The sequence below is a fragment of the Streptomyces sp. NPDC101118 genome, from assembly GCF_044759445.1.
In the GTDB taxonomy this organism is placed as follows: domain Bacteria; phylum Actinomycetota; class Actinomycetes; order Streptomycetales; family Streptomycetaceae; genus Streptomyces.
The window spans coordinates 57,415-111,469 of record NZ_JBIVZG010000024.1; the positions used below are offsets into that span (position 1 = coordinate 57,415).

58 protein-coding genes and 3 pseudogenes (1 of these 61 cut by a window edge) are annotated in these 54,055 nt (G+C 73.1%); 28 read left to right on the top strand and 33 right to left on the bottom strand.

Features of this window, described 5'->3' with window-relative positions; genetic code table 11:
* The 10 genes from ACIQUQ_RS29990 to ACIQUQ_RS30035 form a co-directional block, all read right to left on the bottom strand.
* A protein-coding gene (locus tag ACIQUQ_RS29990; protein ID WP_403982119.1) for an ABC transporter ATP-binding protein crosses the window boundary here: on the bottom strand, nt 1-452 show its 5' portion. 355 nt of this gene lie to the left of the window's left edge; the window shows 452 of its 807 coding nt (coding positions 1-452); it begins with the start codon at nt 450-452; its stop codon lies off the left edge, out of view.
* Nucleotides 453-513: 61 nt separating this feature from the next.
* A complete protein-coding gene (locus tag ACIQUQ_RS29995; RefSeq protein ID WP_403982121.1) occupies nt 514-1,620 on the bottom strand; it encodes an aliphatic sulfonate ABC transporter substrate-binding protein in 1,107 nt (368 codons plus the stop codon).
* Complete coding sequence (locus tag ACIQUQ_RS30000) at nt 1,620-2,954, bottom strand: sulfate adenylyltransferase subunit 1 (protein WP_403982124.1); 1,335 nt, start codon at nt 2,952-2,954, stop codon at nt 1,620-1,622. Before ACIQUQ_RS30000 ends, ACIQUQ_RS29995 begins: the two co-directional genes overlap by 1 nt.
* A gap of 2 nt (nt 2,955-2,956) precedes the next feature.
* The gene (gene cysD, locus ACIQUQ_RS30005; RefSeq protein WP_403982127.1) at nt 2,957-3,895 is read right to left on the bottom strand and encodes a sulfate adenylyltransferase subunit CysD; all 939 of its coding nucleotides are present in this window, start codon (nt 3,893-3,895) and stop codon (nt 2,957-2,959) included.
* On the bottom strand, nt 3,892-4,443 hold the full coding sequence (cysC, locus tag ACIQUQ_RS30010; RefSeq protein WP_403982303.1) for an adenylyl-sulfate kinase: 552 nt from the start codon (nt 4,441-4,443) through the stop codon (nt 3,892-3,894). The genes cysD and cysC overlap by 4 nt, the downstream gene beginning before the upstream one ends.
* Nucleotides 4,444-4,593: 150 nt before the next feature.
* On the bottom strand, nt 4,594-5,370 hold the full coding sequence (locus ACIQUQ_RS30015) for an alpha/beta fold hydrolase (RefSeq protein WP_403982130.1): 777 nt from the start codon (nt 5,368-5,370) through the stop codon (nt 4,594-4,596).
* A 306-nt stretch (nt 5,371-5,676) separates the two neighbouring features.
* Nucleotides 5,677-6,159 carry an iron chaperone gene (locus tag ACIQUQ_RS30020; protein ID WP_403982133.1) on the bottom strand — a complete coding sequence of 161 codons (483 nt, stop codon included), beginning with the start codon at nt 6,157-6,159 and terminating at the stop codon, nt 5,677-5,679.
* Nucleotides 6,160-6,210: 51 nt separating this feature from the next.
* A complete protein-coding gene (locus ACIQUQ_RS30025) occupies nt 6,211-6,729 on the bottom strand; it encodes a helix-turn-helix transcriptional regulator (protein ID WP_403982135.1) in 519 nt (172 codons plus the stop codon).
* Nucleotides 6,730-6,777: 48 nt separating this feature from the next.
* Nucleotides 6,778-7,188: a VOC family protein gene (locus ACIQUQ_RS30030; protein WP_403982138.1), complete on the bottom strand. Its 411-nt coding sequence runs from the start codon at nt 7,186-7,188 to the stop codon at nt 6,778-6,780.
* A 59-nt stretch (nt 7,189-7,247) separates the two neighbouring features.
* The gene (locus ACIQUQ_RS30035) at nt 7,248-8,678 is read right to left on the bottom strand and encodes an ATP-binding protein (RefSeq protein ID WP_403982140.1); all 1,431 of its coding nucleotides are present in this window, start codon (nt 8,676-8,678) and stop codon (nt 7,248-7,250) included.
* 152 nt (nt 8,679-8,830) lie between these two features.
* On the opposite strand from ACIQUQ_RS30035, the gene ACIQUQ_RS30040 reads away from it, so the two are divergent.
* The 3 genes from ACIQUQ_RS30040 to ACIQUQ_RS30050 all read left to right on the top strand — a co-directional run bounded on the left by ACIQUQ_RS30040 (nt 8,831) and on the right by ACIQUQ_RS30050 (nt 12,022).
* On the top strand, nt 8,831-10,036 hold the full coding sequence (locus ACIQUQ_RS30040) for an NAD(P)/FAD-dependent oxidoreductase (RefSeq protein WP_403982143.1): 1,206 nt from the start codon (nt 8,831-8,833) through the stop codon (nt 10,034-10,036).
* A 171-nt stretch (nt 10,037-10,207) separates the two neighbouring features.
* Nucleotides 10,208-11,023: an NAD(P)H-binding protein gene (locus ACIQUQ_RS30045; protein WP_403982145.1), complete on the top strand. Its 816-nt coding sequence runs from the start codon at nt 10,208-10,210 to the stop codon at nt 11,021-11,023.
* Nucleotides 11,024-11,077: 54 nt separating this feature from the next.
* A complete protein-coding gene (locus tag ACIQUQ_RS30050) occupies nt 11,078-12,022 on the top strand; it encodes an AraC family transcriptional regulator (RefSeq protein ID WP_403982147.1) in 945 nt (314 codons plus the stop codon).
* A gap of 93 nt (nt 12,023-12,115) precedes the next feature.
* Here the strand turns inward: ACIQUQ_RS30050 and ACIQUQ_RS30055 are convergent, their stop codons facing one another.
* Nucleotides 12,116-13,681 carry an FAD-dependent monooxygenase gene (locus tag ACIQUQ_RS30055; protein ID WP_403982149.1) on the bottom strand — a complete coding sequence of 522 codons (1,566 nt, stop codon included), beginning with the start codon at nt 13,679-13,681 and terminating at the stop codon, nt 12,116-12,118.
* 153 nt (nt 13,682-13,834) lie between these two features.
* On the opposite strand from ACIQUQ_RS30055, the gene ACIQUQ_RS30060 reads away from it, so the two are divergent.
* The gene (locus tag ACIQUQ_RS30060) at nt 13,835-14,515 is read left to right on the top strand and encodes a TetR/AcrR family transcriptional regulator (RefSeq protein WP_403982305.1); all 681 of its coding nucleotides are present in this window, start codon (nt 13,835-13,837) and stop codon (nt 14,513-14,515) included.
* 102 nt (nt 14,516-14,617) lie between these two features.
* Here ACIQUQ_RS30060 and ACIQUQ_RS30065 read toward each other — a convergent pair whose 3' ends face one another.
* The gene (locus tag ACIQUQ_RS30065; protein WP_403982151.1) at nt 14,618-15,340 is read right to left on the bottom strand and encodes a Clp protease N-terminal domain-containing protein; all 723 of its coding nucleotides are present in this window, start codon (nt 15,338-15,340) and stop codon (nt 14,618-14,620) included.
* A 69-nt stretch (nt 15,341-15,409) separates the two neighbouring features.
* Nucleotides 15,410-16,909 carry a M4 family metallopeptidase gene (locus ACIQUQ_RS30070; RefSeq protein WP_403982308.1) on the bottom strand — a complete coding sequence of 500 codons (1,500 nt, stop codon included), beginning with the start codon at nt 16,907-16,909 and terminating at the stop codon, nt 15,410-15,412.
* Nucleotides 16,910-17,166: 257 nt separating this feature from the next.
* Between ACIQUQ_RS30070 and ACIQUQ_RS30075 the strand changes: the two genes are divergently transcribed.
* From ACIQUQ_RS30075 to ACIQUQ_RS30100, 6 genes are all read left to right on the top strand, one after another.
* Nucleotides 17,167-17,697 carry a GNAT family N-acetyltransferase gene (locus ACIQUQ_RS30075; protein WP_403982153.1) on the top strand — a complete coding sequence of 177 codons (531 nt, stop codon included), beginning with the start codon at nt 17,167-17,169 and terminating at the stop codon, nt 17,695-17,697.
* Between the two features lie 148 nt (nt 17,698-17,845).
* The gene (locus ACIQUQ_RS30080; protein ID WP_403982155.1) at nt 17,846-19,099 is read left to right on the top strand and encodes a glycosyltransferase; all 1,254 of its coding nucleotides are present in this window, start codon (nt 17,846-17,848) and stop codon (nt 19,097-19,099) included.
* Nucleotides 19,100-19,216: 117 nt separating this feature from the next.
* Nucleotides 19,217-19,906 (top strand): PP2C family protein-serine/threonine phosphatase, encoded by a 690-nt coding sequence (locus tag ACIQUQ_RS30085; RefSeq protein WP_403982158.1) that lies wholly within the window; start codon nt 19,217-19,219, stop codon nt 19,904-19,906.
* Between the two features lie 111 nt (nt 19,907-20,017).
* Complete coding sequence (locus ACIQUQ_RS30090; RefSeq protein ID WP_403982161.1) at nt 20,018-20,608, top strand: dihydrofolate reductase family protein; 591 nt, start codon at nt 20,018-20,020, stop codon at nt 20,606-20,608.
* 203 nt (nt 20,609-20,811) lie between these two features.
* Nucleotides 20,812-21,195 carry a hypothetical protein gene (locus tag ACIQUQ_RS30095; protein WP_403982163.1) on the top strand — a complete coding sequence of 128 codons (384 nt, stop codon included), beginning with the start codon at nt 20,812-20,814 and terminating at the stop codon, nt 21,193-21,195.
* Nucleotides 21,196-21,250: 55 nt separating this feature from the next.
* Nucleotides 21,251-22,279: a S66 peptidase family protein gene (locus ACIQUQ_RS30100; RefSeq protein WP_403982166.1), complete on the top strand. Its 1,029-nt coding sequence runs from the start codon at nt 21,251-21,253 to the stop codon at nt 22,277-22,279.
* 87 nt (nt 22,280-22,366) lie between these two features.
* On the opposite strand, the gene ACIQUQ_RS30105 is transcribed toward ACIQUQ_RS30100, so the two are convergent.
* From ACIQUQ_RS30105 to ACIQUQ_RS30115, 3 genes are all read right to left on the bottom strand, one after another.
* On the bottom strand, nt 22,367-23,047 hold the full coding sequence (locus ACIQUQ_RS30105) for a TetR/AcrR family transcriptional regulator (protein WP_403982169.1): 681 nt from the start codon (nt 23,045-23,047) through the stop codon (nt 22,367-22,369).
* A 313-nt stretch (nt 23,048-23,360) separates the two neighbouring features.
* Complete coding sequence (locus ACIQUQ_RS30110; RefSeq protein ID WP_403982172.1) at nt 23,361-23,981, bottom strand: cysteine hydrolase family protein; 621 nt, start codon at nt 23,979-23,981, stop codon at nt 23,361-23,363.
* A 91-nt stretch (nt 23,982-24,072) separates the two neighbouring features.
* Nucleotides 24,073-25,068, bottom strand: coding sequence for a GlxA family transcriptional regulator (locus tag ACIQUQ_RS30115; protein WP_403982175.1), 996 nt, complete (start codon nt 25,066-25,068; stop codon nt 24,073-24,075).
* A 132-nt stretch (nt 25,069-25,200) separates the two neighbouring features.
* Between ACIQUQ_RS30115 and ACIQUQ_RS30120 the strand changes: the two genes are divergently transcribed.
* A complete protein-coding gene (locus tag ACIQUQ_RS30120) occupies nt 25,201-25,416 on the top strand; it encodes a hypothetical protein (protein ID WP_403982177.1) in 216 nt (71 codons plus the stop codon).
* On the opposite strand, the gene ACIQUQ_RS30125 is transcribed toward ACIQUQ_RS30120, so the two are convergent.
* On the bottom strand, nt 25,413-25,919 hold the full coding sequence (locus ACIQUQ_RS30125; protein WP_403982179.1) for a hypothetical protein: 507 nt from the start codon (nt 25,917-25,919) through the stop codon (nt 25,413-25,415). The two genes, ACIQUQ_RS30120 and ACIQUQ_RS30125, sit on opposite strands and share 4 nt — an antisense overlap.
* A 173-nt stretch (nt 25,920-26,092) precedes the next feature.
* Between ACIQUQ_RS30125 and ACIQUQ_RS30130 the strand changes: the two genes are divergently transcribed.
* A complete protein-coding gene (locus ACIQUQ_RS30130; RefSeq protein WP_403982182.1) occupies nt 26,093-26,761 on the top strand; it encodes a MerR family transcriptional regulator in 669 nt (222 codons plus the stop codon).
* Nucleotides 26,762-26,906: 145 nt separating this feature from the next.
* Here the strand turns inward: ACIQUQ_RS30130 and ACIQUQ_RS30135 are convergent, their stop codons facing one another.
* From ACIQUQ_RS30135 to ACIQUQ_RS30150, 4 genes are all read right to left on the bottom strand, one after another.
* Complete coding sequence (locus ACIQUQ_RS30135) at nt 26,907-27,788, bottom strand: hypothetical protein (protein ID WP_403982184.1); 882 nt, start codon at nt 27,786-27,788, stop codon at nt 26,907-26,909.
* A complete protein-coding gene (locus ACIQUQ_RS30140; RefSeq protein WP_403982187.1) occupies nt 27,785-28,144 on the bottom strand; it encodes a PadR family transcriptional regulator in 360 nt (119 codons plus the stop codon). Before ACIQUQ_RS30140 ends, ACIQUQ_RS30135 begins: the two co-directional genes overlap by 4 nt.
* Before the next feature lie 64 nt (nt 28,145-28,208).
* A complete protein-coding gene (locus ACIQUQ_RS30145) occupies nt 28,209-28,799 on the bottom strand; it encodes an HAAS signaling domain-containing protein (protein WP_403982190.1) in 591 nt (196 codons plus the stop codon).
* Nucleotides 28,796-29,167 (bottom strand): PadR family transcriptional regulator, encoded by a 372-nt coding sequence (locus tag ACIQUQ_RS30150; protein ID WP_403982193.1) that lies wholly within the window; start codon nt 29,165-29,167, stop codon nt 28,796-28,798. The genes ACIQUQ_RS30145 and ACIQUQ_RS30150 overlap by 4 nt, the downstream gene beginning before the upstream one ends.
* 143 nt (nt 29,168-29,310) lie before the next feature.
* Here ACIQUQ_RS30150 and ACIQUQ_RS30155 point away from each other — a divergent pair, with 143 nt between their 5' ends.
* Nucleotides 29,311-29,706 carry a hypothetical protein gene (locus ACIQUQ_RS30155; RefSeq protein ID WP_403982196.1) on the top strand — a complete coding sequence of 132 codons (396 nt, stop codon included), beginning with the start codon at nt 29,311-29,313 and terminating at the stop codon, nt 29,704-29,706.
* Nucleotides 29,707-29,718: 12 nt separating this feature from the next.
* Here ACIQUQ_RS30155 and ACIQUQ_RS30160 read toward each other — a convergent pair whose 3' ends face one another.
* Nucleotides 29,719-30,336, bottom strand: coding sequence for a class I SAM-dependent methyltransferase (locus tag ACIQUQ_RS30160; protein WP_403982199.1), 618 nt, complete (start codon nt 30,334-30,336; stop codon nt 29,719-29,721).
* Nucleotides 30,337-30,469: 133 nt separating this feature from the next.
* On the opposite strand from ACIQUQ_RS30160, the gene ACIQUQ_RS30165 reads away from it, so the two are divergent.
* Together ACIQUQ_RS30165 and ACIQUQ_RS30170 are read left to right on the top strand one after the other, a co-directional pair.
* The gene (locus ACIQUQ_RS30165; protein ID WP_403982201.1) at nt 30,470-31,138 is read left to right on the top strand and encodes a DUF998 domain-containing protein; all 669 of its coding nucleotides are present in this window, start codon (nt 30,470-30,472) and stop codon (nt 31,136-31,138) included.
* 31 nt (nt 31,139-31,169) lie between these two features.
* Entirely contained in the window at nt 31,170-31,349 is a 180-nt protein-coding gene (locus ACIQUQ_RS30170) for a hypothetical protein (protein ID WP_403982204.1), read from the top strand.
* On the opposite strand, the gene ACIQUQ_RS30175 is transcribed toward ACIQUQ_RS30170, so the two are convergent.
* The gene (locus tag ACIQUQ_RS30175) at nt 31,309-32,241 is read right to left on the bottom strand and encodes a LysR family transcriptional regulator (RefSeq protein WP_403982311.1); all 933 of its coding nucleotides are present in this window, start codon (nt 32,239-32,241) and stop codon (nt 31,309-31,311) included. The two genes, ACIQUQ_RS30170 and ACIQUQ_RS30175, sit on opposite strands and share 41 nt — an antisense overlap.
* 130 nt (nt 32,242-32,371) lie before the next feature.
* Between ACIQUQ_RS30175 and ACIQUQ_RS30180 the strand changes: the two genes are divergently transcribed.
* Nucleotides 32,372-33,232: an EamA family transporter gene (locus tag ACIQUQ_RS30180; protein ID WP_403982313.1), complete on the top strand. Its 861-nt coding sequence runs from the start codon at nt 32,372-32,374 to the stop codon at nt 33,230-33,232.
* Nucleotides 33,233-33,341: 109 nt separating this feature from the next.
* On the opposite strand, the gene ACIQUQ_RS30185 is transcribed toward ACIQUQ_RS30180, so the two are convergent.
* Nucleotides 33,342-33,509 (bottom strand): hypothetical protein, encoded by a 168-nt coding sequence (locus tag ACIQUQ_RS30185; protein WP_403982207.1) that lies wholly within the window; start codon nt 33,507-33,509, stop codon nt 33,342-33,344.
* A 94-nt stretch (nt 33,510-33,603) separates the two neighbouring features.
* Nucleotides 33,604-34,176, bottom strand: coding sequence for a DUF6434 domain-containing protein (locus ACIQUQ_RS30190; RefSeq protein ID WP_403982210.1), 573 nt, complete (start codon nt 34,174-34,176; stop codon nt 33,604-33,606).
* Between the two features lie 235 nt (nt 34,177-34,411).
* Here ACIQUQ_RS30190 and ACIQUQ_RS30195 point away from each other — a divergent pair, with 235 nt between their 5' ends.
* The 3 genes from ACIQUQ_RS30195 to ACIQUQ_RS30205 are packed head-to-tail and all read left to right on the top strand — an operon-like array spanning nt 34,412 to nt 38,264.
* A complete protein-coding gene (locus tag ACIQUQ_RS30195; RefSeq protein WP_403982213.1) occupies nt 34,412-35,137 on the top strand; it encodes a DUF4097 family beta strand repeat-containing protein in 726 nt (241 codons plus the stop codon).
* Between the two features lie 53 nt (nt 35,138-35,190).
* Entirely contained in the window at nt 35,191-37,470 is a 2,280-nt protein-coding gene (locus ACIQUQ_RS30200; RefSeq protein WP_403982216.1) for a DPP IV N-terminal domain-containing protein, read from the top strand.
* A gap of 17 nt (nt 37,471-37,487) precedes the next feature.
* Entirely contained in the window at nt 37,488-38,264 is a 777-nt protein-coding gene (locus ACIQUQ_RS30205) for an alpha/beta fold hydrolase (protein WP_403982219.1), read from the top strand.
* Nucleotides 38,265-38,274: 10 nt separating this feature from the next.
* Here ACIQUQ_RS30205 and ACIQUQ_RS30210 read toward each other — a convergent pair whose 3' ends face one another.
* On the bottom strand, nt 38,275-38,775 hold the full coding sequence (locus ACIQUQ_RS30210) for an MOSC domain-containing protein (RefSeq protein WP_403982222.1): 501 nt from the start codon (nt 38,773-38,775) through the stop codon (nt 38,275-38,277).
* A gap of 201 nt (nt 38,776-38,976) precedes the next feature.
* On the opposite strand from ACIQUQ_RS30210, the gene ACIQUQ_RS30215 reads away from it, so the two are divergent.
* Together ACIQUQ_RS30215 and ACIQUQ_RS30220 are read left to right on the top strand one after the other, a co-directional pair.
* The gene (locus tag ACIQUQ_RS30215; RefSeq protein WP_403982225.1) at nt 38,977-39,324 is read left to right on the top strand and encodes a hypothetical protein; all 348 of its coding nucleotides are present in this window, start codon (nt 38,977-38,979) and stop codon (nt 39,322-39,324) included.
* Nucleotides 39,325-39,386: 62 nt separating this feature from the next.
* Entirely contained in the window at nt 39,387-40,028 is a 642-nt protein-coding gene (locus ACIQUQ_RS30220; RefSeq protein WP_403982228.1) for a class I SAM-dependent methyltransferase, read from the top strand.
* Between the two features lie 77 nt (nt 40,029-40,105).
* On the opposite strand, the gene ligA is transcribed toward ACIQUQ_RS30220, so the two are convergent.
* The gene (ligA, locus tag ACIQUQ_RS30225; RefSeq protein WP_403982231.1) at nt 40,106-42,154 is read right to left on the bottom strand and encodes an NAD-dependent DNA ligase LigA; all 2,049 of its coding nucleotides are present in this window, start codon (nt 42,152-42,154) and stop codon (nt 40,106-40,108) included.
* Between the two features lie 56 nt (nt 42,155-42,210).
* Nucleotides 42,211-42,432: a hypothetical protein gene (locus ACIQUQ_RS30230; protein ID WP_403982234.1), complete on the bottom strand. Its 222-nt coding sequence runs from the start codon at nt 42,430-42,432 to the stop codon at nt 42,211-42,213.
* Nucleotides 42,433-42,693: 261 nt separating this feature from the next.
* On the opposite strand from ACIQUQ_RS30230, the gene ACIQUQ_RS30235 reads away from it, so the two are divergent.
* Entirely contained in the window at nt 42,694-43,725 is a 1,032-nt protein-coding gene (locus ACIQUQ_RS30235) for a hypothetical protein (protein WP_403982237.1), read from the top strand.
* Between the two features lie 49 nt (nt 43,726-43,774).
* Entirely contained in the window at nt 43,775-44,755 is a 981-nt protein-coding gene (locus tag ACIQUQ_RS30240; protein WP_403982239.1) for a hypothetical protein, read from the top strand.
* A 128-nt stretch (nt 44,756-44,883) separates the two neighbouring features.
* On the opposite strand, the gene ACIQUQ_RS30245 is transcribed toward ACIQUQ_RS30240, so the two are convergent.
* On the bottom strand, nt 44,884-47,169 hold the full coding sequence (locus ACIQUQ_RS30245; RefSeq protein ID WP_403982242.1) for an MMPL family transporter: 2,286 nt from the start codon (nt 47,167-47,169) through the stop codon (nt 44,884-44,886).
* 175 nt (nt 47,170-47,344) lie between these two features.
* Here ACIQUQ_RS30245 and ACIQUQ_RS30250 point away from each other — a divergent pair, with 175 nt between their 5' ends.
* Nucleotides 47,345-48,517 carry a sensor histidine kinase gene (locus ACIQUQ_RS30250; protein WP_403982245.1) on the top strand — a complete coding sequence of 391 codons (1,173 nt, stop codon included), beginning with the start codon at nt 47,345-47,347 and terminating at the stop codon, nt 48,515-48,517.
* Nucleotides 48,492-49,154 (top strand): response regulator, encoded by a 663-nt coding sequence (locus ACIQUQ_RS30255; protein WP_403982248.1) that lies wholly within the window; start codon nt 48,492-48,494, stop codon nt 49,152-49,154. The genes ACIQUQ_RS30250 and ACIQUQ_RS30255 overlap by 26 nt, the downstream gene beginning before the upstream one ends.
* A 279-nt stretch (nt 49,155-49,433) precedes the next feature.
* Here the strand turns inward: ACIQUQ_RS30255 and ACIQUQ_RS30260 are convergent, their stop codons facing one another.
* Together ACIQUQ_RS30260 and ACIQUQ_RS30265 are read right to left on the bottom strand one after the other, a co-directional pair.
* Nucleotides 49,434-50,375, bottom strand: a complete 942-nt coding sequence (locus ACIQUQ_RS30260; RefSeq protein WP_403982251.1) for a hypothetical protein — start codon at nt 50,373-50,375, stop codon at nt 49,434-49,436.
* Between the two features lie 641 nt (nt 50,376-51,016).
* A pseudogene (locus ACIQUQ_RS30265) lies at nt 51,017-51,404 on the bottom strand (DUF6924 domain-containing protein).
* Between the two features lie 202 nt (nt 51,405-51,606).
* On the opposite strand from ACIQUQ_RS30265, the gene ACIQUQ_RS30270 reads away from it, so the two are divergent.
* The gene (locus tag ACIQUQ_RS30270; RefSeq protein WP_403982254.1) at nt 51,607-51,810 is read left to right on the top strand and encodes a cold-shock protein; all 204 of its coding nucleotides are present in this window, start codon (nt 51,607-51,609) and stop codon (nt 51,808-51,810) included.
* An 88-nt stretch (nt 51,811-51,898) separates the two neighbouring features.
* On the opposite strand, the pseudogene ACIQUQ_RS30275 reads toward ACIQUQ_RS30270, so the two are convergent.
* Nucleotides 51,899-52,096: pseudogene (locus ACIQUQ_RS30275) on the bottom strand (IS5/IS1182 family transposase); the annotation flags it as partial.
* Nucleotides 52,097-52,118: 22 nt separating this feature from the next.
* Nucleotides 52,119-52,505 (bottom strand): hypothetical protein, encoded by a 387-nt coding sequence (locus tag ACIQUQ_RS30280; RefSeq protein WP_403982257.1) that lies wholly within the window; start codon nt 52,503-52,505, stop codon nt 52,119-52,121.
* Between the two features lie 95 nt (nt 52,506-52,600).
* On the opposite strand from ACIQUQ_RS30280, the gene ACIQUQ_RS30285 reads away from it, so the two are divergent.
* The gene (locus ACIQUQ_RS30285) at nt 52,601-53,359 is read left to right on the top strand and encodes a hypothetical protein (protein ID WP_403982260.1); all 759 of its coding nucleotides are present in this window, start codon (nt 52,601-52,603) and stop codon (nt 53,357-53,359) included.
* Nucleotides 53,343-53,857: pseudogene (locus tag ACIQUQ_RS30290) on the top strand (NUDIX domain-containing protein). The gene ACIQUQ_RS30285 and the pseudogene ACIQUQ_RS30290 overlap by 17 nt, the downstream one beginning before the upstream one ends.
* Nucleotides 53,858-54,055 lie beyond the last annotated feature (198 nt).

Sequence of the window (54,055 nt, forward strand, 5' to 3'; positions counted from 1 at the left end):
CCGCCGGAGAGCTCGTGCACCCGCTTGCGGTACGCGCCGCCGAGGCGGACCAGCTCCAGCAGCCGCTCCGCCTCGGGCCTGCGGTCCTCGCGCGGCACGCCGGCCAGGCGCAGCGCCAGCTCGATGTTCTTGCCCGCGCTGAGCCACGGGAACAGCGCGTGGTCCTGGAACATCAGCGCCGGACGGGTGCCGGGTACCTCGATGGCTCCGGCGCTGGGTTCGTCGAGCCCCGCCACCAGGTTCAACAGCGTGGACTTGCCGCAGCCCGAAGCCCCGAGCAGGGTGACGAACTCGCCCGGCGCCACGTCCAGGCTGATGTCGTCGAGCACGACCGAGGCCGTGCCGGGGCGGCCGAAGCCCTTGGAGACGTGCGAGAGCCGGACCGCCGGGCACTCGTCCGTGGTGGTCTCGACGACGGGTGCGCACTGCGGGATGGTCAGTGCCGTGGTCATTGCGGACACCTCCTGCGGGGGAGTGGACGGGGGCCTGCGCGGAGCTACGGGGTGCGGGCCGTCACCTGACGCCGAGTCCGGCGTCGGCCGCGGCGGGCCGGCCCGCCGCCGTGAGGACCTTGTTGAGCAGGGTCAGGTCGACGATCCCGGCGAGGTCGGGCTTCTTGAGCAGGCCCGCGGCGACCGCGTGGTCGGCCCCGGCCTGCAGGGTGCCCGCCAGCGGGTCGTCGATGAAGTCGATGCTGCGCCAGGCGGGGTCGAGGATCTCGGGCGGCAGCGCCTTGCCCGTGTCGGCCTTGATCCGCAGGTTGGCGTCGGCCTTCGCCTTCGCCGGGTCGGCCTTGATGAAGGCGTTGGCCGCCAGCGAGCCGCGCAGCACGGCCTCGACCACGTCGGGGTGGGCGGCCAGGAACTTCTGCGAGACGATGATGTTGGTGGTCACGAACTTGCCGCCCGGCCACAGCGTCTTCTCGTCCAGCAGGACCTTCGCGCCGAGCGTGACCAGCCTGGAGGCGGTCGGCTCGGGCACCCAGGCGCCGTCGATGGAGCCGGACTTGTACGCCTCGGGCGCGACCTTGTTCTCCGTGCGGACCACGCTGACGTCACCCGCGCCGGAGGCCGGGTCCACCTTGTAGCCCTTGCCGGCCAGGTAGTTGAGCAGGGCGACGTCCTGGGTGCCGCCCAGCTGCGGGGTGGCGATCTTCTTGCCCCGGAGGTCGTCCAGCGAGCGGATCTTCGCCGGGTTGACCACCAGCTTCACGCCGCCGGAGGCCGCACCGCCGATGATCCGCAGGGACGTGCCGTGCGACTTGGCGTAGCTGTTGATCGCCGAGTTCGGGCCGATCCAGCCGATGTCGATCGAACCGGCGTTGAGCGCCTCGATCTCGGCCGGGCCGGCGTTGAAGAACTGGGACTTGATCCGGGTCGACCCCAGCTCCTTCTGGAAGAAGCCGTCCTGCAGGCCCACCAGGGCGGTCCCGTGCGTGAGGTTCGGGAAGTAGCCGATCTTCACGGTGTCGGCGGAGAGCTTGGCACCCGATCCGCCCACGGTCTGGTCCACCGGGGCGTCGTCGGCGCTGGCGCCGTAGCCACAGCCCGTCAGCAGTCCTGCGGCCGTGGTCACTGCGACGGCCGCCATGGCCACGCGCCCTCTCGTGTGGTGGAACATCAGACCCAGTCCTCCTCGTCTGGTGCCGCGGCCGTGGCCGGGCGGCGTACGGTTTCGAAGGGCTCGCCCGCCATGCCGGCGGCGAGGGTGGTGCCGTCGGCCGGGTCGATCAGCAGGAACGAGCCCGTCCGCCGGTTGTCGGCGTAGGGGTCGAGCGCGAGCGGCTCGGCCGTGCGCAGCACGACGTGGCCGATGTCGTTGACCTGCAGGCCCTCGGCGCCGGGGCGCCGCTCGAGCGTGCCGATGTCGATCCGGTACGAGATGTCCTTGACCAGGGCGCGCACGGTACGGGTGGTGTGCTTGACCAGCACCTTGGCGCCCACGTGCAGCGGCCGTTCGTTGAGGTGGCAGACGCTCGCCTCGATGTCCTGGGTGGGTGCCCCGGCCGTGCCCCGGGCCGCGATCAGGTCGCCGCGCGAGACGTCGACGTCGTCGGTGAGCCGGACGGTGACGGACTGGGGCGCCCAGGCGACGTCCGTCCGCGCGCCGAGCGCGTCGATGGCCGCGACGGCCGTGGTGCGGCCGGAGGGCAGGACGGTGACGGTGTCCCCGACGCGCAGCACGCCGGAGGCGATCTGGCCGGCGTAGCCCCGGTAGTCGTGGTGCTCGGCGGTCTGCGGGCGGATCACGTACTGCACCGGGAAGCGGGCGGGCTCTTCCCTGGGGTCGCTGCCGACCGGGACGGTCTCCAGGTGCTCCAGCAGCGTTCGGCCGCCGTACCAGTCCATGTTGGCGGAGGGCTCGACGACGTTGTCGCCGGCCAGCGCCGAGAGCGGGATCGCCACGACGTTCCTGACCCCGAGCGTGGCGGCGTACGAGGTGAACTCCTCGGCGATCTTCGCGAAGACCGCCTCGTCGTAGCCGACCAGGTCCATCTTGTTGACGGCCAGCACCACGTGCGGCACCCGCAGCAGGGCGGCGACCGCGGTGTGCCGGCGGGTCTGCTCGACCATCCCGTTGCGGGCGTCGACCAGGACGACGGCCAGCTCGGCCGTCGACGCGCCGGTGACCATGTTCCGGGTGTACTCCACGTGCCCGGGGGTGTCGGCCAGGATGAACCGGCGGCGGGCGGTGGCGAAGTAGCGGTAGGCGACGTCGATCGTGATGCCCTGCTCCCGCTCGGCCCGCAGGCCGTCGGTCAGCAGCGCCAGGTCCGGGGCGCCCTGGCCGCGGTCGGCCGAGACCCGCTGCACGGCTTCCAGCTGGTCCTCCAGGACCGACTTGGAGTCGTGCAGCAGCCGGCCGACGAGGGTGGACTTGCCGTCGTCGACGGAGCCCGCGGTGGCGAAGCGCAGCAGCGTGGTGGCGCTGAGCTGCTCGGTGGTGGTCGTCATGGCTAGAAGTACCCTTCGCGCTTGCGGTCTTCCATCGCGGCCTCGGACAGCTTGTCGTCGGCGCGGGTCGCGCCCCGCTCGGTGAGGCGGGAGACGGCGATCTCGGCGATCACCGCGTCGAGGGTGGCGGCGTCGGAGTCGACGGCGCCGGTGCAGGACATGTCGCCGACGGTCCGGTAGCGCACCAGGCGCTTCTCGACCGTCTCGTCGTCCTTCGGGCCGCCCCACTCGCCGGCGGTCAGCCACATGCCGCCCCGCAGGAACACGTCCCGCTTGTGGGCGAAGTAGATCTGGGGGAGCTCGATGTCCTCGCGGGCGATGTACTGCCACACGTCCAGCTCGGTCCAGTTGGACAGGGGGAAGACGCGGACGTGCTCGCCCGGGGCGTGGCGGCCGTTGTAGAGCTGCCACAGCTCGGGGCGCTGGCGGCGCGGGTCCCACTGGGAGAACTCGTCGCGCAGCGAGAACACCCGCTCCTTGGCGCGGGCCTTCTCCTCGTCGCGGCGGCCGCCGCCGAACACGGCGTCGAACCGGTGCTGCTGGATCGCCTCGGTCAGCGGGACGGTCTGCAGCGGGTTGCGCGTCCCGTCGGGGCGTTCCTGGAGCTTGCCGGCGTCGATGTAGTCCTGGACCGAGGCCACGTGCAGGCGCAGGCCGTGCCGGGCGACGGTGCGGTCGCGGTACTCGATGACCTCGGGGAAGTTGTGCCCCGTGTCGACGTGCAGCAGCGTGAAGGGGACCGGCGCGGGGGCGAAGGCCTTGAGCGCCAGGTGCAGCATGACGATGGAGTCCTTGCCGCCGGAGAACAGGATCACCGGCTTCTCGAACTCGCCCGCCACCTCGCGGAAGATGTGGACCGCCTCGGATTCCAGCGAGTCCAGGTGCGTCAGAGCGAAGGGGTTCCCCGACGCCTCGATCAGGCGATGGGTCGCGGTCGTCATGCCAGGCCCCTCTCGGTCAGGAAGGTGTGCAGCTCGGCTACGGACTCGGCCACCGAGCGGCGCTGCGTCTGGACGCGCAGCTCCGGGTTCTCGGGTGCCTCGTACGGGTCGTCGACGCCGGTGAGACCGGAGATCTCGCCGGCCGCCTGCTTGGCGTACAGGCCCTTCACGTCGCGCTCGGAGCAGAGCGTGACCGGGGTGGCCACGTGGATCTCCAGGAACGGCGTGCCGGTGGCGGCGTGCCGGGCACGGACGGCGGCGCGGGAGTCGGTGTACGGGGCGATGACCGGTACCAGCGCCTTGACGCCGTGGGAGGCCAGCAGCCCGGCCACGAAGCCGATCCGCTGCACGTTGGTGTGCCGGTCCTCGCGGGTGAAGCCCAGGCCCGACGAGAGGAACTCGCGGATCTCGTCGCCGTCGAGCACCTCGACCTCGTGGCCCTCGGCGCGCAGCCGCTCGGCGAGGGCGCGGGCGAGGGTGGTCTTGCCCGCGCTGGGCAGCCCGGTCAGCCACACGGTGGCGCCGCGCTCGCTGGGGGCGGCGGCCAGGGCCGCGTCCGCGGTGTCCCCGGCGGCCAGGGTGTGAGCCGTGGTCACGGTGGTGTTCTCCCGGGAGGTAGAAGGCGGACTTTCAGGGATGGGTCGTCGAGCACGTCCCCCGCCCCGCAGGGCGTCGGCGCGGGCAGGGGTGGCAGTCCTTCAGGCGGTGGCGAACTCGGCCAGCGTCCGGCCGAGCACGTCCATGTCGATCCGGTGCCAGGACCCGCGCAGCTCGAGGCCCCGGCCGTTGGGCAGGGCCGCCGCGGTCGCCTGCGCGGCCGCACGCAGCCAGGCGCTGGTGCCGTCGCTGTTGAGGACCAGCGTCTCCGTCCGGAACCCGGCGAGCCGGTCGGCCGGGACGGCGAAGTCGCCGCAGATCTCGACGTCGTACAGCAGCGTGTGTGCGTTCGCCTCGTTCATCGCCCAGATCGGGCTCCTGCGCCACTCCGCGACCGTGTCGGGGGTGAGGCCCAGGACGGGGCCGAGGAAGAACTCGGCCGCCTCGTCGCGCCGGTCTTCCTCCAGGAGGGCCCGGATCGTCCGCGCGGCGTTCCACGGGGTCTTCGGGAAGCCTTCGACACGGAAGAACGGCTCGTGGAGCGCCAGCCTGGTGATCGGCGTGCCGGAGAGCGCCGCCCGGATCGCCAGGTTCGCTCCCGTGGACCCGGCGAACACGGCCGCCGAGCCGCCCGCCTCCTCGATCACCGCCTCGAGGTCCTCGACCTCCCGCTCGACGGCGTACTCGGGAGCGTCACCGCTCTGGCCGCGCCCGCGGCGGTCGTAGGCGTACACGGTGCAGTGCTGCGCGAGCTCGGGAACGAGGTCGCCGAAGATCGTGTGGTCGCGGAAGGCACCGTTGAGGAGCACGAGGGCGGGGCCCTCGCCGGACTTCTCGTAAGCGATCGTCGTGCCGTCCCGCGAAACGACCTTGCGCATCACGTACTCCTCATGCCGACCGGAGGTGCTGTCACCTCGCCCTGTGTCGGCAGCTTCGAGTGCGTCGATGGATCAACGGTCGAGAACCGTTAGCGGCCCGCTTGCACCGACCGCCGCCGACCCCCGGCGGCGCCCCCGGCGGAACCGGCGGTGACCAGCGGAAACGCGACCGGGGCCGAGGTCCCTCCCGGCATGGCGCAGGCGGCCGTTCTCCACGCTTCGATGTATTGCGCATCGAAGCACTGGGGAACGGCCGCCTGCGTACGGGTGCTGCCGTGGGACCACCTCCGGGCGGTGCCCCGGGCGTCAGCTCACCGCCTTCCTGACCAGCGCGCCGATGCGCTCCTCGTCGGCCGCGGTCAGCTCCTTCACGGCGTACGAGGTCGCCCACACGGCGCCGTCGTCGAGAGCCGCCTGGTCGCTGAAGCCGAGCGTGGCGTACCGCGACTTGAACTTCTCCGCGCTCTGGAAGTGGCAGACGACCTTGCCGTTCCTGGCGTACGCGGGCATCCCGTACCAGAGCTTGGGCGCGAGGTCCGGAGCGGCGGTCGTGATGATCTCGTGGATCCGCTCGGCGAGGACGCGGTCCGCCTCGGACATCTCGGCGATCTTCGCGAGCACGTCCCTCGCCTCCTCCGCCGCCTTCTCCGCCTTGGTCGCACCGCGCCGGGCCGCCGCCTTCTTCTGGTCGCGTGCGTGGTCCTTCATCGCGGCCCGCTCTTCGGCGCTGAATCCGTCGTACTTCTCGGTGACGGCGGAATCCTCGGCGGGCGACTTCGCAGACGGCATGGCAGTTTCCTCTCGTACGGGGTCACGCGGGGTCGGGGACGCCGACCCCTCTCACGCTAGGGGCTGGGCGGCTGCCGGGGCTTCTCGAATCCTGACCGGTCTCGCGACCTGCTTCGCCACGCACGCCGGCATCCCCTCCACGTCGACCGCCGGCCCGCCGTCGCGGTCCGCACCCGTGGCATCGGCACCGTCGGCCGCGTCCGCCGCCCGGCGCCGGAAGGCGCCGGGCGGCATGCCGACCAGCTCGGTGAAGCGGGTGGTGAAGGTGCCCAGCGACGCGCAGCCGACCGCGAAGCAGACCTCGGTGACGCTGAGGTCGCCCCGCTGCAGCAGCGCTGCCGCCCGCTCGATGCGACGCGTCATCAGGTAGGCGTACGGAGACTCACCGTAGGCGGCCCGGAACTGCCGGCTGAGGTGCCCGGCGGACATGCCCGCTGCCCGGGCGAGCGCCTCCACGTCCAGCGGCTGCGCGTACTCCCTGTCGATCCGGTCGCGGACCCGGCGCAGCCGCGCCAGATCGGCCAGGCGCTGCGCCTGGATGCGGGCACGCCGCCATTCGGGCCTGCACATCGGGACACTCCCCTCGGTCGGTTCCGATTTCGACCGGCATCCGCACGGTCAGCGGATCTCCTGGATGCGGACCAGGTTGCCCGCAGGGTCGCGGAAGGCGCAGTCGCGTACGCCGAACGGCTGCTCCGTCGGCTCCTGGACGACCTCGGCGTCACCGGCCTGCACCTTCTCGAACAGGGCGTCGAGGTCCCGGGTGGCCAGCAGGATCCAGCCGTAGGTGCCCTTGGCCATCATCTCGGTGACCGTGCGCCGCTCTTCCTCGGTGATGCCGGGATCGGAGGCCGGCGGCGTCAGGAGGATCGACGGTCCCGGCCGCCCGGCCGGACCCACCGTGATCCGGCGCGACTTGCCCTGGCCGACGTCACTGCGGACCTCGAAGCCGAGCGCGTCGCGGTAGAAGGCGAGCGCCGCGTCCGGGTCGTCGTGCGGAAGACAAGCCGTGTGAATGGTGATGTCCATGCTTGGCAGGCTAGGGGCGCCTCCGCGCACCGCGCTTCTCGATTCCTGACCGACCGGCTCTAACTCCGCCAGGCCTCCAGCAGTTCGGCGGGCCCGTACACCGCGTCGAGCCCGTCGAGCGCACGCACGCCGTCCGCCCCGCTGCGCGAGACCGCGACCAGCGGCAGCGGTTGGTCCGTGAGCGCGGCGCGGTGGCGCTGCAGGGCGGCGAGGTCGTGCCGGTCGAAGGACTTGTTCTCCAGCCACTTCACCGACCCCACGAACAGCAGCCGCCGCGCCACCGGCGCCCGGTCCGCCCCCACGATGTCGATCTCCACGTCGTTGGTACGGGTCCAGTAGCCCCCGATCGCCGGAGCGGCCGGCAGCCGCCCGTCGGGCAGCAGCCGCGCCAGCGCCTCCCGTACCAGCGGCTCGACGGCCCGCCCGCGCCAGCTGGTCCAGCCCGCCCGGATCCGGGCGAGCGCCAGGTCGCCGCGGCCGCGCTCGATCTCCGGCAGGGCGGGCCCGAGGTGCTTCAGCCAGAACCGCAGGTACGGGTCGGCGACCCGGTAGCGGCGGTCGCGCGAGGCCCGGGTGGAGACCGGGAGTTCGGCGGCGACCACCCGCTTGTGCGTGAGGGTCTCCAGCGAGCGCTGGAGCGGGGTCGCGCCGATGCCGCCGGCGGCCCGCGCGATGTTGGAGAAGGTGCGCTCGCCGCTCCCGATGGCGCCGAGCACCCGGCGGGCCTGCAGGGTCTGCGGGAACTCGGCGGCCAGCGACCGCTCCGCCGAGACCAGCAGCGCGGAGACCGGATCCTCCAGCGCGGCGGTCAGGAACTCCTGGATCCCGGCACCCCGCGGCCAGTCGGCGCAGATCAGCGGCAGCCCGCCGGTGATCAGCGCGGCGTCGAAGGCCGCGGCCGGCGTGAGGTCCAGCATGGCGCCGACCTCGGCGGGGTTGAGGGGCCCCAGCACCATCTCGCGGCCACGCTGGTGGAAGGGGCGGCCGTAGCCGTTGAGGGCCTCCATCATCGACAGGTCCGAGCCGATCAGGACCAGCAGGACCGGCTTGGTCTCCAGCACCCGGTCCCAGGCCCGCTGGAGGGTGCCCTCGAAGGCGCCGTCGGCGTCCATGAGGTACGGCACCTCGTCGATCACCACGATGCTGGGCCGGTCCTGCGGCAGGGCCGCGGCCAGCACGTCGAAGGCGGCGCCCCAGTCCCCGGGCCGCGCGGCGGACAGCAGGCGGGCCAGCGGCAGGGTCGAGGCCTCGGCGTCGCGCGCGAGCCGGGCCAGGTCGGCAGCGGGGGAGGCCCCGGTGGCCGCGTAGAACAGGAAGGGCGCGCCCGACCGCTCCGCGAACCGCTCGACCAGCCGGGACTTCCCGACCCGCCGCCGGCCGCGCAGCATCAGGCACCGGCCGGGCCGGTCCCCGCCGGTGCCGGACGCGACCCTGGCCAGCTCCCGCTCCAGCGTTTCGAGCTCCCGGCGCCTGCCCACGAAGTCGGCCACCCCGCCAGGCTAACCCCCACGTCACTCACGCGGATGTTACTAACACCGGCGTTAGCCAGAACAGCCGATCTGTGAGCTGCGTCACGTCGTGTCACAACGGCGGGGGCTGCGGTGTCCCGTGACTGAACCCCCTGGAGCCGGAGGAGAACACCGTGAACGCGAACACCCAGGTCATCGTCATCGGCGGCGGATACGCGGGCGTGATGGCGGCGAACCGCCTGACCCAGCGCGACGACGTGACCGTGACCCTGATCAACCCCCGGCCGTCCTTCGTCCACCGGATCCGCCTGCACCAGCTGGTGGCCGGCACCGACGAGGCCGTCGTCGACTACCGGGACGTCCTGGCCGACGGCGTCCGGCTGCAGGTCGGCACCGTGACCCGCATCGACGCCCCCGCCCGCCGCCTGACGCTGGCCGACGGCGACACCGCCGACTACGACTACCTGGTCTACGCCGTGGGCAGCGGCAGCGCCGACCCGAGCGTGCCCGGCGCGGCCGAGTACGCCCACCCGATCGCCACCCTCGAGGACGCGCAGCGGCTGCGGCCGCTGCTGGACGCGGCGACCGCGACCGCCCCGGTCACCGTGGTCGGCGCCGGTCCCACCGGCATCGAGACCGCGGCCGAACTGGCCGAGCGGGGCCGCCGGGTGACCCTGGCCTGCGGCGGGGTCCTCGGCCCGTACCTGCACCCGCGCGGCCGCCGGGCCGTCGCCAAGCGGCTCGCCGCACTCGGCGTGGCCGTGCTCGACGGCCCCGGCTCCAGGGTGACCGCCGTGACCGCCGACGCCGTGCGGCTCGCCGACGGGCGTGAACTGCCCAGCGAGGTCACCATCTGGACCGCCGGCTTCGGCGTGCCGGACCTGGCCGCCCGCAGCGGACTGACCACCGACGCCCTGGGCCGCCTGCTCACCGACGAGACCCTCACCAGCGTGGACGACGCGCACGTCGTCGCCGCCGGTGACTCCGCCGCCCCCTCGGGTCTGCCGCAGCGCATGAGCTGCCAGGCCGCGATGCCCCAGGGCGCACGCGCCGCCGACACCGTGCTCAGCCGCATCGCGGGCGAGCAGCCGGCCACCCTCAACCAGGCGTTCGGCGCCCAGTGCATCAGCCTCGGCCGGGGGACCGGCATCTTCCAGCTGGGCAACAAGTACGACGTCGCCGTGTGGTTCCACATCAACGGCAAGCCCGGCGCCAAGCTGAAGGAGACCATCTGCAAGGGCGTCGTCAAGCACCTGGCCCACGAGGGGCAGAAGCCCGGCGAGTACAAGCTGCACCTCATGTCGCGCGGCGGCACGCGCCAGGAGCAGCTCAAGGCCCGGCGTGACGCCGCCCCCGCCCTCGCGGGCCGCCCGGCGTGACGGCGACCGCACCGCCCCGCCCCTCGCCCGGGTGGACGGTGCCTCCCCGAAGGCCCCGCGAGCCGCGGCCGGATTCGATCCCGCGCGTGCTCGCGGCGGCCTGGACGCTCGCGTATGCGCCTGAGCTTCACAGCTATGTGCCGTCTCAACTCCCGCCGGTTCACTGGAGACATGACCCAGAACACCACCACCCTCGTCATCGGCGGCACCGGCAAGACCGGGCGCCGCGTCGTCTCGAAGCTCACCGAGCGCGGCCTCGACGTGCGCGTCGGATCGCGCTCCGCCGCGGTGCCCTTCGTCTGGGAGGACCCCGAGACCTGGGCGCCCGCCCTCGACGGCGTCCACTCCGTGTACGTCACCTACGCGCCGGACCTCGGCTTCCCCGGCGCCGCCGAGACCGTCGGCGCCTTCGCCCGCGTCGCCGTCGAGCGCGGCACCCGCCGCCTGGTGCTCCTCTCCGGCCGCGGTGAGGAGGGCGCCGAGGCCGGCGAAGAGGCCCTGAAGGCCTCCGGCGCCGACTGGACCGTGGTCCGGGCCGCCTGGTTCAACCAGAACTTCGACGAGAGCTTCTTCCTCGACGACGTGCGCGCCGGGGAGATCGCCCTCCCCACCGCCGACGCCGTCGAGCCCTTCGTCGACGCGGACGACATCGCGGACGTCGTCGTCGCCGCGCTCACCGACGACCGCCACGTCGGCCGCACCTACGAACTCTCCGGCCCCCGCCTGCTCAGCTTCCACGACGTGGCCGCCGAACTCTCCAAGGCCATCGGCCGCACCATCACCTACCTTCCCGTCAGCATCGAGGACTACAAGGCCGTTCTCGCCGCGAACGGCGTGCCCACCGAGTTCGCCGACCTCTTCCGGCTGATCCTCGACGGCCGCAACGCCCACCTCGCCCACGGCGTCGAGGAGGTCCTGGGCCGCCCGGCGAAGGACTTCGCCGACTACGCCCGCGAGGCCGCCGCCACGGGCGTCTGGAACGACTAGGCGATGTCCGCCGGAGCAGGGCCGCCCCGGCTGCCTGCCCCTATCGTGGAGGGCATGGACACCCTGGCCGGCCTGCTCGACGGGCCCAAGGCGCGCGGCGCCTTCCTCCTCAAGGCGGTGTTCAACCCCTCCTGGTCGGTCCGCATCGAGGACCGGGCGCCCCTCTCCGTCTTCACCCTCGTCCACGGCGACGGCTGGGTGCTGACCGACGGCGGCGATCCGGTCCCGCTGCGGGCCGGCGACATCGCCGTCGCCCGGGGCCCGGATCCGTACACCATCACCGACACCCCCGGCCTGCCCCCGCTGATCACGGTCGACCCCGACCAGCGGTGCAGCACCGCGGAAGGCGTCGACGTCAGCGATTCGATGTCCCTGGGCATCCGCACCTGGGGCGTCGCCCAGCCGGCCCCCGACGCCGCCGTCATGCTCACCGGCACCTACCTCGGCCCCAGCGAGATCGGCAGGCGACTGCTCGCCGCGCTCCCTCCCCTCCTCGTCCGTCCCGCCAAGGGCACCGACCTGACCCTCGTCCACCTCCTCACCGAGGAGATCGGCAAGGACCGCCCCGGCCAGGAACTCGTCCTGGACCGCCTGCTGGACCTCCTCCTCATCGGGGTGCTCCGCGACTGGCTCGCCGACCCCGACAGCGGGTCACCCGCCTGGTACCGCGCCCACGGCGACCCCGTGGTCGGCCCCGCGCTCCGCCTGCTGCACGAGAACCCGGCGTACGGCTGGACCGTCGCCGAACTCGCCACGAAGACCGGCACGTCCCGCGCCTCGCTGGCCCGCCGCTTCACCGACGTGATGGGCGAGCCCCCGATGGCGTACCTCACGGGCTGGCGCCTCGCCCTCGCCGCCGACCTGCTCCGCGAACCGGACGCCACGGTCGCGACCGTGGCCCGCCGCGTCGGCTACGGCAGCGCCTTCGCCCTGAGCACGGCCTTCAAGCGCGTCCGCGGCATGAGCCCCCAGGAATACCGCGCCACGGCCCCCGGCTGACCACCCCGGCCCCGCGGTCCCGCCCCCGGACTGCCGGCCACATCCCCTGCCGCGGCCGGGAGCGGGGCGGCTGACCGCCCCCGCCCCGGGGCCTCACCCCTCCTGTATCCCGGCGGGCACCCCGGCCACCCCCGTCACCAGCCCCGTCCACGCCCGCAGTTCGCGCACCGCCTCCGGACCGCCGGCCCCCGCCCAGCCGACGTACCCGTCCGGACGCACCAGGTACAGGCCCCGCCCGTACGCCTCGTACGCCCCCGTCCTCGCCGTCCGGAGCCCCGGCAGCGGCGGCAGCTCCTCCGGCAGTTCGGTGCCGACCGCCAGCAGCGTGAACTGCGGCCCGCGGTACAGGTCGAAGAGCCGCAGCCCGTCCCGCCGCCCGTCGGGCGCCCGGTCTCCGGCGCGCAGCGCCCCCTCTGCCAGCCCCTTCCGGGTCTCGCGGGTGAGCGGCGACTCCCGGAGGTGGATGCCCAGCTGCCGGGTCTCCGCGCCGCGTCGCGCCTCGCCCCGGTGGATCCGCGTGGACAGCCCCAGCATCGCGGCCGCCTGTGGCAGCCGCTCCTGCTCGTACGTGTCGAGCAGTTCCTCCGGCGCCCCCTCCCGCAGCACCGCGGCCAGCTTCCACCCGAGGTTGTACGCGTCCTGGACGCTGGTGTTCAGCCCCTGGCCGCCCGCGGGGGAGTGGACATGGGCTGCGTCCCCCGCCAGGAAGACCCGGCCCTCCCGGAAGCGCTCGGCCATCGCCGCGTTCACGGTGAAGTCCGAGGCCCACCGCACCTCGGTGACCTCCTCCGCCCTGATGTGCGTCAGGCCGGCCACCATGGCGCGCACGTCGTCTGCCGTGATCCCGTCCCGCCGCTCCGCGGCCTGCGCGACGAACTGGAAGTCCTCCGCGTGCGGCATCGGGCACAGCGCGGCGAAGCCCGCGCCCTCCCCCTTCGGCGGGAAGACGTGCCAGTTGTCCCGGTCGAGCGTGGGGATCACCACGTCGGCCACGACCATCGGCATCGGATCCACCTGCTCGCCCGTCATCGGGATGCCGGTCAGCCGCCGCACCGTCGACCGCCCGCCGTCCGCCGCCACGGCGTACCGGGCACGCACCGTCTCCGTGCCCCCGTCCGCCGTGCCGAGCGTGGCCGTGACGGCGTCGGCGTCCTGCGCGAGCCCCGTCAGCTCCACGCCGAACCGCACGTCCCCGCCCAGCTCCCGGAGCCGCTCCAGCAGGATCTGCTGGGTGCGCCACTGGGGGAGCATCCAGGGCCCCGGGTACGGCGCCTCCTCGGTCGGCTCGACCACCTCGAAGACCGGCTGCTCGCCGACACGCCGGCCGTCCACCCACGCCATCGCGGCCGGTGCCAGGCCGCCCCACTTCAGCACCTGCCCCAGCACGCCCAGGTCGTCGAAGACCTCCAGGGTCCGCGGCTGCACGCCCTTGCCGCGCGAGCCGGGGAATAGCCCCCCGGAGCGCTCGACGACGAGCGCGCGCACGCCCCGCCGGGCCAGATCACAGGCCAGTACGAGACCGGTCGGCCCGGCCCCCACGACCAGCACGTCCACCGCGGCGCCACCGGCCCCGCGCGCCGACGCCGGCTCGAAATCCCGCTGCTCACACCCCACATGGGCGTCCTGTCCCCGCTCGACGCCCTGCCCCTGTACCTGCATGACTTTCCCCCGTCCGCCCGATCCATCCCGGCAAAAACACACAAAGCCACCGCCCCTTAACAATGTTAAGGAAGGTCACGCCGCAAGCATGCACTTAACGTTGTTAAGGTGTCAATCCCCGAAGAGAAGCAGAGCGACACAGAGAGCCGGCCGATGACCTCCAAGCCGCAGCACACCCCGCCCCGCGTTCCGCCCCTGAGCCGGGCGACCGTCGCCGAGACGGCGCTGCGCCTGCTCAACGAGACCGGCCTGGACAAGCTCACCGTCCGCGCCATCGCCCACGAGCTGGACGTCAAGGCGCCCGCGCTCTACTGGCACTTCAAGAACAAGCAAGAGCTCGTGGACGAGATGGCCACCGAGATGTACCGCCGCATGACCGGCGAAGGGGCGGAGCACCCGGCCGGCGACCCCGCCCTCCCCTGGCGCGAACGCCTGCTCCTCGCCAACCGCTCCCTGCGCAGGGCCCTGCTCGCCTACCGCGACGGCGCCCGCGTCTTCAGCGGCTCACGCTTCACCGGCACCGACCACGCGGCGCAGACGGAGGCCCACCTCCAGGGCCTCGTCGCCGCCGGCTTCGACCTGCCCCAGGCCGTCCGCGCCACCAGCACCGCCTTCGCGTACACCCTCGGCTTCGTCACCGAGGAACAGGGCGTCCACCCCGCCCCGGGCGAACGCCGCGAGGGCTACGACGTGGCGGAACGCGCCGCCCGCATGGCCGACTACCCCCTCACCGCGGCCGCCGGCACCCAGCTCTTCGAGGACTACGACACCCACTTCGAGGAAGGCCTCCAGCTCATCCTGGACGGCATCGCGGCCCGCTACGGCATCGCCTGACGGGCACTCACCGCCAGAGCCCGCGAACGCCCACGCGAAAGAGGCCGGCACCGCGCCCCAGCGCGACACCGGCCTCCCGCGATCCCAGCCGTCCGGACGGTCTCAGCCGTCCGATCCCGCAGCCGCCGCGGCCTGCTCCGCCACCCGCTCCGCGACCTCGGCCTCGGCCGCCGCCTTGTCGACGCCGAGCCCCGTGAGCAGCCCCGCGCCGGCCTCGAACTCCAGCAGCGCCAGCAGGACGTGCTCGGTGCCGACGTAGTTGTGGCCCAGTCGCAGCGCCTCGCGGAACGTCAGCTCCAGCACCTTCTTCGCCTCGCCGTCGAACGGCACCAGCGCCGGCGCATCACCCGCCGAGGCGGCCGGCAGTGCGGCCTTCGCCGCCTCGCGCACCGCCTCCAGGGTCACGCCCTGCGCCACGATCGTCCGGGCGCCCAGGTCCGAGGGCTCGGCCACCAGGCCCAGCACCAGGTGGACCGTGCCGATCTCGTGACGGCCCTCGGCGTGCGCCTCGGTCTGTGCGGCCACGACCACGCGCCGCGCCTCGTCCGTGTACCGGCTGAAGCCCTGGCTCGCGTCCAGGTCCACGTCCTCCTTCGGCACGAACCGCTTCTGCGCGGCCTGCCGGGTGACCCCCATGCTGCGGCCGATGTCGGTCCAGGAGGCGCCGGAGCGCCGCGCCTGGTCGACGAAGTGGCCTATGAGGTGGTCCGCCAGCTCCCCGAGGTGGTCCGCCGCGATCACGGCTCCGGACAGCTGGTCCAGCGCGTCGTCGTGCACCTTCTTGATGGCGTCGATCAGATCGTCGAGCCGCACGGGATTCGTCATGCGTCAACCGTAGGTTGACGCCCCGTCGGACGTCAACCTACGGTTGACAGTGGAACCCCCGGCCGGTCCCTACTTCACGTTGACGGCAGTCCACGCGGCGGCGACGGCCGCGTACTCCGTGCTTCCGCTGCCGTACAGGTCACCGGCGGCCTTCAGGGTCGCGACGCGCGCGCCCGCGTAGTCCGTCGACGAGGTCATGTACGTCGCCAGCGCCTTGTACCAGATCTTGTACGCCTTGACGCGGCCGATGCCGGTCACCGACGAGCCGTCGTAGGTCGGCGAGTTGTAGCTCACGCCGTTGATCGTCTTCGCTCCGCTGCCCTCCGACAGCAGGTAGAAGAAGTGGTTCGCGGGCCCGGACGAGTAGTGCACGTCCAGCCGGCCGAGGGTCTTCGACCAGTAGTCGGCGGAGTTGCCGTCCCGGCTCGGCTTGTCCATGTAGCGCAGCGGCGTGCCGTTGCCCCGGATGTCGATCTTCTCGCCGATGAGGTAGTCGCCCTGGTCGGCCGAGTTCGCCGCGTAGAACTCCACGGAGGTGCCGAGGATGTCCGACGTCGCCTCGTTCAGGCCGCCCGACTCGCGGCTGTAACGCAGCCCCGCCGTCGAGGCCGTCAGGCCGTGGGTCATCTCGTGTCCGGCGACGTCCAGCGAGGTCAGCGGCTTGGCGTTGCCCGCTCCGTCGCCGTAGGTCATGCAGAAGCACTGGTCCGACCAGAAGGCGTTGACGTACGCGTTGCCGTAGTGGACCCGCGAGTACGCGCCCACGCCGTCGCCGCGGATGCCCAGGCGGCCCAGCTCGTTCTTGTAGAAGTCCCAGGTCACGCCCGCGCCGTAGGCGGCGTCGACGGCCGCGGTCTGCCGGCTGCCGGCCGTGCCGTCGCCCCACGCGTCGTCCGCGTCGGTGAAGAGCGTCCCGGTGCCGTTGGTGCCGCCGTTGAGGTCGTACGTCTTGTGGCCGCCGCGGCCGGCGTCCGTCAGCTCGTACAGCGAGCCGTTCTTCACGGTGCCGAGAGAGACGGAACCGCTGTACTGGCTGGTGCCCGTGCCGGTGAAGATGGCGTCGTAGCTGTGCAGCACCTTGCCCGTGCGGGCGTCGGTGATGGTGTGCAGCTCGCTCGGCGTGCCGTCGTGCGAGGTGCCCGTGGTGACGGCCTCCCACGCCAGGGTGGGCGTGCCGTTCGCGGCCCAGACGACCTTGCGGGCGTTCTTCGGGGCGGCCTTGGCGGCGAAGGTGCTCGCCACGGTTATCTTCGCGTTCGTCGCGCGCGTGGTCTTGCGGCTGCCGTCCTTCTTCTGGTGGACGACCAGGTCACCGCCCAGCACCGGGAGTCCGGCGTAGGTGCGCTCGTACCGGGTGTGCACGGTGCCGTCCGCGTCGCGGATCACGTCGCGCACCACGAGGGCCTCGGACGAGCCCAGGCCCAGCGCCTTGGCGGTCGCGGCGGCGCCCGACTGCGCCTGGGCGATGGCGGTGGCGCGCTGTGCGCCGGACAGGGACACGGCGGTCGCGCCGGCCTCGCGGTCGGCCGTGGCGGAGGCCGAGCCGCTCTGCACCGCGACGACCACCATCGCGGCGGAGGCGACCAGCGCGCCGGCTCGCACGATGCGGGTACGGGTACGGGAGGTGCGGGATGAGGACTGGGGGAAGGTCACTCGTGCTCCTTGGAAGCCGTGGGGGTCAGCGGCTGAGAAGCGTGCCAGCGGCCAGGGGTTTTTGACAGGTCTGCAACAAGAATTTGACCTTGAGTTGTCCGAACGTAGAAAACTGTTGTCCGAATGCCGGATACGTCCGGCTGTGGATCCACCCCCGGAAGGGACTTGAGCCCATGACAGATCCCGCACCCGCGGCACCCGCCGCCCCGCTGCCCTCCCCACGCCGTGCGACGCCCGAGGACCTCCCCGAACTCGTCCGCCTCCGCGCCGTCGCGCTCGCCTCGCTCGGCGTCGAACCCGGCCCGGCCGACGCCCCCTGGCGCGAGGTCGCCCACGCCTGGTTCACCGAACGCCTCACCGCCCGCCCCGACCACACGTGCCTGGTCATCGGGGGTGCGCCCGGCGAACGCCTGGAGGCCTGCGGGCTGGCCTGGGTGACGTACCACCTGCCGGGACCCCTCTGGCTGGACGGTCGCCGCGGCTACCTGGACGGCATCGTGACCGACACCGGAGCCCGCGGGAAGGGGTACGGCAGGCGGATCGTGTCGGGCCTGGTCGACTGGCTCGACGCCCAGGGCCTCACGTACATCCAGCTCCACGCGAGCGCCGACGGCAAGCCGCTCTACAGCTCCCTCGGCTTCACCCCGTCTCAATTCCTGGGCATGGACCTGCACACCTCCCCGCCGGGCGCCGGCACCCCCTGACGCACCACCACCCGCCGCCCGCGGCCGCCCTCGGACGCGGCCGGAAAGCACCTCCCCACCCGCCCCGGGGACCGCCCGGCCCGCCCGGCACGGAACAACCACCTCGCGACCCGGTACGCCCGCCCCGCGCGCCCGGCACACTGGGCACGTGCGCGTACTGATCGTCACCGCCGGCTCCTGGGGCGACGTCGCCCCCTACACCGGCCTCGCCGTCCGCCTGCGCGAGGCCGGCCACGCCGTCGACCTCGCCACCCACGCCCGCTTCGCCGACGCGGTCACCGGCCACGGCATCGGCTTCCGCCCCCTCCCGGTCGACCCCCGCGAGGAACTGGCCTCCGCCACCGGCCAGGGCCTGGCCCGCGCCGTCAGCCCTGCCGTGGCGATGGCCCGGGCCGTGACCATGGCGCGGCGCTTCATGCCGCGCCTCACGCGCGGGATCGCCGACGCCGTCGCCCAGGGCGCCGACGTGCTGATCTCCTCCACCGTCACCGACCCGATGTGCACCGTCCTGGCGGAGGCCCACCGCATCCCCAGCCTGAGCGGCTACCTCCAGCCGGTCACCCCCACCCGCGCCTACCCGCCCCTGGTCACCGCCGCAAGGACCCTCGGCGGATACGGCAACCTGCTGGCCTCCCGCGCCCTCTGGGCCGGCACCGACGGCCTCTTCGCCCCCGCCGTCCGGGCCCTGCGCCGCGAACTCGGCCTCCCCGCGCCCCGCCGCGGAACCTCCCGCGGCGCCTTCACCGGATTCCTCGGCCTCCCGCCCGCCCGCACCGTCCTGCACGGCTTCAGCCCCACCGTCGTACCCCGCCCGGCCGACTGGCCCGAGGGCCACGAGGTGTGCGGGTACTGGTGGCCGCCGGCCCCGCCCGCCTGGGAACCCGAGCCACGCCTGGCGGAGTTCCTCGCGGCCGGCCCGCCCCCGGTCTTCGCCGGCTTCGGCAGCTTCGTCGCGGGCGACGCCCCACGCCTGTCCGCCCTCCTGGTGAAGGCCTTCCGCCTCGCCGGCGTACGGGGCGTCGTGCAGTCCGGCTGGTCCGGCCTGCACGCGGAAGGGGACGACGTCCTCACCATCGGCGAGGCACCGCACGCCGCCCTGTTCCCCCGCATGGCCGCGGTGATCCACCACGCCGGCGCCGGCACCACGTCCGCGGGCCTGCGGGCGGGCGTCCCCGCCGTACCCGTACCGGTCCAGCTCGACCAGCACTTCTGGGCCGCCCGCCTGCACACCCTCGGCGTGGCCCCCCGCCCCCTTCGCTACCAGCGCCTCCACGCCGCGGACCTGGCGGCCGCCATCCGCGCCGCCCTCGCGGTGCCGCCCGCACGGCCCCGCGCCCTGGCCGCCGCGCTGGCGGCCGAGGACGGCTCGGCCCCCGTCCTCTCGGCCCTGGCACGCCTCTGACGGCCACCCGCACGGCCTGCCCGGACCACCCAGCCGGCAGGCGAGCGCGCCGAGAGACGGCACGTTCCTGCACCGACCAGCGGCAATTTGGCACAATCGCGCACATTAAGGAGCCTCATGCGTGCCCATGCCACCGCCCAGCTGACCGGCGACCGGTCCCACCAGTGCGACGCCACCGCGACGTTCACCCATCGCGGCGCGCGGTCGTACGCGCTGCTCGACGGCATCGGCAGCAACGACGAGGTCCGCGACTGGGCGCGGACCACCGCCCGCCGCCTGGCCCGCGCCGCCGCCCGGGAGGGCGCCGAGCCGGGCCTGCGCGCGGTGCACGCCGCCATCGCCGCCGATCCTGCGCGCCAGGACCCGTACACGGAACTGCCCTGCGCGGTCGCCGTCGTGGCGGTCGTGTCCGACCAGCGGCTCCAGGTCGCCTGGTGCGGCGACTCCCGCGCCTACCTGCTCCCGCCGGGCGCCCGCGAGGCGGTCTGCCTCACCGCCGACCACAACATGCGCCGGCAGCTGCAGGACATGGGGCTGACGCCCGGCCCGTACGACCGCAACCTGGTTACCTCCTACCTCGGCGACACCCGTCCCGACTGGCTGCTCGGCACCCGGTCCGTGCCCGCCGGGGGCCGCCTCCTGCTGGCGAGCGACGGGGCGTACGAACCCCTGGAGGACGCCGGCGCCGACCTGGCGGCCCACCTCGCGGGAACCCCACAGGCGGCGGCCCGCGCGCTCGTCGCCGCGGCGGTGGCCCACGCCACCGGACCCGCCGACAACGCGACGGCCCTCGTCGCCGACCTCTGACCGCGTGACCCACATCACAAGAGAAAGGGGCCGGCGTGCCGATGAGTCCGGCGGGCCGCGCCGGTCTACCAGTTCACAAGCCACACACGCAGACCACGGGAGCGGACCGACATGCGCATCGTCATCACCGAGTTCATCAGCCTCGACGGCATCGTGCAGGCTCCCGGCGGCCCGGAGGAGGACACCGACGGCGGCTTCGCGCACGGCGGCTGGACCCACCCCTTCTTCGACCCGGAGGTGGTCGGCGGCGCCTTCGACAGCGCGCTGGCCGGCGCCGAGGCGCTGCTCTTCGGCCGCCGCACCTGGCAGAACATGGCCGCGGCCTGGCCGGAGCGGGCGGGCGACCCCTTCGCGGACCGGATGAACTCCATCCAGAAGTACGTGGTCTCCGACACCCTCGGCGACGACAAGCTGACCTGGGACAACACCGTCCGCATCCCGGGCGCGGAGGCCGTCGCCGGAATCCGCGAGCTGCGCGACCGCGACGGCGGCGACCTGGTCGTGATGGGCAGCCCGACGCTCGCGCGCACCCTCATCTCCGAGGGTCTGGCCGACGAGCTCCGGCTGATGACGATGCCGGTGCTGCTGGGCGGCGGGAAGTCGCTCTTCCCGGCGGACGGCGGCCTGCACACCTTCGAGCTGGCCGAGGCGGTCACCTCTCCGCAGGGCGTCGTGGTCTCGACGTACCGCCGCAAGGCCTGACCCCGGCAGCGGCCCCGGACCTGCATCCGGGGCCCGCGCCCCGCTCCCGCTGCCCCGACCCGCGCCGGCCTCGGCGCGGGTTTGCGTGCCAGCTGCTCGTCGCCCTCGCCTTCCTGAGCATCCCGCTCGTCCGCCACCGCTTCGGCCCCGCCGCCAAGGCCGCCGCAGACGCCGAGCTGACCGGCCAGGGCGTCCGCCCCGCCGTGCTGGAGGAGAACGGCCTGCGCTTCGACGCCGGCGGCCACGAGACCTGGGCCCCGGTCGCCGTCGCGACCGTGATGACCGCCGTGGCCGCGCTCAACCTCGCGCAGAGCTCCTGGGCCCCCACGCTGACCTGGATCTTCCAGATCGCGGTGATCCTCATGAACGTCCTGATCGTCCACAGCAACCTGACGGCCGTTCGGTCCGTGCAGACCGCCTTCCGCCGCAAGAACGACCCCGAACTCGCCCGCGTCGACGTCGCGGCCTTCCTCAGGGCCGCCGAGCGCGCGTTCCCCTCCTGGGTCCAGCTCCTCCAGAAGGCCCGCCACACCGTGGTCTTCGGCGCCTCCGCCCTCGCCCTGACGGCCGTCGCCCTCACCGGCTGACCCCCGCACGGAAATCACCTTGTCCCCCAGGTCAACCACCAGCAGGATTCACGGCATGACGGTCCGATACCCCCGCCCCCTGCGCCCCGGCGACCGCATCGGCGTGACCTCCCCGTCCAGCGGGGTCCCCGAGAAGCTGTGGGCCCGGCTTGAGGTCGCCCTCGGCGACGTACGCGCCCGCGGCTACGAGGTCGTCCTCGGCCGGTGCATGGACGGCTCGGGTCACGCCAGCGCCCCCGCGCCCGACCGCGCGGCCGAACTGACGGCGATGCTGACCGACCCCACGATCCGCGCGGTCGTACCGCCCTGGGGCGGCGAGACCGCCATCGACCTGATCCCGCACCTCGACTGGGGACGGCTGCGCGACGCGGAACCGACCTGGCTCGTCGGCTACTCGGACACCTCGACCCTGCTCACGCCGCTGACCCTGCTCACCGGCACGGCGACCGTCCACGGCAACAACCTCATGGACACGCCCTACCGTGCTCCCGAGGGGCTGCTGTCGTGGCTCGACGTCGTCGCGGCGCCCCCCGGCCACCGCTTCACCCAGACGCCGCCCGGCCGCCACCGCGCCACGGGCTGGGACGACTACGCCGTCCACCCGGACGTACGCGAGTTCACCCTCGACTCCGCCGGCTCGTGGACCCGGCTCGACGCCACCGGCGACGTCACGGCCGAGGGCCGGCTGATCGGCGGCTGCATCGAAATGCTGTGCAACCTCGCCGGCACCCCCTACCTCGACGCCTCGGCCTTCGCCCGCGCCGAGTCCCCGGAAGGCCTGCTCGTGTACGTCGAGGCCGGCGGTCACGACGCCTTCACGATCTGCCGCAACCTGCACGGCATGCGCCTCGCCGGCTTCTTCGACCGGGCGAACGCGGTCCTCGTCGCCCGGACCAACGCCCCGGACGCACCCACCCTCACCCAGCACGAGGCCGTCCTCGACGCGCTCGGCCCGCTGGGCGTGCCGATCGTCGCCGACGTGGAGTGCGGCCACGTCCCGCCGTACCTGCCGCTCGTCAACGGCGCCCTGGGCCGCCTCGTCCACACCCGGGACCGCAGCGAACTGACCCAGACCCTGGCCTGACGCGCCGCCGGACACCACGCCGCCCGCCGGCCGCGTCCCGGCGGCCGCCCCGGCGGTGTCGGCCGGCGGCGTCATCCGGCCTGCGTCCTACCGCCCGCCGTCCAGCCGCGCCGCGAACCCGTCCAGCAGCGTCTCCAGGCCCAGCTCGAAGGTGCGGGCCGGGGAGGCGCCGTACTCGGCCGCGGCGGGCGTCTCCAACCGCGCCCGCAGCCGGGGGAACTGCGCCGCGACCTCCTCGGCCTTGGCCATCGTCTCCCGGAGCAGCTCCTCGGGGTCGCCCCCGTCCCGCGCCAGCCGTCGCGTCAGGGACGCCGCCGCGGACACCGCGAGCGCGTTGCCGAGGACGTACGTGAACACCGCGGCCGCCGCCTGGTCCGCCTCCGCACCGGCGAACCCGGCCTTCTCGTAGACGGCGAGGTTGTGGTCGTCGTGCCGCGACTTGCCCGGGCCGTACAGGAAGTACGAGCCGAAGGCCTGCGTCAGCCAGGGGTGCCGGACCAGCATCTCGTGCAGACCCGTCGCCATCGAGGTGGCGGCCGTGCGCCAGTCGACGGTGTCCAGGTCGGGCAGCCGGATCTCGTTCCAGACGTGGTCCCCGACCATCAGCACCAGGTCGTCCTTGTTCTTGACGTGCCAGTACACGGCGGTGGCCACGGTCCCGAGCCGCTTGCCCAGGGCCCGCATGTTGAGGCCCTCGAGGCCTTCCTCGTCCAGCAGCTCGACGGCGGTCAGGACGATCTGTTCCTTGGTGATCTTCTCGCGCGGCATGCGCCACACCATAGGCACGACGCCACTCCTGCACAAAGTGCAAGTCGCCGTCACCGCCGACCCCGACTTCGCCGCGGCCTCGGCCCCTCCGGGCGGCTGGGCGACCCGCATCGCGACCTGGTCCGAGACCGGCCGGACCGGGGCCCCGGACCCGGCCCCGCGCACCGGCGTGTGCTGGCGCGACAGCGACCACTCCGGTGCCCAGGGCCACGGGCGCTCCTGGAACGTCCAAGCGTCCGTCGAACTGCACCACCGCACCGCACCGCACCGATCCGGAGCCGGAGTTCGAGGCCCGCAGCGCCCTCCGCACCCCCTAGCCGGCGTCCAGCACCTCACCGGAAGGCACCACGACCCCGAACAGATCGGCCACGGTCGCCAGCGCCCCGGCCCGCAGCACCTCCGCCGGCACCACGCCCCCGTCCGCCCCCGGCAGCGACCGGGTGGCCGTGGCCCCCGCGACCACCGTCGGCCGGTACCCCAGGTTGAACGCCCCCTGCGCGGTGAACAGCACGCACATGTGCGTCATGAACCCGGCCAGCACCAGGTCCTTCCCGCTCCCCGCCGCGAACCCCAGCCCCTCCAGCACCTTCTCCAGACCGGTCCCCTGGAAGGAGTCCGGCAGCTGCTTCACCACCACCGCCTCACCGGCCCGCGGCGCGACCTCGTCGCTGATCGCCCCGATCCGCGCCCGGACGTCGTACGGCGTGCCCGGACCGCCGTCGTTCACCACGTGCACCACCGGCGCACCCGCGGCCCGCGCCCGCTCCAGCAGCCGGGCCCCCTCCACGAGGGCCTCCTCCGCGCCTTCCAGGGCCATGACCCCCTCGCGGTAGGTGTTCTGAAAGTCGATCATCACCAGCACGGACTCGCTCAGCCGGGCCGGCCGGTCGTCCAGCCCGACCACCTCGCGCAGCCTCTTCGACACGACGCTCATCAGGACTCTCCTCACAAAAAGGGCATGGTGCGGCGAACGCGCCGCCCAGGCCACCGACAGAAACGGAAAGAAGAAGGAAGAAAAGGAAGGATCAGCCGACCGACATCCGGAACCGCCGCCGGTACGCCGCCGGCGTCGTCCCCACCTGCCGCCGGAACGCCCGGTGCAACGTCTCCGCCGACCCCAGCCCGGCCGCCGCCGCGACCTGACCCAGCGGCAGGTCCCCGGTCTCAAGCAGCCGCCGCGCCGCCTCGACCCGCGCCGACTCGACGTACGCACCGGCGCTCACGCCGGTCTCCCGCGCGAAGACCCGGGCGAAGTGCCGCTCGCTCAGGCACATCCGCGCCGCCAGCGCCCCGGCCGACAGATCGCCGTCCAGGTGGTCGGCGATGAACAGCAGCAGCTCGTCGATGTCCCGCCGCCCCGCCGGGGGCCGGCTGAGCGGTACGGAGAACTGGCTCTGCCCGCCCTGCCGCTTCAGGTACATCACCAGCTGCCGCGCCACGGCCAGCGCGGTGTCCTCGCCCAGGTCCTCCGCGACCAGCGCCAGCGCCAGGTCCAGGCAGGCGCTGATGCCGGCCCCGGTCCAGAGCCGCCCGCGGTCCGCCCGTACGAAGATCGGATCGGCGTCGACGGTGACGCCTGGGTGGGCGGCCGCCAGTTGGGCGGCGGTCGACCAGTGCGTGGTCGCCGTCTTCCCGTCCAGCAGCCCGGCCGCGGCCAGCACGTGCGCACCGACGCACACCGACGCCACCCGCCGCGCGCGCGGCGCGGTCTCCGCGACCCACGCCACGACAGCGGGGTCGATCCGTGCGACGGGACCGTCCGGCCCCATGTCCACGGCCCCCGGCACGAGCAGCGTGTCCACCGGCCCCCGCACCTCGCCGAAGGCGAGGTCCGCGACCAGCCGGACCCCGGCAGCGGTCCGTACCGACTCCCCGTCGGGCGACGCGAGGAGGACCTCGTACCCGGCACGCCCCGCGGTCTCCCGGCCGGCCAGCGAGAAGACCTCGGCCGGACCGGTGACGTCGAGCAGGTCGACGTCGGGGAAGACCGCGATGACGACGCGGTGGGGTGTGCTGGACATGCACCGATCCTCACCGCCCCGGCCGACGGCCGCAATGACGATTCCCTGTCACATCCGGACACGGGCGGCCGCACCCCCTAGGCTGCCGCCACAGCACACCCGCCCGTACCGCACCAGGAACCGGGGAACACCATGAACGCGAAGACCCTCGCCGCAGCTGCGGCCCTGGCAGCCGCCGCCCTGATCGCCGCGGCGCACACCGCGGCGGCCCGTGAAACCCCCGAACCGCCCACCCCGGACGAGTCGGCGTCCTCCCACGCCCTCACCCCCGAGGGTGAACCCGAGGACTACTGGACCCCCGAACGCATGCTCGCGGCGGCCCCGGCCCCCATGCCCACCGAGCCCTAGGCGGGCATCCGGTCGGCCCGGCGGGCAGTCGTGGCACGCCCCGGGGCGTAGGCCCACAGCGCGATGCCGATGAAGATCACCTGCTCGGGAATCCTGAACCACAGCGGTGTCGCCGGTTCGCCGTTGAACGGGATCTGCTCGACGGCTGCGTGGATGTTGGCGGGGAGCAGCAGGACGAACAGCACCGCCAGGCCGAGGCCGGCCGCCGGCCGGGTGGCCTCCCGGACGAGTCCGGCGGCGCCCAGGAGTTCCAGAACGCCCGTTGCGTAGACGGCGAAGCGAGGGAAGGGCACGAACGGCGGGACCATCGCGACCAGGTCGTGGTGGCCGGGCATGGGGCCGAGGGCGGACGGGACGAAGTGTGCGCCGGCCGTGAACACCAGCATGACCGCGAGGCCGTGCAGCACGGACACCCGCCAGGTCGCGAACCGGCTGACGCCCAGCGAGCCGAGCAGCCTGAACAGTGTTGCGGGAACGGCGATGAGCATGAGCGTGCCGAACATGAGGGGCGAATCCTTTCGGTGGGTCGGTCGCGTCCACGCCGTGCTGAGGGACGGGCACGAAGAAGGCGGTCAGGATCGGCCGGGGTGCCACGCGGGACGTCCTTCAGGGACCGCAGCACAGCAGAATGGATAATAGCGCTATCCGCTATCCATTACATCGGGAAAGTGAGTGGATGAAGGTCTCCGAGCTCAGCCGGCGCACCGGCGTACAAGTGCCGTTGATCAAGCACTACCTGCGTGAAGGGATGCTGCCGCCCGGCCGGTCCACCGCGTCCAACCAGGCCGAATACGGCGAGGACCACGTGCACCGGCTCCGGCTCATCCGCACGCTGATCGCGGTCCGCGGTCTGTCGGCGAGCGCGACGAAGGAGATCCTGGACGCGCTCACCACCGAACAAGAGGACCTGCACCAGGTCTTCGGGATCGTGCTGGGTGTACGCCCGGCCAAGAGGGAGGAGGAGGCCGGCGCGGGACCGCCCTCGGCAGAGCCGGCGCCCGCGGGCCTGGCCGACGCTCACGAACTGATCACCGAAATGGGGTGGGAGGTTTCCCAGGGCAACCCGGCCACGCACACCCTGGCCGAGGTGCTGGCCGCACTCGCCGACCTGGATGCGGACATCGACTGGCGCGGCCTGCTGCCGTACGCCCGCCTCGCCGACGGCATCGCCGACGTGGACGTGGAACAGATGCGCGGCGAGCGAGACCTGCTGGCCCAAGCCGAACGCGCCGTTCTGGTCTCGATCCTCCTCGAACCCGCTCTGCTGGCTCTCCGTCGGCTGGCGCAGGAAGCCAAGTCGTCCCAGCACTTCGGCGGCAAGCCCGGCGAGACGAACTCGGCTTGAGGCGCGTGGAGTGGGTGCCGGGGAAACGCTCCGGCCACCCTGGCGGCACGCACGACGACGCCGCCGCCCCGCATCGAGCGGGACGGCGGCGACAGGGAATCGCGGCGAGACGGAACCGCGGCGAGAGGGAAGCCCGGCGACGTACTCAGGCACCGACCAGCGGCCCGCTCCCACCACGCCGCCGCCGCACGCTCACGGCCACCGCGGCGGCGAGCACCAGCAGGAGAAGCGGCAGCACGAGGTACGCGGCCAGTGCCCCGGTCAGCTCCGCGAGGACGAGGAACGGCAGCCCCGCGGCCAGCACCGCCGGCGCCGTGCGCAGCCGTACGAAGGCCTGACGCCCCGCCAGCAGCAGCCCACCGGCCACCGGTACGAGGAACCGCAGCCAGCTCACTGCGTACGGCAACGGCACCGCCACCACCGCCGCGCTCAGCACGACCCCCCAGGCCGCGACCGCCACCGCACCACCCGCACTCCGCACCCGCGGCACCGGCCGCAGATCGGGCGGGCAGGCCAGCGTCACCAGGAGCAGCAGCAACAGCGGCCCCGTGGTGAAGAGAGCGGCGCCCACCGCCCCGGCACCCTGCCGCCAGGCGTCCGCGGCCAGCGTCCCGGCCACCCCCGCCAGCGCGAGCCAGCAGCCGGCCGCCCACCGCCCGGCCAGGGCCAGTACGGCCCCCGCCACGGTCACCAGCCCGCCCGCGGCCACCAGCGTGTACGCCGTACCGGCCGCACCGAAGGTCGCACCGCCACCCAGGCCGACCCGGAACAGCAGCCCGGACTGCCACAGCGCGGCCGCACCGACGGCCACCAGGGCGAACGGCGCCACCGCCGCGAACCACCCCCCGCACCGCCCGGCCGAGCCCAGCCCGAGCCGCATGCGCAGGGCGTGCCCGACCACGTCGCCGGTCTCGCGCATCCGCCCCAGCGGACCCGCGTCCCGCGTGGACTCCCGGTACACCTCGGCGACCTCGTCGCCGAACTCCCGCCGGAAGGAGGCGGGGTAGAGCCGAACCGCCCAGCTCACGCGCCCACCGCCCCACCGGCGACACCCAGACCGGCGGCACCCAGCCCCAGGCGGCGCGTGGCTTCCTGCGCGGTCCGCGCGATCCGGGCCGCCTCCGCGGCCAGCACCTCGCGGCCGCGCGGCGCGAGCGCGTAGCTGCGCCGCCGCCGCCCGTCGACCACCTCGTCCTCGTGGACGGCGATCAGTTCCTGTTCCAGGAGCCGCTCCAGGGCCCCGTACAGCGTCCCGGTGCGCATCTTCGTGCGCCCTTCCGAGATCTTCTCGACCTCCTGGGCGATCGCGTACCCGTGCCGCGGGGCATCGGCGACCGCCGTGAGGATGAGCAGCGTCGGCTCACGCAGAGCTTGATCGTTCACGCCCCGACAATAACTCGGCTGCCGACATATGTCGACAGCCGAGTCATCGAGAAGCGGGGGAACTTCACCGCCGCGCGGTACGGAGCAGCGCCATCGCCCCCACGCCCGGAACCGCCACGGAGCACGCCGCGATCACCAGCAGCTCCACCGGCCCGACGTTGACGGCCGCCAGCACGAGCGCGCCCACCAGCAGCATCACCGGCACGGCGACGGACGTCGCCGTGCCGAGCACCTTCTCCCGCCGCTCCCACTGCGCGGAACTCCACAGCAGCACCAGCCCGGCCAGCAGGGCCACCCCGCCCAGCGCGAAATTGGCCAGCACCAGCAGGCTCGCGCAGGCGAGCAGCCCCACCGTGACCCGCGTCCGCCACAACGGCTCCGCAGGCGCAGCCGGAGTGGCCGGAGCAGCCGCCACCCCGGCGGAGGGCGCGGCGGCCGGCTCCTCGGCGAGCGCGGACGCGGCCACGGTCCGCGGGTCGCCCAGCTGTTCCAGCACCTCCCGGATCTGCTCCTCGCCCTCCGCGCCGCTGTCCTGGACGTGCTCGCGCAGGTCCGAGAGCAGCTCGGCCCGGCGCTCGGCGGGCAGTTCGGCCGTCTCGCGCGAGACGGCGGCGAGGTAGGCGGTCACCAGCGGGTGCTCGGCAATGGCGTTCATGCGGACTCCCCTTGCGGGTCGGTGAGGAAGTGGTCGACGGCGTCCCGGAAGAGCGGCCACGCCTGTGCGAACTCGGCGAGGGCCGCCCGGCCGACGGGCGTCAGGGTGTAGTACCGGCGAGGCGGCCCGCTCGGGGACTCGCGCAGTTCGGTGTCGACGTACCCCTCCCGCCGCAGCCGCGACAGCAGGGGGTAGATCGTGCCCTGGCTGGTGGTCATCACGCTGACCGCGGACAGCTCGGCCAGCAGCTCGACCCCGTACCTGGGCCCGTCGCGCAGCAGCGCGAGCACGCAGTGCTCCAGCACGCCCTTGCGCAACTGGCTGGGGACCCGTCCTCCTGCCTCGTTCTTTGCGTTACCAGGAACCATGCAATGCAAGATACCTCGCGCAAAAACCCACCGACAACCCGCCACCCCCCGACCACCCACTCACAGGTACTCAGACAGGTACGCGACGAACCTGAGTACCAGCACCCTGACCTGGACTTCCGCGCTCCAGAACACTGATCCCCATGAGCACTCGACTCCACAGCCTCCCCCGCGACCTGATGTCCACCCCCCTCCTGGCCGGCCTCGCCGTCGGCGCCTGGGCGGTCTGGCTCGGCTGGGACCAGGTACGCGACGTCGCCCCGGACGGCTCGGTCAGCGGCCCGTACCAGGCCTGGCAGGTGATCGGCCTGGTCCTGACCCTCACGGCGGTCGTCTGGGCCTCAGCCCGCCGCCAGTTGGTCGTGGCCTCGATCGTCGGCACCACCGCCGGCCTCACCGTCGCCTCGTTCTACGACTGGTCCGACGACGGCAGCGGCCTCTTCGTCATCGGCGTCGGGATGACCACGGTCGCCACGTTCGCCGCCACCGCCGGCCTCACCGTCATCACGGCCTCCCGCGCCCGCCGGGCCCGCGCCTGAACGGACACCCGCTCAGGGAACCCGGGCCCGCACCATCACCACGGCCCGGTCCCCTACGGACAGCAGCCGGCCTGCAGGACCGGCGAACCCCGCCGCAGCAGCGAGCCGACACCCGTCCTCCGCGGTCTCCGGCAAACCCAGGTCCCCCGCCACCAGTTCGGCGAACACCCCACCCGGCCGGAACCGCGACGCGACCGGCAGGGTGAACCCCACCCGCCCGCCGGGCCGCACCGCCCGCAACCAGTCGTCGAGCGCAGCCGCCCCCAGGAAGTGCAGCGAGGACGCGCACAGCACCACGTCGAGGGCACCGTCCGCGACCGGCAGGGGCACCGCCGGTCCCACCCGCCAGTCGACCGCCCCGCCGACCCCGGCCCGCTCCCCCCGCGCCCGGCCCGCCGCCACCATCCCGGCCGACAGGTCCACCGCGAGCACCGGCACCTCACCACCACCCGCCGCGACCACGGCCAGCGCCACCGCACCGGTCCCGCACGCCACATCGGCCACGGCCTCACCCCCGCCCGGAGCCAGCCACCCGACCAGCGCCCGCGCGATCCCGTCGTGGTGCGCGTCGTCGTACGCCTCGGCCAGCCCGTCGAACGCCGCCGCCATCCGCCGCCTCGCTGTCGTCATGACGCAGCACCCCAATCAGCCTCTCCAGCCGGAAACCGCGCTCCCCACCGATGAGTTCGCGCACCGCACGGGGTCTACCCACCGGAACACCGACGCGCAGACATCCCCCGGACCCGGCCGAGGAGGCACCCGCATGACCACCTCAACCCCCACCACCAACCCCACCCCCCACACCGAATCCACCCCCACCCCCGGCACCCGCACCCGCCTCCTCCTCACCGGAGGCCTGGCAGCCGGCCCGCTCTTCCTCGCCGCGGGCGTCGCACAGGGCCTCGCCCGCGACGGCTTCGACTTCACCCGCAACGCGATCAGCCAGCTCGCCCTCGGCACCCACGGCTGGATCCAGACGGCGAACTTCCTGCTCGCCGCCGTCCTGCTCACGGCAGCCGCGACCGGCCTCCACCGCCTGCTCCGCACCACGCCCGGCGGCACCTGGGCCCCGCGCCTGGTCGCCGTCTTCGGCGCCTCCTTCCTCGCGGCCGCGGTCTTCCCGGCCGACGCGGGCGCAGGCTTCCCGGCCGGCAGCCCCGACTCCACCCGGCTCAGCACCCACGGCGCCGTCCACATGGCCAGCGGCATGATCGGCTACCTCGCCCTGTGTGCCGCCTTCCTCGTCCTGGCCCGCTCCCTCGCCGCCCGCGGCCACCGCAGCTGGGCCCTGGCCTCCCGCCTGGTCCCGCTCGCCGTCCTCGCGGGCTTCGCCGGCTCCTCCGCCACGGTCCTGTCCTTCACCGCCGCGGCCGCCCTGGGCCTGACGTACCTGACCGCTGTCACGGCCCGCCTCCTCACCGACCGGAGTTAGATCGAGCTTTTCCGATCAAGGGGGGATCCGGATGGCCGCGTGGAGCGAGCAGGCCCGACGGAGGCACGTCCCGTGCCGCACTCGCAGCCACGGCGAGCTGGTCCGCATCATCGTGACCACGCTGCTCGACCGCGTCCTGACCGACTTCGAATCCTTCGGCCGCCCGTCCGTCACCCTCGACCCGAACGCCGAACCGATGCCGTACCACTAGGGACAGGCGCGGGGCGCGTTCCGGGGATGCCGAGCACCGAGAGGAACGCGGTTGCCGCGGGCGGGCGCCCGGCGAGGCTCCAGACGACGTGCTCGACGCGGGTCGGGGCGTCGGTGACCTCGATGACGGTCACCCCATCGAGCGTCGGCGCGTAGGCGGCGGGGAGCAGCGCCACGGCGAGGCCTGCACCGACGAGCCGGGCCATCAGCGAGTCTGCGGTGTTCACCTCGAAGGCCACCTCCCGGGTGAGGCCGGCGGCCGCGAAGGCCTGGTCGGACTGGAGCCGTCCGGCGGTTCCGGCCGGCAGGTCCACGAACACCTCGGAGGACAGCCTGCGGAGGTCGACCGCCGGCTCGGCGGTGAGCGGATGGTCCGGTGCGGCCACCGCGACGAGACGGTCCCGGCCGAGCTCGTGGGCGGCCACGCCGCGGGGCTGCGACGTGGCGGGCAGCCCGAGGAACGCCACGTCCACGACCCCCTCCCGGACCTGCTCGGTCAGCTCGTCGCTGGCCCCCACCCGCAGGCCGATGCGCACGTGCGGGTGGCGCCGGCGGAACTCGCGCAGCGCCCCCGGCACGTCGGCCGCGGCGACCGTGGGGATCAGTCCCACGGACAGCCTTCCGCGGACTTCGCCGACCGCCGCGGCGACCTCGGCGGCCGCCCGTTCGGCGGCTTCCACGGCCTGACGGGCCGCGGGCAGGAACGCCGCGCCGGCCGGGGTCAGCCGGACCCGGCGGCTGGTGCGTTCGAAGAGCTTCGCCCCGAGTTCCCGTTCCAGACGGGCGATCTGGTGGCTGAGGGCGGACTGGACGACCAGACAGCGCTCGGCGGCCCGGGTGAAGCTGTTCGTCTCGGCGACGGCAAGGACGTAGCGCATCTGCTGGAGCTCCACCCATCCATCGTGGATCGAGATCGATGGGCTGACAAGCATGTGTTGGACTCATCGATCGCGCCCGACCGAGACTCCGGTCATGTCTCCCCACACGACGATTCCCCAGGCGCTGCGGACGAACGGCACCTCCATGGCGGGACTCACAGCGCTGACGGCACTCGCCCCGCTGTCCTGGGGCACGTTCTACGTCGTCACCACCGAACTCCTGCCGCCCGGGCACCCGCTGTTCGCGGGCCTCCTGCGGGCGCTGCCCGCCGGCCTGATCGCGCTGGCCGTCGGCCGGACCCTGCCGCGCGGGGCGTGGTGGCCGAAGGCCGCGGCGCTGGGCGTGCTGAACATAGGCCTCACCTTCCCGCTGCTCGCCGTCGCGGCCGAACGCCTGCCGGGCGGTGTGGCCGCCACCCTCGCGGCCGCCCAGCCGCTCGTCGTCGCCGTCCTGGCGGTGGCGGTCCTCCACGAACGCCGGTCCGTGTGGCGGCTGGGCTGGGGCGTGGCGGGCATGGCAGGAGTCGGCCTGGTCGCGATCGGCCCGGACGCCGCTCTCGACGCCGTGGGGGTCCTGGCGGGCCTGGGCAGCGCAGCCTCGATGGCACTCGGCGTGACGCTCACCAAACGCTGGGGGCGCCCTGCGGGAGTCGGCGCCACCGCCTTCACGGGGTGGCAACTCACCGCAGGGGGAGTGTTCCTGGCGCCGGTCGTGCTGCTCGCCGAGGGCGCGCCCCCCGCCGTGGACGCGCGTGCCGTCCTCGGTTACCTCTGGCTGGGCCTGGTCGGCGGTCTCCTCGCCTTCGTCCTGTGGTTCCGGGGCATCACCACCCTGTCCGTCACCGGCGCCGCCGTCCTCGTCCTGCTCTCGCCGCTGGTCGCGGCCGCCCTCGGCGCCGCCCTCCTCGGCCAGACCCTGAGCCCCGCCCAGCTCGCGGGCTTCGCCCTGGCCCTGGCCGCCATCGCCGCGGGCCAACTCCCGTCCCCGCCCCGCGCCCGCGGCTGAACCACGACCCGGGTGGACGTCGTCCCAGGCCGCGAGTCCCTCCCCGAGCCCGCACGCCGGCGCGGCCGATGGTCCGCGACGAACGGCGCGCATCCCACAGGGACCCCGGTCACCTGGAGGCGGCGAAGACCAAGGTCAGGATGTGCCCGCAGCGGGCCTCGACGCAGTGCCGGAAGAGGTACCGCAGGTAGGCGGGCGCGACACCGGTGCGGGGGTCGGCCGTCGCGTAGACGACGACCTCGTAGCCGCCCATGTAGTTGCCGTACCCGTGGCGCACGACGGTGCCCGGGTGACGGTCATGGGGCGGGCCGGGTGTGCCCGGGCATCCCACGCGCTGAAGTTCCGCCGCGGCCTGACCCCAAGGACAAGGCCTAGCCGTCCACGGACCGCGGAGCCGCCCGGTGGTCGCGCCACGCCGCAAGGGCCTCCTCGCGGCTGCCGGCCGGGTGGGCGGCGTGCCAGTCGCGCAGATAGCGGTTGAACTCGAACTGGGCGCCGATCTCCTGCGGCAGCGCCGCCTCGGCGCGCGTCGCGTGCCAGTGGGCGACCGCGTCGCCCAGGGTGCGCCCCGCGCTCTCGGCGACGTAGGCCCGCATGTGCGCGTCGAAGTGGAACCCGGGCCCGATCTCCCGCAGGAAGAACTCCCGCAGCACCTGGCTGCACCGCTGCCCGTCCGGAATCACCGTGCCGGCGTCCACCGGGGCCGCCAACTGCCGCCCGCCCGGCCGCCGGCCCCGCACCTCCGCGGGCACCGGCTCCCCGTCGAGTACGGCGCGCAGCCGCTCGGTGAGTACGGCCTTCCCGCCCCCGCGCGGTACGCCGAGCTCCCGGGCCAGCCCGGTCAGCTCGGCCAGGGTCCAGTACCACCGCCCCAGCTCGGCCCCGGTCAGCGCGGAGCTGAGCACCGGGCGGCCCGCACCACTGTCTCCGTCATTCGAACGCACATTCCATTCTAGCAACCGCCTGCGTGGCGTTAACCTCACCATCATTGCAACGCAAGCCCCATGCAAGTTGCATTAACCTACAAAGCCAACGCAACGATTTACCCACTTTGACCTGCAAAAACTGAACTCCATCGCAACAAGCGCGTTGCTGAATCCGTGAACACAACGTAGCTTTTGCGTTGTCGGAAACAAGCGGGCCAAAGGGGCCGGCGCCCGACACGATCAAGGAGCAGTCATGCAGCAGTTCGACACCACCGCCCCGCTCTCCGCCCTCCTGAACGTCCCCGCGGGCCGCATCCGCTTCGTGGCCACGGACGAGTCGGACAAGACGAACGAGGCGAACGAGGCGAACGAGGCGAACGAGGCGAACGAGACGACCACGACGGTGGAGGTCCTGCCCGCGGACGCCTCGAAGAGCCGCGACGTGAAGGCCGCCGAAGCCGTCCAGGTCACCTACGCCGACGGCGTCCTCCGCATCGAGGCCCCCGAGGACAGCGTCCGGATGCTCGGCAACCCCGGCTCCGTCGAGGTCACCGTCCACCTGCCGGCCGGCTCCCACCTGCGGGCGAAGACCGCGTCCGCCGAGTTCCGCGCCGTCGGCCGCCTGGGCGAGGTCGAGTACGACAGCGCCCACGGCTCGGTCAAGCTCGACGAGACCGCGGGTGGCCGCATCACCCTCCAGGCCGGCGACATCGCGGTCGGCCGCCTCGGCGGCCCGGCGGAGATCCGTACCCAGAAGGGCAACCTGATGATCGCCGAGGCCGTGCGCGGCACGGTCCGCCTCAGCACCGACGCCGGTGACGTGACCGTCGGCGCCGCCCGCGGCGTCTCGGCCACCCTCGACGCCGGCACCTCCTACGGCCGGATCCACAACAGCCTCGCCAACACCGAAGGCTCCGCCGCCGCCCTGACCATCCACGCCACCACCTCGTACGGCGACATCACCGCCCGCGCCAACTGAAAGAGCCGCGAATCCCCCGGACCCCACCACCCACCCGAGGACGAACCCCGAGCATGAGCACCCCCCAGAACTACCGAGCGGCGGAGCGGCTCCTGAGCCGCCCCGCCCGCCCCGGCGAACTGGTCGTCGGCGACAGGGTCACCCCGCAGTGGACCGACCAGGGCGCCCGCTTCTGGTACGCGGTGGACAACGGCGCCGGCAAGCACTTCGTACGCGTCGACCCCGCGGACGGCACCCGCGAGCCAGCCTTCGACCACGCCCGCCTCGCCACCGCCCTGACCGCAGCCTCCGGCCACCCGGCCGACCCCGAAGCCCTCCCCTTCACCACCCTCCGGCTGACCGCCGGCACGGCGGAGTTCGACGCCTTCGGCGCGTTCTGGCGCTGCCGGCTCGACGGACCGGACCCCTACGTCTGCGAGCGCACCGCGTTCACCCCGCCCGCCAACCCCCTCGAAGTCCTCTCGCCCGACGGCAGGCTCGCCGTCTCCCGGCGCGGCCACGACCTGTGGGCCCGCTCCCTCGCCGACGGCCGCGAATGGCCCCTGACCACCGACGGCGAACCCGACCACGCCTACGGCACCGGACCGGCCAGCACGGCCAACGCCACCCTGATGCGCAAGCTCGGCCTGCCGCACCTGATGCCCGCGGCCGCCTGGTCGCCCGACTCCACGAAGGTGCTCACGCACCGGACCGACGAGCGCCGCGTCCGCCTGACCCACCTCGTCGAGGCCCACCCCGCCGACGGCGGCGCGCCCCGCACCCACACCCAGCGCTACGCCCACCCCGGCGACCCCCACCTGCCCCTCGCCGAACTCGTCGTCCTGGACGTCACCGACGGGACCGCCGTCCCCGCCCGGGCCGAACCGCTGCTCGCCCCCCAGCTGTCACCCGTCATGACCCAGTGGGCCTGGTGGGCCGAGGACGGCTCGGCGGTCTACTACCTAGACCGCCCCCGCGACCTCCGCACGCTCACCCTGCACCGGATGGACCCGGCCACCGGCGAGGTCACCACGGTCCTCGCCGAGACCGGCCCGACCCGGGTCGAACCCAACCAGTGGGCCTACGAGCCGCCGATCGTACGGACCCTGGCCGACGAGGTCCTCTGGTACTCGCAGCGCGACGGCTGGGGCCACCTCTACCGCTACGACCTGCACACCGGCGAGCTGCTCAACCGGATCACCTCCGGACCGTGGGCGGTCCGCCGCATCCTGCGCGTGGACGGGACCGAACGCGCCGTGTACTTCACCGCCTCCGGCCTCGTCGCCGAGGACCCGTACCGGCGCACCGTCTGCCGCGCCGCCCTGGACGGCACCGACTTCACCCGGATCACCGGCGACGCCCTCGACCACACGGTCACCCTGCCCGCCGACGGCCACCACACCTACTTCATCGACTCGGCCTCCACGGTCGACACGCCCCCCGTCACGACGGTCCGCGACTGGACCGGCCGGGTCCTGGTGCACCTGGAACGCGCCGACACCACCCGCCTCACCGCCACCGGCTGGACCCCGCCGGAGCGCTTCCGCGTCAAGGCGGCCGACGGCGTCACCGACATCTACGGCGTCCTCCACCGGCCGCACGGCTTCGACCCCGCCCAGCGCTACCCGGTGGTGGACAACATCTACCCCGGCCCGCAGGTCAACCGGGTCTCCCCGGCCTTCGACCCCGGTGCCATGGGCCTCGACGCCGAACCCCTGGCCGCCCTCGGCTTCGTCGTGATCGCCCTGGACGGCCGCGGAACCCCCGGCCGTGACAAGGCCTTCCACGACGCGTCCCACGGCCGCCTGGCCGACGCCGGCAACCTGACCGACCACGTCGCGGCCCTCCACCAGCTGGCCGGCACCCGGCCCTGGATGGACCTCGACCGGGTCGGCGTCCTCGGCCACTCCGGCGGCGGATTCGCCGCGGCCCGCGCGATGTTCGACTTCCCCGACGTCTACCGCGCCGGCGTCGCCCTCTCCGGCTCCCACGACGCCCCCCACTTCAACGCGGGCTTCGTCGAGAGCTACGACGGCGCGAACGCCCCCGACGCCTGGTCCCGCACCTCCAGCCTGGACCGGGCCCACCACCTCACCGGCAGACTCCTCCTCGTCCACGGTGAAATGGACGACCAGGTCCACCCGCACCACACCCTCCGCCTCGCCGACCGGCTCGTCGCCGCCGGCAAGGACTTCGAACTCCTCCTCGTCCCCGGCGCCGAGCACACCCTCATCGACCACCTCGCCTACGTCCGCAAACGCTCCTGGGACTTCCTGGTGACCGCCCTCGTGGGCACCACACCGCCCACCCACCGCCCGGCCCGCATCCCCCTGGGCCCCGGCCTCTTCACGTAAGACCAGAAAGGCAGAAGATGAACCACACGCTCTCCTCGGACGGCACGAAGATCGCCTACGAGCGGACCGGACAGGGCCCGGCCCTGATCCTCGTCGGCGGCGCGTTCCAGCGCCGCGGCGACTTCGGCGACCTGCCGGACCTGCTGTCCGGGCACTTCGAGGTCATCACGTACGACCGCCGCGGCCGGGGCGACAGCGGCGACACCGCCCCGTACGACGTCCAGCGCGAGATCGAGGACCTGGACGCCCTGATCCGCCTCGCCGGCGGAACCGCCTTCGTCCACGGCATGTCCTCGGGCGCCGTCCTCAGCCTGGAGGCCGCCGCCCGCGGCAGCGCGATCTCCCGCCTCTCCGTGTACGAGCCGCCCTTCGTCGTCGACGACACCCGCCCCCCGGTCCCCGAGGACTACACCGACCACCTCACCGCCCTCGTCGCGGCCGGCGCCCGCTCCGACGCGGTCGCCTACTTCCTCACCCGCGGAGTCGGGGTCCCCGCCGAGATGGTCGAGGGCATGCGCCAGGCCCCCTTCTGGGCCGGCATGGAGGCGCTCGCCCACACCCTCCCGTACGACGCCCGGGTCATGGCCGGCACCATGTCCGGCCACCCGCTCCCGCCCGGCCGCTGGGACTCCCTCGCCCCGCACCTCCTCGTCCTCGACGGAGGCGCGAGCGACCCCTGGATCCGCAACGCGGCAGCAGCCCTCCCCGGCCGCCACCAGACCCTCCCCGACCAGGACCACAACGTCGACCCCCACGCCCTGGCCCCCGCCCTGACCGCCTTCTTCACCAACTGACCCTCCCGGGTCAGGCGGACGGCAGCGGCCGGTACGGCAGGCCGGGAAGCCGGATGCGAACCGCATCCCCGGGACTGAGGAAGCCGGTCGCCTCGACCACGGCCATCACCCCGGCCCGCCGCACCACCCGCCCCTCCCCACCACGGGGGAACACCTCCAGGCGCACGCCGTCGATGCCCCGCACCCCGTCGAGGCGGACGACGGCGTGCGCCCCGAGCTGCAGGCGGGTGCCGAGCGGAAGCCGCGCGAGGTCGATGCCGCGCGTGGTGACGTTCTCGCCGAGCTCTCCCGGCTCCAGCTCGTGCCCGGCCTCGGCGAACTCGTCCAGGACCTCCGCCGGCAGCAGGTGGACCTGCCCGACGCCACGCCGACGCCGCCGCGAGGCACCCCGCACACCGAGGTCGCCCTCGACCCCGACCCCGGCCAGCAGCCGGACCCGCGTCCGCAGCTCCCTCCCGTCCCGGTCCCCGGCATCACGCCGAAGCACCCGGCCGACGACCCCGTCGTACAAGACCACTCCTCACCACCGAGACCGCACCGCGCGGCTCAACGCCCGAGGGCCACCCACCGGTGCCACCAACCCGCCAAACACCCCCGAACGGCTGAAGCCCGCCGCCCCGGTGTCATCCACGCGGCCGCGCAGCGGATGCCGGTCCGCGCCCACCACGTCAGGCTGCGGTCAACGGCACACCGCACAGACGAGGACCGAGCCATGTCCCACCACCGGCGTTTCGGGGTCATCACCGGAGCGGCAGTCCTGCTGCTCACCGCCACCGCGTGCTCCGCCGACAGGACCACCGTGGGCACCCTCAGCTTCCGCGCCCACGACTCGCCGGTCGAACTGACCTACAGCAACACGCCGGTCCAGGGCTGCCACAGGATCGCCCTCCCGCGCGGCGCCGCGCACGTGGAGAACAACACGCTCGTCGACATCGTCCTGTACCGCACCCCGGGCTGTCAGAAGTCGGACAAGGCCCCCGGCACCTACGTCGCCACCAGCATGTCCGACGTCACCGCCCCGGACACCCTCCCCTGGCGCAGCTTCACCGTCGTCCACTGACCACCCCGCCCGGACCACCACCCGCGTCGGTGCGGAGCGTTCCCCCTGCTAGCTTCCCTCCCATGGGGGAGCACCAGGAGGACACGAGAGCGGCCTACGACGACGTCGTCGAGCTGTACGCGTCGCTGTTCGCCGACCAGCTGGAAACGCGACCGTTCGCCCGCGCCATGGTCGGCACGTTCGCCGAGCTGGTCCGCGCGACGGGCAACCTCCGCACAGCCGACGTCGGGTGCGGCCCCGGCCACCTGACGGCCATGCTGCACGGCCTGGGACTGGACGCCTTCGGACTCGACCTCTCCCCGGCCATGATCGCCCACGCCCGCCGCTCCCACCCGGACCTGCAGTTCGACGAGGCCCGCATGGAGGCCCTCCCGGTCGAGGACCACACCCTCGGCGGCGTGATGGCCCACTACTCGATGATCCACACCCCGCCCGGGGAACTGCCCGCGCTGATCGCCGAGCAGGTACGCGCCCTGGCACCCGGAGGCCTGCTCCTGGTCTCCTTCTTCGCCACCGACGCCCCCGACCCGGTCCGCTTCGACCACAAGGTGACCCCCGCCTACGCCTGGCCGGCCGCCCGCTTCACCGCCCTCCTGACCGCCGCCGGCCTCACCCCCGTGGCCCAGCTCCTCCACGACCCCGCCTCGGAACGCGGCTACCTGGACGCCCACCTCCTGGGGAGAGCGGTCCCCCGTACCGGTTGATCCGACCGCTCGGATCTGCCGGCGGGTCGCGCCGACCGTGCTGGACGACGCCGGTCGGACCGCTCCCGAGCCGGGGATCAGGACGACACAGCCGGGGGAAGGAGCTCGGAGACGAGGGCGGCGAACTCCTCGGGGTCGAGGATGCGGATCCCCAGTTCCTCGGCCTTGGTCCGCTTGGAGCCGGCCTTCTCACCCGCCACCAGGAGGGTGGTGCGCTTGGACACCGACGACGACGCCTTTCCGCCGGCCCGCTCGATCAGCTCGTTCATCTCGTTCCGGGACAGCTCCGCGAGGGCACCGGTCATGGAGCCGGTCACCACGACGGCCTGACCGGCCAGCGGCCCACCCGCCGGTTCCGCACCCTCGCCCACCTCGGTCGCGGGCTTCTGCGGCTCGGTCACCTGCGTGCCGACCCGCTGCGCCTGGAGCTTGTCGAGGAGCGGGGCGAGTTCGACGAGTTCGGCCGCGATGACGCGGGCCTTCTCCGTCCCGATGCCGTCGACCCCGGCCAGGGTGTCGGCGTCGGCGGCCCGGATCGCGGCCATCGAGCCGAAGTGCGCGGCGATCCGGCGGGACATCGTGCGCCCGGTGCCGCGGACGCCGAGGGCGCAGAACACGCGGCTCAACGCGGCCCCGCGAGCGGTCTCGATCGCGGCCAGGAGGTTGGTGGCGCTGGTCTCACCCATCCGCTCCAGGCCGAGGAGCTGCTCGCGGGTCAGGGTGAACAGGTCGGCGATGTCCTTGACCAGACCGGCCTCCACCAGCTGGATCGCGCGCGTGCCGCCGAGGCCTTCGATGTCGAGCTGGTCCCGTCCGGCCGCGTAGATCACCGAGGCCACGGCCTGGCAGCTCCGGCCGCGCACGCACCGCCACCGCTGCTCGGTGGTGTCGATCGTGTCGCCGCAGCGGGGGCACGTCTCGGGGAAGGCGATCGGGCTCTCGGCGCCGGTGCGCTGGTCGACCAGGGGCGCCTCGACCCGGGGGATCACGTCGCCGGCCCGGTACACGAAGACCTGGTCGCCGATCATGAGCCCCCGGCGGGTGATGTCGGCCGGGTTGTGGAGCGTCGCGTAGGTGACCGTCACCCCGTCGATGACCACGGGCTCCAGGACGGCGCGCGGGGCGATGATCCCGGTCCGGCCGACGTTCCACTCCACCGCCAGCAGGCGCGTCACCTTGTGTTCGGCCGCCAGCTTCCGGGCCACCGCCCACCTCGGGGCGCGCGAGCCGTTGCCGGCCTGCCGCTGGTCCTCGGCGGTGTCGGCCTTGACGACGACACCGTCGATCCCGAACGGCAGGTCGCCGCGCAGGCCGGCGATCACGTCGATACGTTCCTGCACCTGCTCCAGGGTCTCGTACCGCGCGGGGGCGGCGGCCGTGCTGGCGGCGGTGTTCGCGCCGAGCACGGCCAGGTTCTCCAGCAGTTCGAGGTGGCCGAGGTCGTCCAGGCCGATCGCGCCGTAGGCGAAGAAGGTCAACTCGATCCGGTACGGGCGGTCCTTGGCCCGCAGCGTGCCGGCCGCCCCGCTGCGCGGGTGGGCGAACGGCGTGGCCTCGTGGGCGAGGCGGATCCGGTTGGCCTCCTCGAACTGCGCCGTCGTCAGCAGGACCTCGCCGCGCAGCTCGACGTCGATCGGCTGGGTGAGCACCGGCGGCAGACCAAGGACGGCGTCGGCGGCGTGGGTGATGTCCTCGCCGGCCAGGCCGTCGCCCCGGGTGAGGACCTGGACGAGCCGGCCACCCCGGTACCGGGCGGCCACCGCCAGGCCGTCGAGCTTCGGCTCCACGCACCACCCGGCCACCGGGCGGCCGAGACGCCGCTCCAGCCCCGCGGCCCACTCGGCGAGCTCGTCGGCGTCGAAGACGTTGTCGAGGGAAAGCATCGGCACCGAATGCGGCACGTCGCCCTGCACGGCCCCGCCCGCCACCTTCCCGGTCGGCGACTCGGCGAGCACCTCGTCCGGGTGGGCCTCCTCGTAGGCCGCGATGGAGCGCAGCAGCCCGTCGTACTCGTCGTCGCCGAGCGGGGTGGTCCCGTCGCCGTAGTACGCGGCCGACGCCGCCACGGCGACGGTCACGGCCTCCACGTAGGCGGCAGGAGAGAGCAGGGCACTGTTTTCGGTCATGAAGGTCATCATCCCGCCCCCCACTGACAACGCCCCGGCAGCGCCGGCCGAAGGTGTCAGAGGACGCCGAGCTCCTTCTCGATGTAGGCGACGATGCCCATCGTGGTCGCGAAGGAGCCGCCGGAGCAGCCGACCCCGACGAGCGCGGTGCCGCCGAGGTGGCGGATGAGCATGTAGGCGACGAGGGCGGCGACGACCCCGCAGAGGATGGCGATGATGATCGCCATGACCTTCTCGGTCGTCGTCGGGTCCTGCGCGGGAGGGTTGTTGACGGCCATCGGTGGCTGGTCCTCTCTGGTCCCCGGACCGCTCCGTCCGAAGCGATCTGCCCTCAGCCAATCCCGCCGCCACGTGCACTTCGAGAGCAAGATCGTTCCTGGATTTTCCCGACCTGCCCTGGGCAACGTCCACCCAGGTCAACCGGTATGAATGCATGCCAGATGAACAAGATCGACATCAGGGTGCAATGGCCACTGAACGGGGCATCCCGGCCGTGCGGGATGCTGGTCTCCTGGACGGTGGCGAAAGGGGCCGCAGGGATGGCGACTTGGCGGGAACAGTTAGCGGAGGCGGACGGCTGGAAGGGCTACCGCACCGCGCTGCGGACACTGCGTGAAGGCGGGCCCGTCTTCGAAGAGCTGCCCGACCGGAGCCTTGAGATCGCGAAGAAGGTCCCCGGGCTGCGCGGCTACTCCAAGTCCGCCTTCGCACAGCTGCTGGCCCCGCAGGTGCCCGACACGCGCCCGGACTGGCCCAAGGTCGAGCTCGTGGTCCGGATCTGCGCCGAGCACCAGGGCGTCGAGAACGTCACCGCCTTCGTGCGGCTGTGGGCCGACGCGTACCGCGGGTGCGGCGGCGACCCGGGGGAGCGCTTCGCGCCGGCGCCGCAGCAGGAGCAGGCGCCCGCGGCGCCCACCCCCACCGCCACCCCCACCCCAGCCCCTGACCCGATGGTCACGCTGGACACGCCGACCACGAGGCCGAAGCGGCCGTGGCGGAAGTCGAAGCCCGTCGTGGGGGCCGCCGTGCTGCTGGCCACGGCGGCCCTGGTCCTCGGGTCGATCGAGATCAACCTCTACCTCAACCAGCGCAACGACGGCGCCCAGCCTCCCGTAGGCCCGACCGGACCGTCGCAGTCGGCGGGAACCAAGGCCACCGGGCCGGCCACGGGCCGGCCCGGCACCACCAAGGACCCAAAGCAGAGCCCCGGCCCCAGTGCCCCCGCGAAGACGAGCCGGCCCCCGGGCAGCATCTTCAGCGCACACGTGGCGTGGTCCGACGACGGAGGGGGCGGCGGGTCGACGGCCGACACCGTCAACGTGTCCTCCTCGTACCGCCGGGACGACCCCTCCCCCCAGCGGATCGGCACGCTCAACCGCACCGACGCGATCACCGTGACCTGCCAAGAATCCGACGGCCGCACCATCGGTGCCGGCCCCGCCTACCCCGGCCCCGCCACCGCCAAGGAGCGGGACGCCAAGGGCATCTGGTACCGCATCACCGATCCCGTGACCGGCTGGATCCCCGGCGTCTACGTGGACACCGGCAGGGACTCCCTCCCGGCCTGCTGACCCGCCCCTACCGCGTCCGCACGACGTACCAGCGAAAGGGAAGCGCCCCATGGCATCCGATTCCCGGTCCGCCCCGCCCCCGAAGAAGTCCCGCACCCTGGTGCTCAGCGCCGCGGCTGCCACCGCGATCGCCGTCACCGCCGCGGGCATCGGCTACCTCGCTGGCAGCTCCGAGCAGCACCAGGACAGCAGGAACGGCGGCCTCGCGGTCGCCGGGAACACCGCGCTGCCGTTCCCGGAGGTCAGCCGGACCTCCGGGCTGAGCCGGGTGAAGACGGACAGCCCGGGCGACCCCGTCAAGATCCGCCCCTGCCCCGGCCTCGCGCCTGCCGGCGCCCACGACTGCCAGGGCGTGGAGTTCCTCGAGGACGCCGCCGCCGTGCAGATGTGGTGCCTGAAGGACACCACCGCGCCCCAGGGCTACCCCGCCACCCACAAGCGGTGGTTCTACGTGATCCAGGCCGACGGCAGCCCGCACCCCGGCCGGACCGGCTGGATCTACTCCGCGCTCATCCCCACCACCGAGCAGATCCGCGTTCCCGACTGCACCATCGAGCGGATCCTGGCCGCCGGCCCGCTGCCGACGTACGCTCCCGAGCCCACCGCCCCGCCGGCCCCCACCACGCCCCCCGCGACCACGACGCCCCCGCCCCCGCCCCCCTCGACGTCCAGGGCCCCCGAGCCGCCGCCCCCGCCGCCCCCGCCGACGACGCCACCCCCGACCGAGCCCACGAAGCCCGCCAAGCGCACGATCAGCGAGCAGACCGGCAGGCACGGCGCGCCCGCCTTCCTCGACGCCCACGGCGCCAGGGGACCCGGCGAGCGGATCCCGGCCCACACCTGGGTCGAGGTCGAATGCCGGGTGTACGCGCCCGAGATCGAATCCGCCAGGGACGACGGCTGGTGGTACCGGATCGTCACCAGCCCGTGGAACGGCAGCTACTACGCGGCCGCCAACGCCTTTATGAACGGCGACGCGCCCGGCCAGACACCACCCACCAACACCGACTGGTCCGTCCCCGTCTGCTGAACCCCACCCCACACCGCAACCGCAGACAGGACGGCGGCGTTCCGTGTCCGGCCCGCCCCTTCAAGGCGGGCAGGCCGGCCCGGCTACTGACAGGTGCCGCGGGTGTGGCCGTTCCGGCAGCAGTTGAGTCAACGGTCAGCCAGCCGTGGCCGAGGGGCCTCACCCGTGGCATCCGCGTCCGCGTCGGTGCCGTCGGTGCCGTCGGTTCCGACCGGGCCACGGGGAAGCATCCGGTCCAGCCACCTCGGCAGCCACCAGTTGGTCCGGCCGAGGAGCGTCATGGTCGCCGGAACCAGCACCATGCGCACGACAGTGGCGTCGATGAAGATCGCGGTGGCCAGACCGAGCCCGAACATCTTGGTGGACGGGTCCTCGGCGACGGCGAAGGACAGGAAGACCGCCACCATGATGAGGGCGGCCGAGGTGATGATCCGGGCGGTGCCTGAGATGCCCTCGACGATCGCCGTGCCGTTGTCGCCGGTGCGCAGGTACTCCTCGCGTACGCGGGAGAGGAGGAACACCTCGTAGTCCATCGACAGGCCGAACAGGATGGCGAAGAGGAACATCGGGATGAACGACACGATCGGAACCGTCGCTTCCAGCCCGATGAGTGCGCCTCCCCAGCCCCACTGGAAGACGGCGACCATGATGCCGTAGGCCGCGCCGATGCTCAGCAGGTTCAGCAGTACCGCCTTGAGCGGTACGAGTACCGAGCGGAAGACCAGCATCAGCAGCAGGAACGACATCGCCAGCACGGCGGCGACGAGCACCGGCAGGCGCTGGCTGGTGCGTTGGCCCACATCGGACAGGCTCGCGGCGGCGCCGCCGACGTGGGCCCTCGCCGGGCCGTGCCCGATCGCCGTCGGCAGGACGCCGGTGCGCAGCCGGGTGATGGTGTCGGCCGTGGCCTTGTCCTGAGGGCTGGTGGTCGGGAACACCACGAGGGTCGCGATGCCGGTGGCCCGGTCGATGCGCGCCGGCGCGACGGATGCGATACCCGGATCCGCCGCGACCGTTGCGACGAGCCGGTCCAGCACTCCCGGATCACCGGCGGGGTCCGCGGCGATGACGAGGGGACCGTTGGTGCCCGGGCCGAACCCCTCGGCGACGAGGTCGTAGGCGCGGCGCTCGGTACGGCTCTGGGGCTGTGAGCCGTCGTCGGGCAGCCCGACGCGCAGGCCGAGCACGGGCAGCGTCGCGGTCAGCAGCAGCCCCGCCGCGCCGATCGCGTACAGCGCCGGGTGCCGGCTGACGTGCCCGATCCAGCGCCGCCAACCGGTGGCGGGAGCAGCACCCGCCACCGCGTCCCGCCGCCGTGCGAGCCGGCCCAGCCGCCTGCTCTGCAGAGCCCGGCCGATCCGGCCGGCCCGGGCCAGGCGTGCGCCGGCGGCGCCGAGGAAGGCCGGCAGAAGCGTCACCGACGCGACCACCATCGTCAGAACGACGATCGAGACGGCGAACCCGCCCACCGTCATGAACGGCACGTTCGCGACCGCCAGGCCGAGGATCGATACGACGACGACGCCACCGGCGAAGACCACGGGCCGCCCCGCCGTGGCCACCGCACGCCCCGCCGCCTCGTGGGGATCGAGCCCGCCCGCGAGGTACTCCCGGTGCCTGGCGAGCACGAACAGCGCGTAGTCGATGCCCACTCCGAGCCCGACCATGCTGCCCAGGACGGGGGCGAAGGTCGGGACGTCCGTCACCCCCGCCAGTACCGTCATCGTGGCAACCCCGATGGTCAGCCCGAAGACCGCCATGCCGATCGGCAGCGCGGCGGCGACGAGCGAACCGAACGCCAGGAACAGGATCGCGGCCGCAGCGAGGAGGCCGATCAGCTCGCTCACGCCGCCGTTGGGGTCGGAGAAGGCGTAGAAGAGGCTCCCGCCCATCTCGATGCGCAGCGGCAGCTCGGCGCGCAGCCGGTCGCCGAGACCGACGAGGGCGTGGAGGTCTTCGGCCGACAGGCGGCTCTGGTCGGGATACTGCACCCGGACGACCGCGATCCGCCCGTCGGCCGAGACAAGGCCGCCGCGCACGGCGGTGTCCCCGCGTGCGGCGAGTGCCCCCGCCGGATCGCTCGTGCCGAGCACGTGCGGCAGCCGCTTCACCTCGGTCTGCAGCCGCGCGAGAGCGGTGCGCGCGCTGCCGTTGTCGAAGAACGTCGCACCGCCGTCGAGGGGGGTGACGACCACTTGGGCGGTCATCCCCTCCTGGCCGGTGCCGGCCCGCTCGATCAGTTCCGCGGCTCGTTGGGAGTCCAGCCCCGGAGCGGTCATCGAGTCCGCGGTCCGCCCGCCGAAGGCGATCGCGGCGAGGACGGCAAGCGTGGCGGCGACCAGCCATGCCGCGATCACCCGCCAGGGATGGCGGGCGGCGCTTGCGCCCAGGCGCAACAGGGCATTCGAGAGCATCGGGTCCTCCAACCACCTCGGTGGCCGTCCTTGTACGGCCGCCGATGCCGAGGCTCGTCGCCACGGCGCTCTGCGGCATCGGCCCGCGGGCCGCAGATCCGTGGGCCCCAGGGCGGGGTGACGCCCCGTTCTTTCGGCCGATGCGCAGCACGGCGCGGCGCCTAGGCTGAGAACCGTGCCACGAGACGACCTGCGAACCCTCTGGACCGAACCCCGGCCGCCCAACGCGCCCGCCCGGGTGTGGCAGGACTGGGCGCTGCTCGCCGTGGGCCTCGGCGGTGTGGCGCTGGAGGCCACTCTGCGCGAGGACGTCGTGTGGCGGCCGGTGGCGGTGGTGTTCGCCGTATGGCTGTGCCTGCTGTCCCTGTGGCGCCGGACCCGCCCACTGGCGATGGTCGAGCTGGGGTTCGGCTCGGTGATGCTGCTTCACGTGGCCTCGCTCGCCGCTGCACCGCGCGACCCGGCCGGCCTGGACACCAACGTGGTCGTGCTCGTGCTCGTGTACGCCCTGCCCCGGTGGGGATCGGGACGGGAGATTGTGCTCGGCGGCGCGGTGATCCTCGCGGCCTGCACCCTGGCGACCGTCACGTACGAGACCCCGGTCGTCCAGAACGTCGTGGGCCTCGCCTTCCTGCTGCTGCCCGGCGTGGTCGGGGCTGCCGTGCGGTTCCGGGTGACCGCGCGCGAGCGGCTGCTGGACCAGGTGCGCTCCCGCGAGCGCGAGCAGCTCGCCCGGGAACTGCACGACACGGTGGCCCACCACGTGTCGGCCATGGTGATCATCGCCCAGGCGGGCCGGGTGCTCGCGGGCACCGACCCGTCCGCCGCCGTCGAGGCGCTGGAGAAGGTCGAGGAGGAAGGGGCCCGCACGCTGGAGGAAATGCGCGCCATGGTCGCCGCGCTGCGGGACCGCGGCGTCGGCGCCGAGCTGGCGCCCCCTGCCGGAGTCGCGGATCTGGAGCGCCTGGTGCGCACGCCGGGTGGGCGCCTCCGGGTCGACCTGGGACTCGACGGCGAACTGGACGCGCTGCCCCCGGCCGTGGACGCGGCCGTCTACCGCATTGTGCAGGAGTCGGTGACCAACGCGATGCGCCATGCGGTCGAAGCGACCGAGGTCGTCGTCCGGATCGCCGCCGAACGGCACACGGTACGGGTGAGCGTGCGCGACAACGGCCAGCGCACCGGCCGAGGCCGTGCCGGATACGGACTTGCCGGACTGCGCGAGCGCGCTGCCCTGCTCGGCGGCACACTACGAGCCGGTCCCGGCACCGACCAGGGCTGGCATGTCGAAGCCGAACTGCCGAGAGGGAGGACCGAGAGCGGTGCCCATCCGCGTCCTCGTCGCTGACGACCAGACCATCATCCGCACCGGACTGCGGATCATGCTGAACGCCCAGCCCGGCATCGAGGTGATCGGCGAGGCCGCCGACGGACACGAATCGGTACGCCTGGCCCGCGAACTACGCCCTGACGTCTGCCTGTTCGACATCCGCATGCCCGTGATCGACGGCCTCGAGGCCACCCGGCTGGTCGCCGGCCCGGGCGTCGCCGACCCGCTGGCCGTGGTGGTCATCACCACGTTCGACCTCGACGAGTACGTCTACGGCGCGCTGCGCGCAGGCGCCCGCGGATTCCTCCTCAAGGACACGGGACCAGACCTTCTGGCACAGGCCGTACGGTCGGCGTCCGACGGTGAGGCGCTCATCGCCCCCAGCGTCACCGTCCGTCTGCTCCAGGCATTCGCGGACCTGCCCGCCGGCCGGCCCGTGGCCCAGCCGGTCTCCCCCGTCACCACCCGCGAGGAGCAGGTGCTCCTGGCCGTCGCCCGCGGGCTGACCAACACCGAGATCGCCGATGCGCTGCACATCAGCCTCAGCACGGTGAAGACGCATCTGGCCAGCCTGATGGCCAAACTCGGCGCCCGCAACCGGGTCGAGATAGCGATGTGGGCCTACGAAACCCGCCGCATCCTCCCCGCAACCTGAGCCGGGCCATGTCCCGCGAGCCCCCGCCCGGACATCAGCGCACGGATGGAAGACCTCACCAGAACCACCCGATGATCACGAACTCGATACGCGCCCCAGCCAACGGTGCTGGAACGGGGACCCAGTACATGCCGTATGCCCGGCATGCTTCGCTGTCAGGAGCTCCCCCTCGAGCTCGGTGCCGCCGCTCTCCCGGCGGACGCCCGATGCCGTCGGGGTGGTTCTCATCCCGACGGCAAGCCGCTGCAGAGCCACGGACGGTGGTCGTGATCAATAGACCTAGGGGCGGATGAGGACGCGGAAGGGGTCGCCTTCGAGGTAGCGCCAGCGGCGGAAGAACTGGGTGTTCGTGCCGCCTTGCACGCTCTGCTCTGTGCGGCTGATCATGCACACGCTGGCCCCGGTCCCGCCGGTGCGGGAGGGGATACGGGGGAGGGAGCAGCCGGGGAAGGAGCGGCGCTGGCCGCCGGAGCCGAGGCCTTCTCGGGCGGAGGCGATGGGGTACTCGTCGCAGGACTTGCCGCTGATGCTGGGGGCGTCGGCGCAGGCCAGCTTGCGGTTGCGTGCCCAGACGTCCGGATCGAGCGAGCGGTGCAGGGGGCGGGCGAAGGTGGCTCCGGGCAGACCTGAGCCCTGGGCGCGGGTGATGTGCGAGGCGAGCTGGGGTGTGCTGCTCTTGCGGTAGATCAGGGCGGAGGCGTACCAGGGAACCACACAGCCGGTGCTGGTGCGGCCCGGCGTGGCGGTGTCGCAGCGGAACTCATCGAGTGTGAGGTCGCCGACGGCGTCGGGGTAGCCGGGGTTGGTGAGGGTGAAGGCCCAGATGGTGGCGCAGCGGCCGATCGCTCCCTTCCAGGTTGCGGTGGTCGCGTAGGTCGCCTCGCCGTTCTTGGTCGATCCCGCGGGGGAGAGCGGCTGGAGGGGGAAGGTGGCGGAAACGATGCGGCACAGGCCCGAGACCGTCGTGCGGCCGCTGATGCCGGCGCTCATGGCCTCGCCCCAGCCGCTCTTGACGTTGACCTGCGCCTGGTAGGTCCAGCGCGGGCTGGAGGCGCTGCTGTGGTTGTAGCTGACGATGTCGAAGCGGGCCTCTCCGACCGTCTTCCGTACGCCGTCGATGGTCCGGTACGTCGTGTAGAGGATGGGGCTGACCAGGCAGACCGCCTCCCGCCGGCCCTGCACCTTGTTGACCGCCTTCGCACACCAGTCAGGGACCGTCACCGCGGACGGCACGGACCCTGCGCGGGACAGGGGTATCTCGGTCGCCGGCAGAGAACGCAGGCAGGCACCGGTGCCGACGGCTTCTGGAGCCGTGCAAGATGTCACCGTCGAGCGGACCGACAGCAGCGACGAGGCCCCGGCATCCGGTCTGGCGACGGGCGCGTCGCCTACTGCCGCAGATGCGCGGATGGGGTCTGACGCAACGGTGTCTTTCCCGGGCAGGGCGGGGGTGGCCTGTCGGGCCTGCGCGGGAACCGCGGCGAGCGTGGTGGCGGCTAACGCGCCGATGGTCATGGCGGAGGTGAGGAAGCGTCTGAGCTGCACAAGCAATCCCTTCGGGCAGCCGGGCACAGTCGGTCCAGCGCCCACGACGCCGGATCCACACGGGATCCCATCACACGCCGAAGTTCCCCAACTTCGTGATGAGAAGGGTGGGTTCGAGATGGCCGCCGTCAGTCGGGCAGGAGGACCAGGACGCCTCGCCCTCGACACGACGCGGGACTGCTTGCGGGGCTGGCGCCCCCGCGGAGTTCTTCCGTACTGCCCTGGGGACCGCCACGGTGGTTGTGGCGTACGCCGAGGTCCGACCCTGCGGCGGGATTGCGTCCGGCATGCAGCGCGCCGCTGGCTGCTGGTTGGGGTCAGAAGCCCCGGAATACGCCGTCGTCGTCGGCGGCGTCGGTGAATTCTTCGTAGTCCATGTTGGCGAGGGAGAGGTTGTTGTCGATCGACCAGAGCCGGGTGGCGATGACCCGCAGGTTCTGGGCGCCTTCCTCAAGGAGGTCGATGATCAGAAGCGGCAGTTCCGTGTCACTGAGAGCGGCGCTGTCGGCGATCGCGATGAGCCGGTCCTGGCGGTGGACTGGTGCCTGTTGGACCACTTGCTCGGGGGTGAGGTCGCGGTAGGGGGGCGTCGAGGGTGACGACGTCAGCCTGGAAGCCTTCGGCAGTGGGGGTCTGGACGCTCTGGCAAAGGGTCTGCCAGGCGTGGGGCTGGGTGAAGTCGGTGCGGACCAGCAGGGTCGACACGTGGCGGTCTCCGGTCGTCGGCGGGGCCTGGGCATTGTGCCGGGCCGGAAGCTATGTGAAGCATGCCGGTGGCCGCTTTGGTTGTTGTGTCGCGTCCGTTCGGGTGGTGATTTCTGGCTGGGGTTTCTCTCTCCGGGGTGTGGGGAGGATCGGCGCGTATCGCCGGCGGTGTGCGGGCGGTCGCGAGGCAAAGGGATCTGGGATGGCTCAGGGCAGTGTGAAGTGGTTCAACGGAGAGAAGGGGTTCGGGTTCATCGAGCAGGACGGCGGAGGCCCGGACCTGTTCGTGCACTACTCGGAGATCCAAGGCAACGGCTACAAGAGCCTTGATGAGGGCCAGCGGGTCGAGTTCGAGATCGGCCAGGGCCAGAAGGGCCCGCAGGCCCAGCAAGTCCACGCGCTCTGACCTCGCTCTGCTGCTGGCCGGGCCCGCGTCAGCGGGCCCTTCGGCCTTGCAGGCGAAGTCGCAAGGGCCCTAGGCCGTTTCCTGCGGATCACCTTGCCGACCAGATGAAGATGGCGGCGAGGTGGAGTCCGGCGAGGTAGATGGTGGCGGTCTTGTCGTATCTGGTGGCCAGGCCGCGCCACTGTTTCAGCTTGTTGATGCACCGCTCGACGGTGTTCCGCTGCTTGTAGGCCTCGCGGTCGAAGGCGGGCGGGCGGCCGCCACGACTGCCCAGCCGCAGACGGTTGGTGCGCGCCGTCCTCACGGGCTTACTCGGCGACCAGCGGCTGCTGAAGGCCTGCGCCGAGCGGGACGTCGGAGCCGTCTTCCGGCTGCTGAACGCCCGAGGCGTCAGCACCCGCCGGATCGCGGCCGCCGCGGACATCACCCAAGGCCGCGTCTACGACTACATGAACAACAACAGCCGGGTGGAGAAGCTGTCGCTCTTCGAGCAGATCGCTGACGGCTTCCACATCCCCGGCCACGTCTTCGGACTCGCCCGCCGCCCCTGGGAACCCGAGCCGGTCGCGCTCGCGCCGCACCCGGCCCCCGACGTCCCGCCCGCAGACGATGACGACCTGGCCGCCATCGACGCCTTCCGCAGCGCGGACCGCCAGACCGGCGGCAGCCGCCTCTACCAGGCCGTCGTACGCCACCTCACCATCCACATCGCACCCCGCCTCGTCGACGCCGACAGCGGCCCCCAGATCTTCGCGGCCGCGGCCGCCCTGACCGAGATGGAGCCGGCTGGATGGCCCACGACTCGGCCGACGACGAGCTGGCCCTGCGCCACCTCACCCGCGCGCTGCCCCTTGCCCGGGCCTCCGGCGACGCACCGCTCGCGGCGAACATCGCCGCCAGCAGCAGCCACCTCACCCTCCAGACCGGCGATCCGGTCGGCGCGGCCCGCTGGGCGGAGACCGGACTCGGCCTCGCGGCCCACGGCCCCCGTACGCCCTCCCTCACCGCCAGGCTCCACACGATGAAGGCGCGGGCGCTGGCCGCCTGCTCCCAGCGGCCCGCCGCCGAGCAGGCACTGGAGGCCGCACGCCGGGAGCTCGACGCCCCCGCCGAGGCGGCCGGCCATCCTTGGCTCAGCCCGTTCGACCACGCCGCGTTCGCCAGCGAGTCGGCCCTGGTCCTCAAGGACCTCGGCCGCTACGACGACGCACTCCACCACGCCGAGGAGGCCATCGCGCTACGGGAGTCCGGCCGCGCGCGTTCCCTGGCCATGAGCCGCATCACCCTGGCCGCCACCCACCTCCGCCGCGCCGATGTGGACGCAGCCCTGGACGTGGGCCACGACCTGCTCACGACCAGCCCCACCCTCGGCTCGGTACGGGTGGCCCACCAACTCGACGACCTCCGTCGGGCCCTGGAAGCCCACCGGGCCTACCGTCCCGTCCAGCAGTACCTGGTGCGCTTCGACGACGCCAGGCGGGCCAGAATGCTCCTGATGGCCGACATCGTCACGCCCCGGAGAGGCACCACACATGAGGCCCACGCCTGACGACCCGCAGGCCTGGAACGCGTACCTCGCCGAGGGCAACCGCACCCAGGCTCGCAAGCGCGTCTCGGCGGACGCCCTGATCCGGGACCGGTCCGGCCGCGTGCTGCTGGTGAACCCCACCTACAAGCCCGGCTGGGACCTCCCGGGCGGCATGGCGGAGGCGCCAACGAGCCGCCGGACGAGGCCCTCTCCCGCGAGCTGAAGGAAGAACTCGACCTCGACATCAACCTCCAGGCCCTGTTGGTCGTCGACTGGGTCCCCCCGCACGGCCCCTGGGACGACCAGCTCGCCTTCATCTTCGACGCCGGCACCCTCGACGACGACCAGGCCGCGCACCTCAGGCCCCACGACGACGAACTCTCAGAGGCAGCCTTCGTGACCCCGACCCGGGCCCAAGAACTCCTGGGAGACAGGACCCACACCCGCCTGAACGCAGCCCTCCAGGCCGTCCAGTCCCAGCGGCCGCTCTACCTCCACGACGGACAGCCCGTCCTCTGAGGGTCGCCCTGGCCAGCAGTCCCCGAGGATGGCTCGGTCCGGGAACGCGCCGACGAGAACCCTTTCGGGGCGCGGTCCCTGCCCTCCCGTCGCTCTTCGACCGGACCTGCCTGCTGCTCCACACCACCGATGCCAGCCTCGACAACCTCGCCGAGCGCAGGCCGCTTACCGAGCACCCCCCCCGTGACGTCGACCGTG

Bases quoted from the DNA above. Each gene is read 5' to 3' on its own strand.
- ACIQUQ_RS30070 (WP_403982308.1), bottom strand. From the start codon at position 16,909: ATGGTGGTCGTCGCGGTGCAGAGCGGCTCGGCCTCCGCCACGGCCGAC.
- ACIQUQ_RS30015 (WP_403982130.1), bottom strand. From the start codon at position 5,370: ATGCGCAAGGTCGTTTCGCGGGACGGCACGACGATCGCTTACGAGAAG.
- ACIQUQ_RS30120 (WP_403982177.1), top strand. From the start codon at position 25,201: ATGAACGCGAAGACCCTCGCCGCAGCTGCGGCCCTGGCAGCCGCCGCC.
- ACIQUQ_RS30220 (WP_403982228.1), top strand. From the start codon at position 39,387: ATGGGGGAGCACCAGGAGGACACGAGAGCGGCCTACGACGACGTCGTC.
- ACIQUQ_RS30045 (WP_403982145.1), top strand. From the start codon at position 10,208: ATGACCCAGAACACCACCACCCTCGTCATCGGCGGCACCGGCAAGACC.
- ACIQUQ_RS30125 (WP_403982179.1), bottom strand. From the start codon at position 25,919: ATGTTCGGCACGCTCATGCTCATCGCCGTTCCCGCAACACTGTTCAGG.
- ACIQUQ_RS30235 (WP_403982237.1), top strand. From the start codon at position 42,694: ATGGCGACTTGGCGGGAACAGTTAGCGGAGGCGGACGGCTGGAAGGGC.
- ACIQUQ_RS30100 (WP_403982166.1), top strand. From the start codon at position 21,251: ATGACGGTCCGATACCCCCGCCCCCTGCGCCCCGGCGACCGCATCGGC.
- ACIQUQ_RS30085 (WP_403982158.1), top strand. From the start codon at position 19,217: ATGCGTGCCCATGCCACCGCCCAGCTGACCGGCGACCGGTCCCACCAG.
- ACIQUQ_RS30170 (WP_403982204.1), top strand. From the start codon at position 31,170: ATGGCCGCGTGGAGCGAGCAGGCCCGACGGAGGCACGTCCCGTGCCGC.
- ACIQUQ_RS30180 (WP_403982313.1), top strand. From the start codon at position 32,372: ATGGCGGGACTCACAGCGCTGACGGCACTCGCCCCGCTGTCCTGGGGC.
- ACIQUQ_RS30025 (WP_403982135.1), bottom strand. From the start codon at position 6,729: ATGTGCAGGCCCGAATGGCGGCGTGCCCGCATCCAGGCGCAGCGCCTG.
- ACIQUQ_RS30145 (WP_403982190.1), bottom strand. From the start codon at position 28,799: ATGAACGCCATTGCCGAGCACCCGCTGGTGACCGCCTACCTCGCCGCC.
- ACIQUQ_RS30105 (WP_403982169.1), bottom strand. From the start codon at position 23,047: ATGCCGCGCGAGAAGATCACCAAGGAACAGATCGTCCTGACCGCCGTC.
- ACIQUQ_RS30115 (WP_403982175.1), bottom strand. From the start codon at position 25,068: ATGTCCAGCACACCCCACCGCGTCGTCATCGCGGTCTTCCCCGACGTC.
- ACIQUQ_RS30245 (WP_403982242.1), bottom strand. From the start codon at position 47,169: ATGCTCTCGAATGCCCTGTTGCGCCTGGGCGCAAGCGCCGCCCGCCAT.
- cysD (WP_403982127.1), bottom strand. From the start codon at position 3,895: ATGACGACCGCGACCCATCGCCTGATCGAGGCGTCGGGGAACCCCTTC.
- ACIQUQ_RS30050 (WP_403982147.1), top strand. From the start codon at position 11,078: ATGGACACCCTGGCCGGCCTGCTCGACGGGCCCAAGGCGCGCGGCGCC.
- ACIQUQ_RS30205 (WP_403982219.1), top strand. From the start codon at position 37,488: ATGAACCACACGCTCTCCTCGGACGGCACGAAGATCGCCTACGAGCGG.
- ACIQUQ_RS30000 (WP_403982124.1), bottom strand. From the start codon at position 2,954: ATGACGACCACCACCGAGCAGCTCAGCGCCACCACGCTGCTGCGCTTC.
- ACIQUQ_RS30160 (WP_403982199.1), bottom strand. From the start codon at position 30,336: ATGACGACAGCGAGGCGGCGGATGGCGGCGGCGTTCGACGGGCTGGCC.
- ACIQUQ_RS29995 (WP_403982121.1), bottom strand. From the start codon at position 1,620: ATGTTCCACCACACGAGAGGGCGCGTGGCCATGGCGGCCGTCGCAGTG.
- ACIQUQ_RS30165 (WP_403982201.1), top strand. From the start codon at position 30,470: ATGACCACCTCAACCCCCACCACCAACCCCACCCCCCACACCGAATCC.
- ACIQUQ_RS30215 (WP_403982225.1), top strand. From the start codon at position 38,977: ATGTCCCACCACCGGCGTTTCGGGGTCATCACCGGAGCGGCAGTCCTG.
- ACIQUQ_RS30030 (WP_403982138.1), bottom strand. From the start codon at position 7,188: ATGGACATCACCATTCACACGGCTTGTCTTCCGCACGACGACCCGGAC.
- ligA (WP_403982231.1), bottom strand. From the start codon at position 42,154: ATGACCGAAAACAGTGCCCTGCTCTCTCCTGCCGCCTACGTGGAGGCC.
- ACIQUQ_RS30020 (WP_403982133.1), bottom strand. From the start codon at position 6,159: ATGCCGTCTGCGAAGTCGCCCGCCGAGGATTCCGCCGTCACCGAGAAG.
- ACIQUQ_RS30060 (WP_403982305.1), top strand. From the start codon at position 13,835: ATGACCTCCAAGCCGCAGCACACCCCGCCCCGCGTTCCGCCCCTGAGC.
- ACIQUQ_RS30090 (WP_403982161.1), top strand. From the start codon at position 20,018: ATGCGCATCGTCATCACCGAGTTCATCAGCCTCGACGGCATCGTGCAG.
- ACIQUQ_RS30110 (WP_403982172.1), bottom strand. From the start codon at position 23,981: ATGAGCGTCGTGTCGAAGAGGCTGCGCGAGGTGGTCGGGCTGGACGAC.
- ACIQUQ_RS30270 (WP_403982254.1), top strand. From the start codon at position 51,607: ATGGCTCAGGGCAGTGTGAAGTGGTTCAACGGAGAGAAGGGGTTCGGG.
- ACIQUQ_RS30240 (WP_403982239.1), top strand. From the start codon at position 43,775: ATGGCATCCGATTCCCGGTCCGCCCCGCCCCCGAAGAAGTCCCGCACC.
- ACIQUQ_RS30285 (WP_403982260.1), top strand. From the start codon at position 52,601: ATGGCCCACGACTCGGCCGACGACGAGCTGGCCCTGCGCCACCTCACC.
- ACIQUQ_RS30130 (WP_403982182.1), top strand. From the start codon at position 26,093: ATGAAGGTCTCCGAGCTCAGCCGGCGCACCGGCGTACAAGTGCCGTTG.
- ACIQUQ_RS30195 (WP_403982213.1), top strand. From the start codon at position 34,412: ATGCAGCAGTTCGACACCACCGCCCCGCTCTCCGCCCTCCTGAACGTC.
- ACIQUQ_RS30055 (WP_403982149.1), bottom strand. From the start codon at position 13,681: ATGCAGGTACAGGGGCAGGGCGTCGAGCGGGGACAGGACGCCCATGTG.
- ACIQUQ_RS30065 (WP_403982151.1), bottom strand. From the start codon at position 15,340: ATGACGAATCCCGTGCGGCTCGACGATCTGATCGACGCCATCAAGAAG.
- ACIQUQ_RS30075 (WP_403982153.1), top strand. From the start codon at position 17,167: ATGACAGATCCCGCACCCGCGGCACCCGCCGCCCCGCTGCCCTCCCCA.
- ACIQUQ_RS30230 (WP_403982234.1), bottom strand. From the start codon at position 42,432: ATGGCCGTCAACAACCCTCCCGCGCAGGACCCGACGACGACCGAGAAG.
- ACIQUQ_RS30150 (WP_403982193.1), bottom strand. From the start codon at position 29,167: ATGGTTCCTGGTAACGCAAAGAACGAGGCAGGAGGACGGGTCCCCAGC.
- ACIQUQ_RS30155 (WP_403982196.1), top strand. From the start codon at position 29,311: ATGAGCACTCGACTCCACAGCCTCCCCCGCGACCTGATGTCCACCCCC.
- ACIQUQ_RS30200 (WP_403982216.1), top strand. From the start codon at position 35,191: ATGAGCACCCCCCAGAACTACCGAGCGGCGGAGCGGCTCCTGAGCCGC.